Here is a 56,116-nt window from a genome sequence, read left to right on the forward strand (position 1 = left end):
CTTGAACGCGCGCCCGATCGGGGTGCGGGCAGCAGCGACGATGACGGCCTCGGCCATGACTTCTCCTTGAGGAAGGGTGACGACGGTGTCCAACGGCCCGCGCAGGCCCCTGGCGGGACCCGGGTGCATGGTCGCGCCGGGAGGTCCCGTCGCCGGGGTCCGGCGCGATCTGTGCGGGTATGGGGTGAGTCTAGCGAGCGCGTGCCGAGGCCGCGGCGAGCCGCTCCAGCCCCTCGTCCAGGCTCACCCGCGGCTCCCAGCCCAGCACCTCGCGGGTGCGTCGCTGGTCGAACCAGTGGGCCGTGCTGAGCTGCTCGGCCAGGAAACGCGTCATCGGCGGTTGGGTGATGGAGGGCAGCCCGGGCACGCGGTCGGCCAGCGCGACCGCGCCCTCCACGGCGGCCCCCAGACCCCAGGCCACCGGCACCGGGACCCGCAGCCGCGGCGGGGGAGCGCCGACCGCGCGGCAGATGTCGGCGATGAGCTCGCCGATGGGCCGCGGCTCGCCGTTGGTCACCACGAAGGCCTGCCCGTGCGCCTCCTCGACCCGGTCGAGCGCGGCGACGATGGCGTCGGCCGCGTTGTCCACGTAGGTCGTGTCGACCAGCGCCGTGCCACGCCCGACGAGAGCCAGCCGCCCCTGGCGTGCGCGCTGGGCGATCCGCCCCACGAGCTGGGTGTCGCCGGGACCCCACACCAGGTGCGGACGGACCGCGACCACCGGCAGGTCCTCGGAGTCGGCCTCCAGCGCGAACAGCTCGGCCGCCGCCTTGGTGCGGGCGTAGGAGCCCCGCGCCCGCATCGGCGTCGCCGGCCCGGCACCCTCACCGGCCAGCGACCGGCCGGTGTGCGCGACCGACGGCGAGGAGACCTGAACCAGGCGCCCGCCGCCGGCGGCACGCAACGCCTCGACCAGGTATGAGGTGCCCCTCACGTTGGTGTTGACGAAGTCCATCCAGTCGCCGACGACGTCGACCTTGGCGGCCAGGTGCACGACCGCGTCCTGGCCCTCGACCGCACGAGCGATGTCCTCCCGGGACCGCACGTCGCCGAGCACCTCGCGGTGCCGGCCGCCGGCGGTGCGTCGCTGCATGACGGTCACGTCGTCGCCGCGAGCGGCCAGCAGGTCGGCGACCGCGCCTCCCAGCATCCCGCTCGCGCCGGTGACCAGCACCTTCTGACCCATCAGCGGCTCCTCCTCCGGGGTGCGCCGGGCCGCAGCCGTCGACCGAGCCTGGCCACCGGACCGGCCCCGTGGAGGACCTCCTCGGCCCACCCGGCCAGCTCGGAGCGATCGACTTTGCTCGCGTGCCGGACGTCGACGGGCAACCAGTCCCGGACGAGCACGGCGGCCACCGGCACGTCGGTCACCCCGGCCACCGCGGCCCGGACCGCGCCGGCGGTCTCCGGACCGGCCAGCGGGTCACGACCGGCCCCGGTGAGGTGGGCGAGGCCGCCGAGACGTCCCTGCGGCACGACGACGACCACCAGCTGCTGCGTCCCGGCCGGGCCCACCCCGACCGCGACGACGTCCGCCAGGCCGGGGACCGCGCGCGCGGCGTCCTCCACCGCATACGGCGTCAGCGGCCCGTGCGCGGTGGTGAGGACGTGCGCGGACCTGCCTTCCACCCAGAGCCTGCCCTGCTCGTCGAGGTGCCCGACGTCGCCGGTCCGGTGCCAGCCCGGCGGCTGCGCGCTGGCCTGCTGGCGCGCCCACAGCCGGTCGTAGCGGTCCTTGACGTGCGGCCCCCGCACCACGATCTCGCCGACGGTGCCGGCGGTGGAGACGATCTGCGGGGAGGGTATGCCGTTCTCGTCCAGCGGGGCGATCCTCACCTCGACGCCGGCGACCGGACGGCCGACGCAGACGCCGGCCTGGGACTCGGCCTCTCCGGGGGCGAGCTCGGTCGGGTCCAGCGTGGCCACCGGCAGGGCCTCGGTCATGCCGTAGGGGGTGTGCGTGCGGGCCGAGGGCAGGATCTCGCGCACCTGGCGGAGCAGCTCCACGGGGACGGGAGCCCCCGCGGAAAGCACCAGGGTCGGCCCGGTCAGGGCCTCGCGCTGATCCGGGGTGAGGTCGTCGGCCGTGGCAATGATGTTGCGCAGGGCCGCGGGGGCGGCGAAGACGGCGGAGGCCTCGATCGCCGACACGGCCTCGGCCAGGCCGGCCGCGGTCAGCGTGTGGGGAGCCGTGACGTCCATGTCCGGGACGACGCTGGACAGCCCCAGCGCCGGCCCGTAGAGCGCGAACGGCGCGAAGGCCGCCACCAGCCGCTGGCCAGGACCGAGCCCGAAGGTGTCGCGGAGCAGGGCGACCTGGGAGCCCAACTGGTCGCGGGTGTAGACCACGCCCTTGGGCGGGCCGGTGGCCCCGGAGGTGAAGAGCACCGCGCCGTCGGCAGAGCCGGGCACTGCCGCAGGGCCGGGCTCGGCGGTAGAGCCGGGCTCGGCGGCAGGGTCACCGGCGGGCCGGACCGGGCCGGACAGGCCTCGTCCTACGACGGCGAGGGCGTCCAGCTCGGTGCCCTCGGGCGTGACGAGGAGGCGCTCCCCGGGCACGCGGGTGGCGGCCGCCAGGGCCAGGGCCGGACGGATCCCGACGACCAGGCGGGGGCCGGCCGAGCGCAGGGCGGCGCCCAGGCGGGCGGTGCCCAGACCCGCGTCGGCCACCACGACGACCGCGCCGAGCCGCCAGACGGCGTAGACCAGCGTGGTGAGCTCGATGCCGGGCGGCACGAGCGTGGCCACGCGGTCGCCGGGCCCGATGCCCCGGGCGGCCAGACCGCGGGCCACGTCCGCCACACGGCGGTCGAGCTCGGCGAAGGTGATGGACCGCTCGTTCCCGCCCAGCTCGGCCACGGCGACCGCGCCGGGGCTGGTCAGGTCGACCTGGATGGGGACGGGCGTGATGGCGGAGGTCGATGCGTCCTCCTCAGCCACCTCGCTGGAAGACTCCGCGCCGGTGCTGCGGGCAGCCTGGCTCACCTCGGCGACCTCGGCCGGACCGGCCTGCTGCCGCAGCCAGCTCCAGATCACCTCGACGCCCTCGGGGCGGTCCTCCAGCACCAGGTGCGAGGCTCCGGGGTAGCGCTGGACGTCGGCGTGGGGCAGACGACGCAGCAGGTCGTCGAGGTAGCGCTCGCCGAAGACCGGGTCGCGCGGGCCCCAGACCATCAGCGCCGGCAGGTCGGCCAGCTCGCGCACGCCCTCGGCGATCGCGTCCAGCGTGCCGCGGCTGGGATGGTCGTCCTCGAAGGGGATGTCCCGGACGAAGTCCGCCACCGCCGCCCGACGACCGGCCGTCAGGTAGGGCCGCGCGAAGGCGGACCGCACGTCCTTGGGCAGCGGCGGTACCGACAGCGCGGTGGTGCCGCGGACGAAGGCGGGGGTGCGCTCGCAGACCTGGGCGAGCAGACCGGGGGCCCGGACCAGCCGGATCACGCCCGGAGGCGCCGACTCGACCGGCTGGTGGACGGCCGTGTTGGTCAGCACGACCCCGGCCAGCTGGTCCCGGTGGGCCAGGGCCCACCCCAGGCTGACGGGGCCGCCCCAGTCATGGGCCAGGGTGTAGACCGGCCCCTCGATCCCGACCGCCTCGGTGAGCCGCCCCAGGTCGTCGACGCGCTGGGCCAGGCGCCGGGGGGAGGAGAGACGCTCGGAGAAGCCCATCCCGAGCTGGTCGACGGCGACCACGCGCCACCCGGGGGGCGCCTGCTCCAGGACGCGGCGCCACAGGTAGGACCAGGTCGGGTTGCCATGGACGCAGAGCAGCGTGGCCCGGACCTGCTCCCCGCGCTCGGCCAGCAGCGGGCCGTTGTCCAGCAGGTGCCAGCTGCGTGGTGTCCCCTCGGCGTCCGGGGCGACGACCACGCGCGACCACCGACGGTCCAGCCCCGGCAGGTCGGCGGCGGGAAGGCCCGGGGGGTCCTGGGCGACGGTCCGGTGGATCCGCTGGTCGAGGGGCGGCTGGCCGAAGGGCGGCTGGTCGAGGGGCGGCTGGTCGAGCGGCTGCGCAGGAGGCACCACGGGGTTCTCCATGGAGGTCACAGGGTCACCAGGACAGCTCGAGGCAGGTCATGTTCAGCCCCGAGCCGATGCCCATCATCAGGACCCGGTCGCCACGCTGAAGCTTGTCGGCCTCCTTGGCCAGGGTGATCGCCACCGCGGCCGGGCCGACATTGCCCAGCGTCGGGAAGGTCAGCGGGACCCGGTCCTTGTCGATGCCCAGGGCCTCGGCGGTCTTGCCCGTGTGGACCTTGCTGACCTGGTGGACGATGTAGCGGTCCATGTCGGACCAGTCGAACTCCCCGGCCGCGTCCGCCCACAGGTCCGTGGCCAGGCCCATGCCGGCGACGAGCAGCCCCTGGGTGTCGGTGCGCATCTCCTCGAAGTCGCCCACGCACAGCTCGTGGTGGTGGGTCGCCGCGCGGGTCACCCCGCCCACGATGCGGTGCCCGTCGGGGTGCTCGCTGGCCCGGCCCAGCACCATCGCTGCGGCTCCGGAGCCGAGGGTCAGGGTGGCGAACTGGCTCAGGATGTCCTCGGCGGTCGAGTCCTCGCCGGACAGGCGCGCCAGGGTGCGCTCCTGCGGCTCGCGGGAGCCCTCGCCGTCGACGATCAGCGCGTAGTCGATCTGGCCGGCGTCGATCATGGTGGCGGCCAGCTGCATACCGTTGACGAAGCCCAGGCAGGCATTGGTGAGGTCGAAGTTGAGGCAACTGGTCGCCAGCCCCAGCTCGTGGTGCACGTGCACCGCGATGGAGGGCTCCAAGTGGTTGCGGCTGACCGAGGTGTTGATGAGCAGCCCGATTCGGGAGGGGTCGATCCCCGCCTCGGCGATGGCGGCACGACCGGCCTCGATGGCTCCCTCGACGAAGTCCTGGCCCTCGTCCCACCAGCGCCGCTCGCTGATGCCGGCGAGGGCGGCCAGCATCCCCGGGCGCAGCCCGTTGCGCTGGTAGGAGGACCCGATGACCTCGTCGAACTCTGCCGAGGTCTTGACGACGGGAGCATCGACCGCGGTGACCGAGAGGACCGCGGTGTTCTGGGGACGAAAGGTGGCGTTGCCGTTCAAGATGGGTCCTTGCTCGTGGGGGATCGACTCATTCGACCACAGCGCAGGGGCCTTGACCGAACCCGCCAGCCCCGCGCACACCGACCTGGGCGACCTGAGCGCCGTCCTCAGGACACCTCAAGCCTCCTGTGTCACGATGTGCACGACGCATCAGGCGAGCGCGGGGGACCCCTCTGCGGGCCTGGACCGGGGAAGGACAAGAGACATGAGCAGCACCACGAAGCGTTGGGCCACCCTCCTGACCGCGGGGGCGCTGTCCCTCGCGCTGACCGCCTGCGGGGGTGACGAGGACGGCCAGGACCCGACCACCGCGCCGGCGCCGACCACGGGCGCGGCGACGACGGAGGGCACCGGGGCCGGCGCCACCGAGGACGACGCGGCCACCGAGGGCGGCGACGACGCGGCGGCCAGCGACGGGGCCGGCGGCTCGGTCGACGCGGCCGAGGGCGAGGAGGTCCCGATCGAGGACTTCATCGCGATGCTCAAGGCCCCCGGCGAGGAGAAGCTGTCGACCTACACCATGAGCATGGAGCTCAAGTCCGGCTCCGAGGGCATGACCATGGAGGGCGCGGTCGACCTCAGCGGCGACAGCCCGAAGATGAACCTCGACATGGAGGTCCCCGGCGCGGGCAACATGACGATGATCATGGCCGACGGCCGGATCTTCATGGCGATGCCGGGGGTGACCGAGGAGGGCAAGTTCCTCGAGGTGCCCGAGGAGCAGCTCGGTGACGCGGCCACCTCCCTGGACGAGGTGGACCTGAACTCCCAGTACGACGCCTGGGAGGAGGGCGCGCAGAGGGTGACCTTCACCGGCGAGGAGGACGTCGAGGGCGAGACCATGCGTCGCTACGAGGTCGTCGTCGACGCCTCGGTCGCCGCCGACGCCGCCGGCATGACCGGTGACGACGCAGCCGCCATGACGTCCCTGGGCGAGGAGTTCGTCTACGACGTCTGGGTCGACGAGGAGGGGCTGATGCGCCGCATCGTCATGGAGATCGAGGGCATGGTCACCGAGATCAAGGCGGACAACTGGGGCGAGCCGGTCGACATCGAGGCCCCGGCCGACTCCGACCTGATGACCACCCCGGACATGGGCGGCAGCACCTCCGGAGGCTGACCCGCCCCCTCGCTGACCGCAGGATCGGCCGGCCGACGACCCGTCGGCCGGCCGATCCGCGTCCTCAGCCGGTCGTCGGCGGCAGCACGTCCTGCTGCGCCGGAGCCTCGTCCTGCCGGACCAGCCCCACCGGGCAGGTGTAGCCGTTGGGCCCGTGGTTGCAATACCCTGCCGGGTTCTTGTGGAGGTACTGCTGGTGGTAGTCCTCGGCGTGGTAGAACGGCCCCGCATCCTCCGCCGACCGCAGCTCGGTGACGATCCGGCCATGGCCGGCCGCCGTGATGACCTGCTCGAAGGCGTCCCTGGTGGCCCGGGCCGCCTCCTCCTGCTCCGGCGTGGTCCAGTAGACCGCCGAGCGGTACTGCGTCCCGATGTCGTTGCCCTGCCGGTCCGGGGTGGTCGGGTCGTGGTTCTCCCAGAAGGCCTTGAGGATCAGCTCCGGGCTCGTCCGCGCCGGGTCGTAGGCGACCATCACCGCCTCGGTGTGGCCGGTCCGACCCGTGCAGGTCTCCTCGTAGGTCGGGTTGGGCGTCTGCCCGCCCATGTAGCCGGCGGCCGTGCTCACCACGCCGGGCAGCTGCCAGAAGATGCGCTCGGCACCCCAAAAGCAGCCCATCGCCACGTAGATCACCTCGGTGCCCTCGTCCCACGGGCCGTGCAGGGAGGTGCCGAGCACCTCGTGCCGCTCGGGGATGCCGGGCAGGGGCGTGGGGCGTCCGGGCAGAGGTGAGGAGATCCGCATACCGAACAGTGTTGCACGCCTTCTCGGCCCGTCCGGTGGCGCGGACCCCGTCGCCTGTGGCACCGTGCGTCTCATGCTGAAGCCCTTCGCCCCCATGCCGATGGCGGCCACCGAGGCCTGGACCGGCGGCGACTGGACGCTCTACGTCGTCCTCCCGCTGATCCTGCTCATCGTCGGTGTGGTCCTCTACCTCCTGGGTCGCAAGCAGCACGCCGAGGCCGTGCGCATCAAGGCAGGCTTCGGCGGCCCGCCCGGCTCGCTGGACGTCGGCTCCGACCTGGGCTTCGGCATCGACAGCAACCGCCAGGCCGTCCTGTCCGCGCAGCGCAAGATGCTCTGGGGCGGGATCCTGGGCGGCATCGGCCTGATCTGGCTGATCGTGAGCCTCATCATGCGCGTGGCGTGAGCTTCCTCCTCGTCGACGTCGGGTCGACGTTCACCAAGGCCGCTCTCGTCGACGACGAGGGCGGCCTCCTCGCGAGGGCCGCGGTCCCGACGACCGTCGGTCCCGGCCGGGACGTGCTCGACGGCGTCCTCCAGGTATGCGGCGCTCTCGCCGCGGGCGGTCCCGGCACCGGCTCCGGCCCCAGGCCCGGTTCCGTCCCCGATCCCCTGGACCCGGCCGACGCCGACCGGGTGCTGGTCTGCTCCAGCGCGGGCGGTGGGCTGCGGCTGGCCGTGGTGGGCTACGAGCGTGCGGTCACGGCCGAGGCCGGGCACCGCGTGGGTCTGTCCGCGGGGGCCAAGGTGGTGCACGTCGCGACCGGGCCGATGACGACCGCCGCGGTCGCCGAGCTGAGGGCGGCCCGCCCCGACGTGATCCTGCTGGTCGGTGGCACCGACGGCGGCAACTCGGACGTCCTGCTGCACAACGCCTCCCGGCTGGCGCGCTCCCGCGTCGGCGCCCCCGTCGTCGTAGCTGGCAACGTCGACGCGCGCGAGGAGGTCGCGGCCGAGCTGGCCACGACGGGCAGGCGCGTGACGCTCACCGACAACGTGCTGCCCCGGATCGGGGTGGTCAGCCCCGGGCCTGCGCGGCAGGCGATCCGGGAGGTCTTCCTGGAGCACGTCATCGGTGGCAAGGGTCTGTCCAAGGGGCCGCGGTTCGCGCGGCTGGTGCGCGCGGCCACGCCGGACGCGGTGCTGTCCGGCGTCGAGGTCCTGGCCCGGGCGGCCGACGGTGACGTGATGGTCGTGGACGTGGGCGGCGCCACCACGGACGTCTACTCGGCGCTCACGCCGCAGGGCGAGGACGCCTCGCTGCGCAAGCACGTGGTCGCCACGCTCTGGCACGCCCGCACGGTCGAGGGAGATCTCGGTATGCGGTGGGGCGCGCCCGGCGTGCTCGAGGCTGCCGGGGTGGAGGCCCTGCCCGGGGTCACCGACCAGCTGCGGGCCTGGGTCGACCGGGTCCACGCCGATCCCTCCGTCCTGCCCGCCGACCGGCACGAGCAGCGGCTGGACCTGACGCTGGCGACGATGGCGGCCACCGTCGCCTCGCGCCGGCACGGGCGGCCCGGAGCCCCGGGGGAGGCCCCGCGCCCGCTCAAGGACGTGCTGCACCTGGTCGGGTCCGGCGGCGTGCTCCGGCACGCCGGCCCGGCCGACGCCGGCGAGGTCCTCGGTGCGGTGCTCCAGGACCACGGAGGCGGGTGGCACCCGCCGGCGGACGCGCGCACGAGCGTGGACACCTCATACCTGCTCTTCGCCGCAGGCCTGCTGGCCCAGGAGCACCCGGAGATCGCGGCGGCGGTCGCGGCCCAGGTGCTGCCCGCCTGAGCGAAGGGCTCCCGGGTGGCGCCGACGCGCAGCGGGAGTCGATAGCCTGGCGCGGTGGCAACGACCCCAGCAGTGACCCTCGACGACGTCCTCTCGGCCCGCGAGACCCTGGCCGAGGTGCTGACCCCCACGCCGATGGAGTTCAGCCAGTCGCTCACCGACCGGATCGGGGTGCCGGTGCACCTCAAGTGCGAGAACCTCCAGCGGGCCGGCTCCTTCAAGATGCGCGGGGCCTACACGCGCATGTCCCGGCTCACCGACGAGGAGAAGGCGCGCGGCGTGGTCGCCGCCAGCGCCGGCAACCACGCGCAGGGCGTGGCGCTCGCGGCGCGGATGCTCGGGATCGAGGCGACGGTCTACATGCCGCTGGGTGCCGCGATGCCCAAGCTCGCCGCGACCCGCGGCTACGGCGCCACCGTGACCCAGGTGGGCACGACCCTCGACGAAGGCATCGTCGAGGCCAAGAAGTTTGCCGAGCAGACCGGCGCCGTGTTCATCCCGCCCTTCGACCACCCTGACATCGTCGCTGGTCAGGGCACATGCGGGCTGGAGATCCTCGAGCAGGTCCCCGACGTGCGGACCATCGTGGTGGCCACCGGGGGCGGCGGCCTGCTCGCCGGGATCGCGACCGCGGTCAAGGCGCAGAACCCCGACGTGCGGGTGGTGGGCGTGCAGGCCGAGGAGGCCGCCGCCTGGCCGGGCTCCCTGGAGGCCGGACGCCCGGTGCCGGTCGCCTCGATGAGCACCATGGCCGACGGCATCGCGGTCGGCTGCCCCGGGGAGGTGCCCTTCGGGCTGGTCTCCGAGCTCGTGGACTCGATGGAGACGGTCAGCGAGCAGGCCATCGCCCGGGCCGTGCTCTTCCTGGCCGAGCGGGCCAAGCAGGTGGTGGAGCCGGCGGGGGCCGCGGCCGTGGCCCACCTGATGGAGCTGGGCAAGGAGTCCGGGTCGCACTACGAGGGTCCGGTGGCCGCCGTGATCTCGGGCGGCAACATCGACCCGCTGCTGCTGCTGCGCATCATCCGGCAGGGCCTGACCGTGGCCGGTCGCTATCTCCAGCTCCAGGTCAAGGTGCCCGACCGCCCCGGCGAGCTGGCCGCGGTGCTGGCCCTGCTGGCGGAGGAGCGGTGCAACGTCCTGGAGGTGCTGCACCACCGCCGGGTGCTGGGGCTGAAGGTCAGCGAGGTCGCCATCTCGATGACCCTGGAGACGATGGGCCACGACCACTCCTCGCACGTGATCCAGGCGCTGCGCGACCACGGGTCGACGGTGGAGCGGATCTGAGCCCACAGGCGGCCCGCTCTCGGTGGCCATCCAGGTCGCCATCTCGACTCTCGCGGCCTTCCCGGCTAGAATGGGGGGTCAACCAACGGTCCGGGCAGATGGTGCCCGGACCTTGTGTTTGGGCCGGACGCCGACGACAGGGGCGTGCGGTGTTGGGCCGGAGCCGCGACACGGGTCCGGCCTTCGCATCAGATTTGAGGAGACAGAACCCATGACTGGGATCGCCAACGAAGCCAGCTACCTGACGCAGGAGGCCTACGACCGCCTGCGCGCCGAGCTGACCCGACTCACCGGTGAGGGGCGCAGCGACATCTCCAAGCGCATCGAGGCTGCTCGTGAGGAGGGCGACCTGAAGGAGAACGGCGGCTACCACGCCGCCAAGGAGGAGCAGGGCAAGATGGAGGCCCGCATCCGCCAGCTCGAGCAGCTCCTGCAGACCGCCGTGGTCGGCACCGCCCCCGCGGACGACGGCATCGTCGAGCCGGGCATGGTCGTGACCGTCGAGATGTTCGACGACACCGAGACCTTCCTGCTGGGCTCCCGCGAGATCCTCGACGACGGCGAGGACCTGGCCGTCTACAGCGAGAAGTCCCCGATGGGCGCGGCCCTGCTCGGCCACCGTCCGGGCCAGACCGTGACCTACTCGGCGCCCAACGGCAACAAGATCGAGGTCAAGGTCCTGGAGGCCAAGCCCTACCAGGCCTGAGCGTGACCTGGCCCCACGAGGGCTGGCAGAAGGGGCGCCGCCGGCATCGCCGGCGGCGCCCCTTCGTCTGTCCTGGTGCGGTGCGGTGCCGCGGGGTCGGACCTTGTGCGGTGCCGCGGGTCAGCCCCGGTCCCGCGGCTCCTCGTCGGAGTACCAGCACTGGGTCAGGTAGCCGGTGATCGCCTCCGTGGCGGTCTGGACCGACTCGATGTGCCGGCTCGGCGAGCTGTCCGTCGGGCCCACCTCGACCGTGGTCCGCCCCACCACCGTGTGGCTCCCGTCCTGCGCCTCCAGCTCGCACGTCACGGCCCTGCTGGGATCCCGGCGCAGGTCGAAACGGATGTCCACCTGGCTCTCCGAGACGACGTCGTGCCCGGTGTAGACCCAGTGCACCCGGCCCGCGGTGGCGGAGATGCCGAACCAGACGGCGAGGGCCGTGGCCGCGGCGACCGCCAGCGTGCCGAAGATCCACCAGCCACGGTGCGAGCGGCCGGACCCGGTGCGCTCGGGACTCGCGGGGGCGTCAGGTCGGGCTGGCTGCGTGGTCACGGTCGGAGCTGTCCTTGGTCGGTGAGAAGATGGGTGCGCGGTCGCGCCGGTCCCGGCGCGCACCACCATTGTCCGACACGAGCCCGGCCGAGACCGGCGCAGGTCCGCGCCGCCCGGCCGAAGGAGCCAGATGACCTCCCAGGGACTGCGCCTGATGGCTGTCCACGCCCATCCCGACGACGAGTCCTCCAAGGGCGCCGCGACGACCGCGCACTACGTGGCCCAGGGCGCCGAGGTGCGGATCGTCTCCTGCACCGGCGGCGAGCGTGGCGACATCCTCAACGAGCGGCTCAAGGGCGACCCGGCGATCCTGCGCGACATCGACCGGGTCCGCCGCGAGGAGATGGCCCGGGCCGCCGAGATCCTGGGCGCCAGCCACACCTGGCTCGGCTTCGTCGACTCCGGCCTGCCCGAGGGCGACCCGCTCCCGCCCCTCCCGGAGGGCTGCTTCGCCCTCGCCCCGGTCGAGGAGACCGCCGAGGCGCTCGTGCGCGTGATCCGCGAGTTCCGTCCGCACGTGCTCACCACCTACGACGAGAACGGCGGCTATCCCCACCCCGACCACATCATGACCCACGTGGTGACGATGGCGGCCTTCCAGGCCGCCGGCGACCCAGCCGCATACCCCGATGCAGGGGAGCCGTGGCAGCCGCTGAAGGTCTACTACAACGGCTGGAGCCCGGATCGGATGATCCGGCTCAACGAGGCCATGGAGCGGGCCGGGCACGAGCCGCCCTACGCCGACTGGCTCAAGAACATCCTGTCCCGTCCGCGCCGCGTGCTGACCACGCACATCGACTGCGCCGACCACTTCCAGACCCGTGACGACGCCCTGCTCGCGCACGCCACCCAGGTCGACCCGGACGGTCACTGGTTCGTGGTGCCGCTGGACATCCAGCGGGCGGAGTGGCCCACCGAGGACTTCGAGCTGGCCTGCTCCCTGGTGCCGGTCCACCTGCCCGAGGACGACCTGTTCACCGGCCTGCGCGAGCTGGCCGACCTCGAGGCCGCCTGCCGCCACACGTACGATCGGGACGACGAGGGGCAGCTGCTCCTCGTGCACCGCCCGATGGCCCCGGTCCCGGGCGAGCAGGACCGTTCGACCACCCCCCGCGACGGGGACGGCGACGGCGTCGACGACATGCGCACGGAGGAAGGGCACTCGGCATGAACAACACCTCGGTGGAGATCACGGCCGGGCTGGGTGGATTCCTGGTCGTCTTCGCCCTCGCGATCGCGGTCTGGCTGCTCGGGCGCGACCTGACGCGGCGGCTGCGGCGGATGCGGCTGCGGGAGCAGGAGCGCCTCAAGGCGCTCGCCCGCGAGGAGGGCCGGGGTGCTGCGGCTCCTCGTCCTGAGGACCCGAACACCCAGCACTGAGACCCGGAGTAGCGCTCAGGTGCCGAACCGGCGCTCCCGCTCCGCGTAGGCGCGCAGGGCCCGCAGGAAGTCCACCTTGCGGAAGTCGGGCCAGTAGGCCTCGCAGAAGTAGAACTCGCTGTGGGTGCTCTGCCACAGCAGGAAGCCGCCAAGCCGTTGCTCGCCGGAGGTGCGGATGACCAGGTCCGGGTCCGGCTGCCCCTTGGTGTAGAGGTGGCTGCCGATGTCCTCCACGGTGAGCGACTCCGCCAGCTCCTCGAGGGACCGACCCTGGGCCGCGGCGTCCTTGAGCATCGACCGGACGGCGTCGGCGATCTCCCGCCGACCCCCGTAGCCGATCGCCACGTTGACCACCAGGCCGTCGACCTCGACGGTCCGCGCTGCGGCGTCGGTGAGCCGCTGGGCGGTCGCCTCGGGCAGCAGGTCCAGGGCGCCGACGACCCGCACCTGCCAGCGTTGGGCGTCGGCCAGCGTGGTGACGACGTCCTCGATGATCTTCAGGAGGGGCTCGAGCTCGGCCGCGGGCCGGTTGAGATTGTCCGTGGACAGCAGCCAGAGGGTGACCACCTCGACCTCGGCCTCCTCGCACCAGCCGAGGAAGGGCACGATGTTGTCGGCGCCGGCGCGGTGCCCGTCCGCGGAGGCTGCCCCCCGCTCCCTGGCCCACCGGCGGTTGCCGTCCAGCATCACCCCGATGTGGCGGGGGAGGCGTTCGGTGGGCAGGTGGCGACGCAGCGAGGACGTGTAGGCCCGGTAGACCAGGTCGCGCGGCGTCTGCATGGCGCAAACCTACCCCTTCCCGCCGGGACGACCAGCGGTCCGGGACAACTTACGCACTCGTAACCTACGCTTGCGTAAGTTACGATTTTGGTATGAGGCACGTCCGCCACGCAGCCACCGAGATGGTCGACGACCTGGTCGAGCACGTCGAGGATCTCGTCGATCACGTCAAGCCGCACCTGCGCGGGTGGCTGCACCTGGGGATGGTGCCGATCAGCCTGGTCCTGTCCATCCTGCTGGTGGTCTTCTCGCCGACGCCGACCTCACGGATCGCGGCGGTCGTCTTCGGCCTCACGGCGGTCCTGCTCTTCGCCACCTCGGCCGTCTACCACCGCGGCCGGTGGTCGCCCCGGGTGGAGGGCTTCCTCAAGCGGTGGGACCACGCAAACATCTTCCTGATCATCGCCGGGACCCACACGCCCTTCGCGATCACCCTCCTGCCGCTCGGTCAGGCGCGCACGCTGCTGTGGACGGTCTGGGTGGGCGCCGTGGCCGGCGTGATCTTCCGCGTCTTCTGGGTGGGGGCGCCCCGGTGGCTCTACACCGTCGTCTACTGCGCGCTCGGGTGGGTCGCGGTGTTCTACCTGGTCCCGTTCTGGCGGTCCGGCGGCCCGCTGATCGTCAGCCTGATCGCGGCCGGGGGTCTGTTCTACACCGTGGGTGCGGTGGTCTACGCCCTCAAGCGCCCCAACCCCTCGCCGCGCTGGTTCGGCTTCCACGAGGTCTTCCACGCCTTCACCGTCGTCGCCTTCGCCGCCCACTGGACCGCGGCGCTGCTGGCGGTCGTCGGCTCCGGCCCGATGGCCGCCTGAGCTGTTCACCTCAGACTCAGCAGCACTTTTCGTCATACCCGTCACACGCGTCACACGTGTCGGTGGCGCGTCGCCCGACGTTCACCTGCTGTACCCCGACACGCCGACCGGGCACGGGCGGGGCGCGGGAGTCACCCCATACCGTCATGGACAAGGCGCGGGGCACCCCGCCCCGCCTCTCGGGAGGCACACGATGACGATGATCCCCTGCTCCGCCGGCGAAGCAGACAGTCTCGACCGCGGCCAGTCCGCCCCCTATCCGGTGGGTGAGATCCCCGAGACGGGGCGCAAGACCTACGTGCTGGACACCTCCGTCCTGCTGTCGGACCCGCGCGCTCTGCTTCGCTTCGTCGAGCACGAGGTCGTCATCCCGGTGGTGGTGATCACCGAGCTGGAGGCCAAGCGCCATCACCCCGAGCTGGGGTACTTCGCCCGGCAGGCGCTCCGGATGCTGGACGACCTCCGGGTCCAGCACGGCACGCTCAGCGAGCCGGTCCCCGTCGGCGACGCCGGTGGGCAGCTGCGTGTCGAGCTCAACCACACCGATCCCACCGCGCTGCCGGCCGGGTTCAGGCTGGGCGACAACGACACCCGGATCCTGGCGGTGGCCAAGAATCTCGCGGGCGAGGGCAAGGACGTGACGGTCGTGAGCAAGGACCTGCCCATGCGGGTCAAGGCCTCGGCCGTCGGTCTGGACGCCCAGGAGTATCGCGCCGAGCTGGCCGTCGAGAGCGGCTGGACGGGCATGGGCGAGCTCGAGGTCGACGACGAGCAGATGCGCCACCTCTACGAGCACGGCCGCCTCGAGCACGATGCCGCCCGAGATCTCCTGGTCCACACCGGCCTGACGGTGCTCGGCCCCACCGGCAGCGCCCTCGGGCGGGTGGCGCCGGACCGGACCGTCCGGCTGGTGCGGGGGGACCGTGACGCCTTCGGGCTGCACGGTCGCTCCGCCGAGCAGCGGATCGCTCTCGACCTGCTGCTCGACCCCGACGTGGGCATCGTCAGCCTGGGTGGCCGCGCGGGCACCGGAAAGAGCGCCCTGGCGCTGTGCGCGGGGCTCGAGGCCGTGCTCGAGCGTCGCCAGCACCGCAAGGTGATCGTCTTCCGGCCGCTGTATGCGGTCGGCGGCCAGGAGCTCGGCTACCTGCCGGGCAGCGAGAACGACAAGATGGGGCCGTGGGCGCAGGCCGTCTTCGACACCCTGTCGGCGGTGGTGAGCAAGGAGGTCGTCGAGGAGATCCTCGATCGCGACATGATCGAGGTGCTCCCGCTGACGCACATCCGCGGCCGTTCCCTGCACGACGCCTTCGTCATCGTGGACGAGGCCCAGTCGCTGGAGCGCAACGTGCTGCTGACCGTCCTGTCCCGGATCGGGCAGAGCTCCCGGGTGGTCCTGACGCACGACGTCGCCCAGCGGGACAACCTGCGGGTCGGTCGGCACGACGGCATCGCCGCCGTGATCGAGGCGCTCAAGGGTCACCCCCTGTTCGCCCACGTCACCCTGACCCGCAGCGAGCGCAGCCCGATCGCGGCGCTCGTGACCGAGATGCTGGAAGGGCCTGCGGGACTGTTGTGACTCCTGCGAGCGTGTGAGGCAGGTGCTCACTCGCGGGGTGTGACCTTCGCCACGATCCGGGGCGGAAAGTTGACGCCGCAGGGGTCCGGGCGCGAACGTGGACAGGCTAGATCACGAATTGGTAACGCCGCCACGTCCCCGCCGGACCCCCTGTGCACGACGCACTGTCCCGCTTCCGGAAGCGGCGAGCCATCCCGAGAGGTAGTACTTGATGACGCACGCCCCCAAGACCGACCCCAACGGCCGGCACCGCAACCGTTGGGGTCGTGGCCCCGCCACGGCCATCACCGCCGGCATCGCGGCCGGCTCCCTGGCCCTGGCGACCTACGCGGTCTCCGGCGCCGCCCCGGCCCCCGACACCGCCAAGCTCCAGGCGACGATCGGCAACATCAACCCGTCGCTGGCCGCGGACGCCCTCGGCCTGCGCAGCAGCACCGCCAGCGAGAAGGTCCAGGAGGCTTTCGCCCAGACGCGTGAGCTTCGCACCGAGCAGGCCACCGACTCTTTCGGGCTGAGCGTCGACCTGGCGGGCCAGGGCCTCAAGACGGTCCAGGGCACCTCCAAGCAGATCGCGGCGAAGAAGACCGAGGAGTTGGCTGCCAAGAAGGCCGCCGAGGCTGCCGCGGCCCGCAAGGCCGCCGAGAAGCGCGCCGCGGAGCAGCGTGCCGCCGAGGAGGCTGCCGCCGCCGAGCGGGCCGCTGAGCAGCGTGCCGCGGACGAGGCTGCCGCGGAGCGTGCCGCTGAGCAGCGTGCCACGGAGCAGCGTGCCGCCCAGCAGAGCGCGTCGCGTTCCGCGGCGCGTCCGGCTGCCCCGGCCCCGGCCCCCGCGCCGGCACCGGCCCCGGCCCCCGCGCCGGCACCGGCCCCTGCCCCGGCCCCCTCCGGTGACTCCCGCTCCATCGCGCGTTCGATGCTCGGCAGCTACGGCTGGGGTGACGACCAGTGGGGCTGCCTCGACTCCCTCTGGCAGAAGGAGTCGGGCTGGAACCACACCGCCATGAACCCCTCCTCGGGCGCCTACGGCATCCCGCAGTCCCTCCCGGGCAACAAGATGGCGACCGCCGGCGCCGACTGGCAGACCAACCCCGCGACCCAGATCCGCTGGGGCCTGGGCTACATCCAGGGGCGCTACGGCAGCCCGTGCGGCGCCTGGGCGCACTCGCAGTCCTACAACTGGTACTGATCGGTCCGGCCCTCGACGGGCCGTCCGCAGCGCAGGTTCACGGCCCGTAGCCTTAGGCTCGGGCCGTGAACGATGTCCAGCGCCTCGGTCGTGAAGCCGCTCGCACCGCCTCGAAGGTCGGCAACCACCCCTGGCTCGAACGCCTGGCCCGGATCGGCTTCGCCGCGAGCGGCCTGATCCACCTCTTCATCGGCTGGATAGCGGTCCAGGTGGCGCTCGGAGGCGGCTCCGAGAATGCCGACCAGGGTGGTGCTCTCGAGGCGCTCCGCGGTGCGCCCCTGGGCGGGCTCCTGCTCTGGGTCTGCGTCGTGGGCTTCTTCGCCCTCGCGCTGTGGCAGGCGATCGAGGCCGTGGCCGGCAGCGACGAGGCCAAGGACCGGGTCAAGGCGGCCGGGAAGGCCGTCCTCTACGGCGCCCTGGGAGCCACGACCCTGACCTTCGCGATGGGCGGGTCCAAGGACAGCGGGGCGAGCAGTGCCGACCTGACGGCCACGTTGATGGCCGCTCCGTTGGGCCGGATCCTCGTCGGCGCAGTCGGCCTGGGCGTCATCGGGGCGGGTGCCTATCACGTCTACAAGGGTTGGGCCAAGAAGTTCCGGGAGGACCTGGTGACCACCGGTGGCGGGTCCATCGGCCGAGGCGTGGAGATCAGCGGCATGGTGGGCTACATCGCCAAGGGCGTCGCCCTGACGGTGGTCGGCGGTCTCTTCCTCCTGGCGGCGGCCCAGGCCGACCCCGAGGAGTCGACCGGCCTGGACGGGGCACTGCGCACCCTTGCCCAGCAGCCGATGGGCACCGTGCTGCTGCTGGCGGTCGCGCTCGGGCTGATCCTCTACGGGGTCTACAGCTTCGCCCGGGCGCGCCACGCCAAGCTCTAGAGCCGGGCGCCCAGCTCTGGTGCCGGGGAAAGCTCCAGAGCCGGGAAAGCTCTAGAGCCGGGGAAAGCTCTAGAGCCGGCGACAAGCTAGAGCCGCCGGAGGCGGACCCGGTCGACCGTGTGGTCCGGTCCCTTGAGGAGCACGAGGGTGGCCCGGCTGCGGGTCGGCAGGATGTTCTCGACCAGGTTGGGCGCGTTGATCGACTCCCAGATGTTCTCGGCGATGTCGACGGCGGCGTCGTCGGTCAGGCTGGCATAGCGGTGGAAGTGCGACTCGGGGTCGGCGAAGGCGGTCTGGCGTAGCGAGAGGAAGCGATCCAGGAACCAGCGCTTGATGTCGGCGACGTGAGCATCCACATACACCGAGAAGTCGAAGAAGTCGCTGACGGCGAGACTGGCGCGACCTGAGGGGGCCGCCTGCGGCGGCTGGAGGACGTTGAGGCCTTCGACGACCAGCACGTCGGGCTGGCGGACGACGATCCGCTCGTCAGGCACGATGTCGTAGACCAGGTGGCTGTAGACGGGGGCGCTGACCTCGGCCTTGCCGGCCTTGACCTCGGCCACGAACTTCAGCAGCGCCCGGCGGTCGTAGGACTCCGGGAATCCCTTGCGGGCCATCAGGTTGCGCTTGGTGAGGACCGCGTTGGGGTAGAGGAAGCCGTCCGTGGTGACCAGCTCGACGCTGGGGCGCGTGTCCCAGCGGCGGATCAGCTCGGCCAGGATGCGTGCCGTGGTCGACTTGCCCACCGCGACCGACCCGGCCACGCCGATGATGAAGGGCGTCCGCTTGGGACTCTCGTCGAGGAACTCGCTGGTGATCTTGTGCAGCCGCGCCGTCTCCTGCTCGTAGAAGGACAGCAACCGGCTGATGGGGAGGTAGACCTGCTCGACCTCGGCCAGGTCGAGCCGCTCGCCCAGACCGCGCAGCCGCTCGATGTCGTCCTCGTCCAGGTGCATCGGGTGCTCTTCACGCAGCCGCGCCCAGTCGTTGCGGTCGACCTCGACGTAGGGCGAGGGGATGGTGCCGCCGTTGGCATGGGAACCCATGGCGGCGATTCTCGCATCAGGGGTGGGCCCCTGCAGGACGTACCCTTGGTCCTATGTGTGGAATCGTGGGATACGTCGGGCAGAACACCGACGACAAGGCGCTGGACGTCGTCATGGAAGGTCTGGGCCGGCTGGAGTACCGCGGCTACGACTCGGCCGGGATCGCGGCGGTGAACGGCGGGACCGTCGAGACCCGGAAGCGGGCCGGCAAGCTGGAGAACCTGCGGGAGGCGCTCGAGGACGCCCCGCTGCCCGAGACCACCACCGCGATCGGGCACACCCGGTGGGCGACGCACGGCGGCCCCACCAACGAGAACGCCCACCCGCACCGCGGCGGGGCGGACGGCAAGCTCGCCCTGGTCCACAACGGCATCATCGAGAACTTCCACGCCCTGAAGCAGCAGCTCCTGGCCGAGGGGGTGGAGTTCACCTCCGAGACCGACACCGAGGTCGTGGCCCACCTGGTCAGCGCGGCCTTCGCGCGCACCGGTGACCTGACCGAGGCCATGCGCGAGGTGGTCAACACCCTGCACGGCGCCTTCACCCTGCTGGCGGTGCACGCCGACCAGCCCGGCGTGGTCGTCGGGGCTCGCCGCAACTCCCCGCTGGTCGTCGGTCTGGGCGAGGGGGAGAACTTCCTCGGCTCCGACGTCGCCGCCTTCATCGGCTACACCCGGCACGCGCTCGAGCTCGGCCAGGACCAGATCGTCACCATCACCCCGGACACCTACGAGGTGATCAACTTCGACGGGACCCCCTCGGACGGCAAGGCCTACGAGGTGACCTGGGACGCCGCCGCGGCCGAGAAGGGCGGCTACCCGACCTTCATGGAGAAGGAGATCAACGAGCAGCCGCACGCGGTCGCCGACACGCTCCTCGGTCGCACCGACGCCGAGGGCAACCTCCGGCTGGACGAGCTGCACATCTCCGAGGACGAGCTGCGCGCGGTGACCAAGATCGTCGTCGTGGCCTGCGGCACCGCGGCCTATGCCGGCATGGTCGCCAAGTACGCCATCGAGCGCTGGACGCGCATCCCCGTCGAGGTGGAGCTGGCCCATGAGTTCCGCTACCGCGACCCGGTGATCGACGAGCACACCCTGGTGGTCTCGATCTCCCAGTCCGGGGAGACCATGGACACCCTGATGGCCGTCCGGCACGCCAAGGAGCTGGGCGCCCGGACCGTGTCCATCTGCAACACCCACGGCTCCACGATCCCGCGCGAGTCCGACGCCGTCCTCTACACCCACGCCGGTCCCGAGATCGCCGTGGCCTCCACCAAGGCCTTCCTGGCCCAGATCACCGCGAGCTACATCCTCGGCCTCTACCTGGCCACGCTGCGCGGTGAGAGCGACCAGGCCTCCGAGGTGCTCGCCGAGCTCCAGCAGATCCCGGACAAGATCCAGCAGGTGCTCGACTCGATGGCCCGCGTCCGGGAGATCGCCTACTTCATGGCCGACTCCCGATCGGTCCTCTTCCTGGGGCGCCACGTCGGTTATCCCGTCGCGATGGAGGGGGCGCTCAAGCTCAAGGAGCTGGCCTACATCCACGCCGAGGGCTTCGCCGCCGGCGAGCTCAAGCACGGCCCGATCGCCCTCATCGAGCCCGGGCAGCCCGTCTTCATCGTCGTGCCCTCGCCCGACAGCGAGCACGGCCTGCACGGCAAGGTCGTCTCCAACATCCAGGAGATCCGGGCCCGCGGCGCGCGCACCCTGGTCATCGCCGAGGAGGGTGACGACGACGTCGTGCCCTTCGCCGACGAGGTCATCCGCGTCCCCCGCACCCCGGCCCTGCTGGCCCCGCTCCTCACCGTGGTGCCGCTGCAGGTCTTCGCCCTCCACCTCTCGACGGCCAAGGGCCTGGACGTGGACCAGCCCCGCAACCTGGCCAAGTCGGTCACCGTCGAGTGAGGTCGGCATGATCGTCGGCGTGGGGATCGACGTCGTCGACGTCGCGCGCTTCTCGGCGCGGATGACGGCCAACCACCGGCTGGGGGACCGTCTCTTCACGGAGGAGGAGCAGGGTCTGCGGCCGGAGTCGATGGCGGCCCGGTTCGCCGCCAAGGAGGCTCTGGCCAAGGCGCTGGGAGCGCCCGTCGGTCTGCGCTGGACCGACGCCACCGTCGTGCGCGACGACGATGGCAGGCCGAGGCTGAGCATCACCGGCACCGTCAAGGCGCGGGCCGACGAGCTGGGCGTGACCTCCCTGCACCTGTCCCTGTCGCACGACGCCGGCGTGGCGACGGCCGTGGTGATCGCGGAGTCCTGATGCTGCGCGGGTATGCGGTGGACGTGGTCCGGGACGCCGAGCGGGCGGCCATGGCCAGCCTGCCCGAGGGCACGCTCATGCAGCGCGCGGCCCGCGGCCTGGCGGCCACCGTGATCGCGCGGGCCGCGGAGCGTGACGCCCAGCAGGTCCTCGTGCTCGTCGGGCCCGGCGACAACGGTGGGGACGCCCTGTGGGCGGCCGCGATGGTCGCGGTCGAGCAGCCCGACCTGGACGTGCGCGTCCTGACCCTGACCGGCGGGCACGCCTCCTCCAGCCACCAGGCCGCGCTCGAGGCCGTCGACCGTGCCGACGTGTCCCTGCACACGCTCGATCCGGACGGCGAGCTGGACGACATGGCCCGACGGTGGTTGGCCGGGGCCGACCTGGTCGTCGACGGGCTCCTGGGGATCGGTGGTCGGCCCGGGCTGCGCGGAGCCATGGCGGCGGCCGCGGCGGAGGTGCCGGACGCCGCATACCGGATCGCCGTCGACCTGCCCAGCGGGGCCGACCCGCACGGCCGGGAACGCGCAGAGCAGGTCCTCGCCTCTCACGAGACGGTGACCTTCGGGGTGGTCAAGCCTGTCCACCTGCTGCCCGCGACCCAGGACCTCGTGGGTCGGCTCACCCTGGTGGACATCGGCATCGAGTCGACGGAGGGACCGGAAGTCGAGCGCCTCGAGGCTGCGGACGTCGCCCGGATGTGGCCGGTGCCGGGGGCGGCGGACGACAAGTACACCCGCGGGGTCCTGGGGGTGCTCGCCGGGAGCGAGCGCTATCCGGGGGCAGCGGTGCTGACCTGCCTGTCGGCGGTCGAGGCCGGGGCCGGGATGGTGCGGCACGTCGGGCCGCCCACCTCCTCGCTGCTCGTGCTGCAGACCGTGCCCGAGGTCGTGCCGCGCACCGGACGGTGCCAGGCCTGGGTGATCGGCCCCGGCCTGGACGTGGCGGAAGGCTCGGTGCCCGGCCATGCCCAGGTGCGGGCGGCACTGCGGGCGCTCGAGTCCGACGTGCCCTGCGTCGTCGACGCGGGGGGACTGGACCTGCTCCGGGACGTCCTGAGGCAGGGGCCGCGGCGCGCGCCCACCCTCCTGACCCCGCACGCGGGGGAGCTGGCGCGACTGCTCACGGCGTTGGCCCGTCGGCCCGCCGGGGGACCTGCTGGGGGAGCCCAGCGGCAGCACGGCGAGTCCGTCAGCCCCGAGGACGTGCGGGCCGACCCGGTCGGCCACGCGCGCGCGGCGGCGGAGGCGACCGGCTGCACCGTCCTGCTCAAGGGGTCCGTGACCATCGTGGTGGATCCCGACCCGCAGGTGCCCGTCAGGGCGCAGGCGGAGGCCCCGGCGTGGCTGGCCACGGCCGGCGCGGGGGATGTGCTCGCCGGTGTCTGCGGCGTCCTCCTGGCGGCCGGGCTGTCGCCGTCGGACGCCGGGGCGGTGGGTGCGTTCGTGCACGGCCGCGCCGCCCGGGTCGCCAACCCCGGCGGACCCGTGCGCGCCTCGGCCGTCGCCCGGGCCCTGCCCGGGACGCTCGCCGCCCTGCTGGAGCCGACGGCCGCACCCTCTGCGAGAGAGCGCGGGGCGTCCGCTGTAGGTTGAGAGTCATGGATCAGCGTCTCTCCCTGGTGACCCTCGGGGTCAACGACCTCGACCGCGCCCGCGACTTCTACGTCGCGCTCGGCTGGGAGCCGGGACCCTCCCCGGAGCACATCGTCTTCTTCCAGACCGGCGGCATGGTCGTCGCGCTGTGGGAGCGGATGGCGCTGGCCGTCGACTCCGGCATCGAGATCGACGACGAGGACGACGACACCCCGGGCAGCGGCGACGTCTGGGGCGGCAAGGTGCTGGGCCTCAACGTCGGCAGCGCCGGCGAGGTCGACGAGCAGATGGAGAGCGCCAAGGCCGCAGGGGCCGAGATCCTGCGCCCTGCCTGCACCCGCTTCTGGGGCGGCTACTCCGGTGTCTTCACCGATCCCGACGGCCACGTGTGGGAGATCGCCTACAACCCCTATTGGACCGTCACCGACGACGGCCAGACTCTGCTGGGTGACGGTCGCGGCTGAGCCGAGCCGCCCCCTGCTGAGCACGCCCCCGCCACCGCTGGCGGGGGCGTCCTGCTGTCCTCCGCCGCCCGACTCCGGGGGTTTCGGGGCCCTACGGGTTTGCTCGCCAGGAGCGAGCAAACCCGTAGGACCGAGCGACCCGCACGTACGTACCGGCGTGCACAACGGCGAGATTCGCCGCATACCCGCAGGGCGTGGGTCATTGCGCACGCCGGTACGTACGCGAACCGGCAGGTCGGTGAGGGACGGATCCCACGTGACGAGCCCGTCAGCGTGAGGAGACCGCCCAGGGCCCCGGGCGGTTGAGCGCGGAGCACACCGCGTGCAGGGAGGCCCGCACCGTGTTGGCGTGGATGCCCACGCCCCACCGCACCTGGCCGTCGACGGCGCACTCCACGTAGGCCGCCGCGTAGGCGTCCTCCCCGGCCGACAGCGCGTGCTCGGAGTAGTCCAGGACCCGCACGTCGATGCCGATGCCCGACAGGCCCTCGACGAAGGCGTCGATCGGACCGTTGCCCTCGGCGTCGATCCGGTGCTCCTGGCCGTCGACGGTGACGCGGGCCCGCAGCCTCACCGTGCCGTCCTCGTCGTGGGCGTTGGTGAAGTCGTGCAGGACGACGGGGCCGGTCTGGTCGAGATACTCGTGGCGGAAGGCCGACCAGATCTGGCCCGGAGTCATCTCCCCGCCCTCGGTGTCGGTGTGCTTCTGCACCGCGCCGCTGAACTCGATCTGCAGCCGGCGCGGCAGGTCCAGCTTGTGCTCGGTCTTCATCACGTAGGCCACACCGCCCTTGCCGGACTGGCTGTTGACCCGGATCACGGCCTCGTAGGAGCGGCCGATGTCCTTGGGGTCGACGGGCAGGTAGGGCACCTCCCAGCGGAAGTCGTCGACGTCGGCGCCGGCCGCGGCAGCATCGGCCTCCATCGCCTCCAGGCCCTTCTTGATGGCGTCCTGGTGGCTGCCCGAGAAGGCCGTGAAGACCAGGTCGCCGCCGTAGGGATGACGCTCGGCGACCGGCAGCTGGTTGCAGTGCTCGACGATGCGGCGGATCTCGTCGATGTCGGAGAAGTCGATCTGCGGGTCCACGCCCTGGCTGAACATGTTCATCCCCAGCGTCACCAGGCAGACGTTGCCGGTGCGCTCGCCGTTGCCGAACAGGCAGCCCTCGATCCGATCGGCGCCGGCCAGGTAGCCCAGCTCGGCCGCCGCCACGCCGGTGCCGCGGTCGTTGTGCGGGTGCAGCGAGAGGATGACGTTCTCTCGGTGGTTCAGGTGGCGGCTCATCCACTCGATGGAGTCGGCGTAGACGTTGGGGGTGGCCATCTCGACGGTCGCCGGCAGGTTGATGATGACCGGCTTGTCGGGCGTCGGGACGAAGACCTCCATCACCGCGTTGCAGACGCGGGCGGCGAACTCCAGCTCGGTGCCGGTGTAGGACTCGGGAGAGTACTCGTAGTAGATGTCCGTGCCCGGCTCCATCTGCTCCTCGTACTTCTTGCAGATGCGCGCGCCCTGGACGGCGATGTCGACGATCTCGTCCTCGTCGGCGCGGAAGACGACGCGGCGCTGCAGGGTCGAGGTGGAGTTGTAGAGGTGCACGATGGCCTGCTTGCACCCCGCGATCGCCTCGTAGGTGCGCTCGATCAGGTGCTCGCGCGCCTGGGTCAGGACCTGGATCACCACGTCATCGGGGATCAGGTCCTCCTCGATCAGCATGCGCACGAAGTCGAAGTCGGTCTGGCTCGCGGCCGGGAAGCCGACCTCGATCTCCTTGTAGCCCATCCGCACCAGCAGCTCGAACATGCGGCGCTTGCGGTCGGGGGTCATCGGGTCGATGAGGGCCTGGTTGCCGTCGCGCAGGTCGACGGCGCACCATCGGGGGGCCTGGGTGATCTGCCTGCTCGGCCAGGTGCGGTCCGGCAGGTCGACGGCGGGGTATGCGGCGTAGCGGCCGGTGGGCATCCCGCTCGGCTGCTGGGGGTTGCGGCTGATGATGTGGGTGCCGGCGGACTCGGGCGTGCTGGCGGCGTGGGGGGTGATGGGCGCTACGGGGGTGGTGATGCTCATGGCTGGGTCTGGCTCTTCCTCGCTGGGGGTGACGGTCCGCTGGTGAACAGCAGGAACTCCGCAGCGAGGGCCGGACCTAGATGGTCTCGCTGCGGCGTCGAAGGAGAAGCAGAGCGGTCATTGGGAGGCAGCCTAGCGGACGATCCTCACGTCGGGTCAAGGTGATCAAGGTCACCGGCCGCTGCGAGGGTGCTCCCAGCCGTCGGGACCCAGCGTGAGCAGATCGCCCACGTCGCAGTCCAGCGCCCGGCAGACGGCGGCCAGGGTGCTGAACCGGATCGCCTTGCCCCGGTTGTTCTTGAGCACCGAGAGGTTGGCGAAGGTGATGTCGACCCGCTTGCTGAGCTCGGTGAGCGTCATGTCGCGCTCGGCGAGGAGCTCGTCCAGCCGGCACCGGACGAGGACCTCCCCGTCATCCTTGGAGTGGCGTCCGGCCATCGTCAGATCAGACCCTCTGCGTCGCGGTGGGACCGGAAGAGCGCCACGGCCCCCATGACGATCAGCAGTCCCAGGAGGAGCAGGAACCAGCTGGTGTCGGTCCAGTCGTAGGGGTGGGGGACCACCCAGGTGGCCGACTCCGGGGGCAGGCCTGTGGCCTCGGCGGTGGTGGGCAGCCCGAGGGCGGCCACGGTGACCGCCTGCGCGCGTGCGGACAGCCACGGCTCGGCGACCGCGACCAGGACCATGAGCCCGCCCAGGCCGGCGAGCCACCACGAGGTGAGGCGCCCCGGGGTGCGGCGACGGAGCAGCATGAGGCAGACCGCCAGGATGGTCAGGCAGGCCAGGAAGCCGACGAGATAGCGACCGCTGACGGACAGCGACTCCAGGAATACGGCCCTGCTCTCAGGCTCGACCGGACGGATATCCACCGAGGTGAACTGGATGTCCGCGGGACTCGTGGTCCACAGGTCCGGTCGCTGCTCCAGGGGCACGGCCGCGCTGACCGTGGTGCTGTAGTGCATGCCGATGGACTTCGACAGGTGCAGCCCCCAGTAGAGGAGGGCCAGCAGCGCCGCGCCCGCCGCGAACATCGCGACGAGGATGAGCGGGGTCGAGCCCAGGAGTCTGCGGCTGCGGTCGGTGGTGGACATGGTGATCCTCTCGATGATCAATATGTCGACCCTCGATATGTCGACAATCGATATATGCCGCCGCGTGCGCAGGTGTTGCAGGGCGGGTGTGTGACCTAGGTCACCGCAGGCGTGACGACCGGCTTCCAGGTCGGGCGAGCTGCCTCATACCCGGAGATGTCGTCCTCGTGGCGCAGGGTGAGGGAGATGTCGTCCAGGCCGTTCTCCAGGCGCCAGGCGACGTAGTCGTCGATCTGGAAGGGAGCGGTGATGTCGCCGCAGGTGACGGTGCGCCCGGGCAGGTCGACGGTGATCTGGGTGCCGGGCTCGGCCTCCAGCTGCTTCCAGATCAGCTCGATGTCGCCCTGGTCGAGCTGGGCGGTGAGCAGCCCGCCCTTGCCGGAGTTGCCGCGGAAGATGTCGGCGAACTTGGAGGAGAGCACGGCCTTGAAGCCGTACTGCTGCAGGGCCCAGACGGCGTGCTCGCGGGAGGAGCCGGTGCCGAAGTCGGGACCGGCGACCAGGACGCTGCCGGCGGCGTAGGAGGGGTCGTTGAGCACGAAGGCGGGGTCCTCGCGCCAGCGGGCGAAGAGGCCGTCCTCGAAGCCGGTGCGCGAGACCCGCTTGAGGTAGTGCGCGGGGATGATCTGGTCGGTGTCCACGTTGGAGCGGCGCAGCGGGACGCCGATGCCGGTGTGGGTGCTGAACTTGTCCATCAGGCGGACACCTCCGCGGGGTCGAGGTCGGCGGGGGAGGACAGGGTGCCGCGCACGGCGGTGGCGGCGGCGACGGCGGGGGAGACCAGGTGGGTGCGGCCCCGGGCGCCCTGGCGGCCCTCGAAGTTGCGGTTGGAGGTCGAGGCGCAACGCTCCTCGGGGGCCAGCTGGTCGGGATTCATCCCCAGGCACATGGAGCAGCCGGCCAGGCGCCAGTCCGCGCCGGCCTCGGTGAAGACGCTGTCCAGGCCCTCCTCCTCGGCCTGCAGACGGACCGCGTGCGAGCCGGGGACCACCAGCAGGCTGACGCCGTCGGCGACCTTGCGGCCGCGCAGCACCTCGGCGGCCACGCGCAGGTCCTCGATCCGGCCGTTGGTGCACGAGCCGAGGAAGACGGTGTCGACGCTGACCTCGCGCATCGGGGTGCCGGCGGTCAGGCCCATGTAGTCCAGGGCGCGTCGGGCGGCGTCCTTGGACTCGTCGTCACCGAAGTCCTCGGGGTCGGGCACAGCCTGCCCCAGCTGGACCGACTGGGCCGGGTTGGTGCCCCAGGTGACGTAGGGCGACAGGGTCGAGGCGTCGATGACGACCTCGGCGCCGAAGACCGCGCCCTCGTCGGTCGGCAGCTGGCGCCAGGCCTGCACGGCCGCGTCCCAGTCGGCGCCCTGGGGGGCGTGGGGTCGGCCCTGCAGGTAGGCGAAGGTGGTCTCGTCCGGGGCGACCATCCCGGCCCGCGCTCCGGCCTCGATCGACATGTTGCAGATCGTCATCCGGCCCTCCATCGACAGGGAGCGGATGGCTGAGCCGCGGTACTCCAGCACGTAACCCTGACCGCCCCCCGTCCCGATCCGGTTGATCACCGCCAGGATGATGTCCTTGGCCGAGACCCCCTCGGACAGCTCGCCCTCGATGGTGATGGCCATCGTCCTGAACGGCTTCAGCGGCAAGGTCTGGGTGGCGAGCACGTGCTCGACCTCGCTCGTGCCGATCCCGAACGCCAGGGCCCCGAAGGCCCCGTGGGTGGAGGTGTGGCTGTCGCCGCACACGATCGTCATGCCAGGCTGGGTCAGCCCCAGCTCGGGGCCGATCACGTGCACGATGCCCTGCCCCCGACGCCCCCGCTCGTGGTGGACGATCCCGAACTCGGCGCAGTTGGCCTTCAGCGCCTCCAGCTGGGTCCGGGAGACCGGGTCGGTGACCGGCCCCAGCGTGGTCGGCACGTTGTGGTCCTCGGTCGCCACCGTCAGGTCCGGCCGACGCACCCGGCGACCGGCCTGCCGAAGGCCGTCGAAGGCCTGCGGGCTGGTCACCTCGTGGACGAGGTGCAGATCGATGTAGAGGAGGTCCGGCTCCCCCTCCGCGGAGCGCACCACGTGCTGCTCCCAGAGCTTCTCGGCCATCGTCAGGGCAGGCATGGTGGGTCCCTTCCTTCGCGCTCGGGACGGTGCGTAAGAATGCAGACACTGTAATGCCCATACATTGACGCGACGTCATGGAGGTCCGCGATGTCCCACTCCCTGGCCGTGCTCCCCGGTGACGGCGTCGGTCCCGAGGTCGTCGCCGCGGCGCTGACGGTCCTGGACGCCGCCGAGGAGAAGTTCGGCTTCTCGACCGAGCGCGTCGAGGTCCCGCTCGGGGCGGACCACTATCTCGCCACCGGCGAGCTGCTGACGGAGGAGGCGGTCGGCTCCCTCCGCGGTCACGACGCCATCCTCTTCGGCGCGATCGGCAGCCCGAAGGTGACCCCGGGCATCCTGGAGCGGGGGATCATCCTGGCCCTGCGCGCGGCGATGACGCAGGCGATCAACCTGCGCCCGGTGCGTCTCTACCCGGGCGTGCCGACGCCGATCGCGGGGCTCACCCCGGAGCGGTGCGACCTGGTCATCGTCCGCGAGAACACCGAGGGGGCGTATGTGGCGCGCGGCTCCACGGTGCATGCCGGCACCCCGGCGCAGGTGGCGGTCCAGGAGTCGGTCAACACCTGGTACGCCATCGAGCGCGCGGTCGACTTCGCCTTCCGGCTGGCGTCCGCCCGGCGCAAGAAGTTGACCCTGTGCCACAAGACGAACGTGCTCGTCGAGGCCGGCAAGCTCTGGCTGGCGGTGATGGACGAGGTCGGTGCGCGCTATCCGGACGTGGAGCAGGACTACGTCCACGTCGACGCCATGTGCATGCACCTGCCGGTGAGTCCGGACCGGTTCGACGTCGTGGTCACCGACAACCTCTTCGGCGACATCGTCACCGACCTGGGGGCCGTGCTGCAGGGCGGTCTCGGCGTGGCCGCGAGCGGCAATCTCAACATCGACGGCACCAGCCCGAGCATGTTCGAGCCGATCCACGGGTCCGCCCCCGACATCGCGGGACGCGGCTGGGCCAACCCGGCCGGCGCCTGCCTGTCGATGGCGATGATGCTCGGGCACCTGGGGGAGGGCGAGGCCGCGGCCGCGGTCGAGTCGGCCACGACCTCGGTGCTGGCCGACCTGCCGGCCCTGGCGGGCGAGGGCATGGGGGCCTCCACGGCGGAGCTGGGGGAGCGCATCGCCGAGCGGCTGCGTGACGGCTCCGCCCCGCAGGTCACGGGGAGCCTGATGAACGACCTGGCCGCCGTGATGAACGGCCTGCGCCATGGGTGAGGCTGGGGTCGGCGTCGTCCCGCCGGCGGGCGCCCTCCCGCCGACGAGCGCCCTCCCGACGACGGGCGCCGGCCCGCTCGCGCTGTGGCCGGCACGGGCCACCATCGACCTCGACGCCATCAGCAACAACGTGCGCGCCCTGCGGGAGCGGGTCGGCGGTGCGGAGCTGATGGCCGTGGTGAAGGCGGACGCCTACGGGCACGGTCTGGTGCCCTCGGCCCGGGCTGCGCTCGCCGGCGGTGCCTGCGCCCTGGGCGTGGCCCAGCCCAGCGAGGCGTTGGCCCTGCGCGCGGCCGGCGTCGACGCGCCGGTCCTGACCTGGCTGGTGGCTCCGGGGACCGACCTGGTGCCACTGGTCGAGGCAGGCGTCGAGGTCGCTGCATCGGCACCCTGGGCCCTGGAGGCGCTGGCCGACGCGGCCGTCGCGACGGGCCGCCCGGCCGTGACCCAGCTCAAGGTGGACACCGGCCTCGGACGCAACGGCGCTTTCTGCCTGCCCGTGTCGACCGATCCCCGGACGGACTGGTCCGACCTGGTGGATCTGGCCGCCCGGCTGGAGTCCGACGGTGCCGTGCGCACCCGCGGGGTCTTCACGCACTTCGCCTACGCCGACGCCCCGACCCACGCCACGGTCCAGGGTCAGCAGGACGTCTTCGCCGACGCGGTCCGCCTGGCCGAGAAGGCCGGGCTCGACCTCGAGGTCCGTCACATGTCCAACTCCGCCGCGACCCTGACCTCCCGCTCGGCCACCTGGGACATGGTCCGGCCAGGGCTGGCGGTCTTCGGCCTGTCTCCGGTGCCCGACCTCGGTGCGTCGGCCGACTACGGGCTGCGGCCCGCCATGCGGGTCACGGCGCGTGCCGCGCTGGCCAAGCGCGTCCCTGCCGGGCAGGGCATCTCCTACGGTCATACCTATCTGACGCCCGGCGCGACCACCGTGGTCGACGTCCCCCTCGGGTATGCGGACGGTGTCCCCAGGCACGCCTCGGGGGCCGGGCCGGTCCAGATCCACGGACGGCGGTTCACCGTTGCCGGACGTGTCTGCATGGACCAGTTCCTCGTCGACGTGGGGGACCTGCACGTCGAGGCGGGCGACGAGGTCGTCCTCTTCGGGGCGGGCGACGACGGTGAACCCACCGCCCAGGACTGGGCCGACGCCGCCGGGACGATCTCCTACGAGATCGTCACCAGGTTCGGTCCACGGGTCCCGCGCGTCTACGTGGGAGGGCAGCGGTGATGGTGCCCGGGCCGGTGCTCCACGTCGCCGACCTGCCGCTGGACGAGGACACGCGGCAGCTGGGCGAGCAGCTCGGCAGCCTGCTCCGGGCGGGGGACCTGGTCCTGCTGACCGGCGACCTGGGAGCCGGCAAGACGACGTTGACCCAGGGTCTGGCCCGCGGCCTGGGGGTGCGGGGACCGATCACCTCCCCGACCTACGTCATCGCCCGGGTCCACCCCTCGCAGGTCGGGGGCCCGGACCTGGTCCACGTCGACGCCTACCGGCTCGGGGGCGAGGCCGAGCTGGACGACCTGGACCTGGACGCCTCGGTCGAGGACTCGGTCACCGTGGTCGAGTGGGGCCACGGGCTCGCGGAGCAGTTGGCCGACACCTTTCTGGAGGTCGAGCTGCAGCGTTCCGGCAGTGAGGCCGGTGACCAGCAGACGCGCCGCGCGACCTTCCGGGGGCGCGGCGACCGATGGAACAGTCTGCGTGGCCAGCTGCCCGGCTGAGGAGCTGGCCACCCGGCTCAGAGCCACCCGGCTCAGAGCCACCCGGCTCAGAGCCAGGACGGCCAGCCGCCCTCCCGATAGGCTGGCGGGATGTCCGAAGGCCTGATCCTGACCGTGTGCACCGGCAACGTCTGCCGGTCCCCGCTGCTGGAGAGGCTGCTCCAGCGTGCGCTCGACGACACCTACGGCCCGGGTGCCATCCCGGTCCGGTCGGCCGGGACAGGTGCCCTGGTCGGCCACGAGATGGACGAGAGGTCCGCCGGGGTGCTCCGTGGCCTGGGGGGCGAGCCGGACGGTTTCGTGGCTCGACGACTGACTCCCGACATCGTCCGGTCCGCGGCCCTCATCGTCGCCGCCACCCGTGACCACCGTGCCGAGGCGGTCCGTTCCCACCCCCGTGCGCTCAAGCGGGCCTTCACCCTGGGCGAGCTGGCGAGCATCCTGCGGCACCTCGACCCCGCCGACAGGCCGCGTGCGGAGGACCCGGTGGAGCGGGTGCACGAGGTGGCTGCGGTGGCGACGGCGCACCGGGGCATGGTCCGCCCCGCGAGCTGGGACGAGTTCGACCTCGCAGACCCCTACCGGCGTGAGGATCAGGCCTACGTCGATCTTGAGGATGCGGTGCGTCGGGACCTTCCCCCCTTGCTCGAGGCCTTGGGCGCGCGTCACTCTTGAGACTGATTTCTTGGGCTCTCACTAGACCCGGCCAGGTGAGGTCGCTACCCTGGCAAGGCAGGTTCAGGACAGTCCGTGACGGCTCGGGCGCCCCGTGGGGAGGGGCTTCCAGCGGTCCAGCAATGGCAGTGAGGCTCCGTGACAGCTTCAGTCCGAGCATCTGGGGATGCTCCGTCGATCCGTTCTCTGGCGAGCCCGCCAACCCTTGGAAGGGCCGACGGCCGGCGTGGCGTCGTGGTGCCTGACTCCGTGCGCCTGGACGGGGTGGGCCGCTCCAGGACCAGGGCTCGCAGCTATCTCGCCCCCTTCCTCACCGCTCTGCGGGTGATCGACCTCGTCTTCGTCAGCATCGCGGTCCTCAGCGCCCAGCTGCTGCGCTTCGGCAGCAGCGATCGCGATCTGCACAGCCAGGTCGGGACCGTGAACTACACGGTGGTCTCCGTCGCCCTCATCGTGGGATGGATGACCTCCCTGCACCTCCAGCGGAGCTATGACGGCCGCATCGTCGGCCACGGCGTCCAGGAGTACCGCACGGTCTTCCACGCCAGCCTGTGGCTCTTCGCGACGCTGGCCATCGCGGCCCTGGCCTTCAAGATCGACATCGCCCGCGGCTACGTCCTCCTGGCCTTCCCCATGGGCACGCTCCTGCTGCTGGCCGGCCGGTGGTCGGCTCGCCAGTGGCTGGTCAAGGAACGCCGCGAGAACCGTCTCTCGGACCAGGTGCTCCTCGTGGGCAGCCCTTCCGAGGTCGAGGGGCTCGTGTTCGCGCTTCGGCGCGCACCGGACGCGGGCTACAACGTCATCGGTGCCTGCGTCGACAACGGCAGCGAGCAGGTCGCCGGCGTGCCCGTCGTCGGACGCGAGGAGGACGTGCTGCTCAAGGCGCTCGAGCACAAGGTCGACGTCGTCGCCGTATCGTCCTCGGCAGGACTGGGGCCGGAGGGTCTGCGCCGCCTCGGCTGGGCCCTGGAAGGCACCGACATCGACCTCGTGGTGGCTCCCGGCATCATGGACGTCGCCGGTCCTCGGGTGCTCACCCGGCCGGTCCAGGGGCTGCCGCTCATCCACGTGGAGGCACCCTCCTTCGGGGGACCGCAGCTCCTGGCCAAGAACATCAGCGACCGGGTGCTGGCGCTGCTGCTGCTCGTCCTGGCCAGCCCGCTGCTCGTGGGGATCGCCCTGTGCGTCCGGCAGGAGGATGACGGTCCGATCTTCTTCCGCCAGGAGCGGGTCGGCAAGGACGGCGACACCTTCTCGATGATCAAGTTCCGCACCATGGTGACCAACGCGGAGGACATGCTGCCCCAGCTCATGGCCGCCAACGAGGGTGCCGGTCCGTTGTTCAAGATGCGCCAGGACCCGAGGATCACCCGGGTCGGCGCGGTGCTGCGCAAGTACTCCCTCGACGAGCTGCCGCAGCTCTTCAACGTCCTGCGGGGCGAGATGAGCCTGGTGGGGCCGCGCCCGCCACTGCCCCGCGAGGTGGCCGAGTACGAAGCTCACGTCCGCCGCCGGTTGCTCGTCAAGCCCGGGATGACCGGGCTGTGGCAGATCAGCGGCCGCAGCGACCTGTCCTGGTCCGAGTCAGTCCGCCTCGACCTCTACTACGTCGAGAACTGGACCCCGGTGCTCGACCTGATGATCCTGTGGCGCACCATCCAGGTCGTCCTCCAGCCGGGTGACCGCGGCGCCTACTGACGCAGCGACGGACCGACCGGTCCCCTCCCGGCCGGCGACACGGTCCGCCCCCCACCGACGGCACGGTCTGCTCCCCACCGACGGCACAGCCGTGGCTGGGAGCGTTCATGCCGATCCGTCGTGGGTGAGCGAGTCCAGCCACGCCTGTGCGGCCTGGTAGGCGTCTTCACGGGCGTCGGTCGGCACCAGGGCCCGGTGACCGTCGGCTCGCGGGTAGCTACCGAGGAAGCTGATCGCGCGCGAGGTCCGGCGGAGGCCGATCAGCGCCTCCCGGAGTCGGGGCTCGTCCAGGTGGGCGTCCGCGTCGATCCAGAAGCAGTATTCGCCCAGCGCCTCACCGGTGGGACGCGACTCCAGCCGCGACAGGTCGATTCCCCGGACGGCGAACTGGTGAAGCAGCCCCAGGAGCGCCCCGGGGCGGTTGGCCCAGATCCAGACGACGAGAGTGGTGCGGTCGGCGCCGGAGGGCTCCGGGGTCGGTGCCCCCTTGCGCAGGACGACGAACCTGGTCACAGCCCCCTCCCGGTCGGCGATGTGCTCGGCCGCCGAGTCCAAGCCGTACGCCGGTCCCGCGCCGGGTGCCGAGATGGCCGCGTCGTAGCGTCCCTCGGCTACGGCCTGGGCGGCGCGGGCCGTGCTCGATTCCAGGACGACCTCGGCCTCCGGCAGGTTGGTCGCCATCCAGGCCCGGGTCTGCGCCGCCGCGTGCGGGTGCGTGGCCACCGAGACCGGCCCGGTCAGGTCGGTGAGGGTCACGCCCGACCTGGTGAGCACGTTGAACTGGACCTCGACGAGGACCTCGGCACAGATCCTCAGGCCGTCACCAGCCCCGTCCAGCAGCGCTTGGAGCGTCGCCGGCACCGACCCCTCGACCGAGTTCTCGAACGGCACCACGGCCGCGTCCACCGCACCGGAGCGCAGTGCCTCCAGGGCGGCCGGGACGGTGGAGGTGGGCAGCGTCTGGCCGTCGTCGACGGTGGCTGCCCACTGGAGCGCGGCCTGCTCGGTGAACGTCCCGGCGGGGCCGAGGTAGGCGATTCGGGTCACGCAGGCACGATATCGCCGTCGACTCGACCATCACGTGCCTGGTCGGGGCAGGACGTGTCCACGGTGGCAAGCAGAGCGTGTCGCCGGTGGGGAGGGAGCGAGCCTCAGGAGTCGAGGTGCAGCCACTGCTGCCAGCCGCCGTTGAGCACCAACCACGCGATCAGGCCGTAGCCGGCCTGCCCCGGGTGGATGGTGTCCCCGGCGGCGAGGTCGGACTGCCACTGGTCGTGGGCGACCAGCGGGGTGAAGCAGTCGACGAAGGGCACCCGGCGTCGCTGGCACACGTCCGCCTGGGCCTCGGCCAGGACGCGCAGCTTGTCGTTGACCTCATGGTCCAGGGTCGGCGTCGGGCCGACCACGAAGCTGGCCACACCGGTGGAGCTGGCCTCGTCCAGGATGTTGGCCAGGTTGAGACGGGAACGCGCGGTGGTGACGCCCTGCGCCACGTCCTCCGCGCCGGTGGCCACCACCAGACGCCGCTCGGACCGGCCCTCCCACCGGGGAGGGCACTCCACGCGCCAACGGTTCATGGCGTCGGCGGACCCGCTCCCGCGCACGCCGAGGTTGTAGGAGGTCAGGGTCGCGTCGTGGGTCGGCGTGCGGCCCACGACCCGGCTGACCCAGCCCAGTGCCTTGGGATCGCCATAGCCGGCCACGAAACCGTCGCCGACGAAGCACAGGCCGATGTCCCGGGGGCCGTCGTGCGCCTGGAAGTCGGCGCTCGGGGTGAATTCCAGCCCGGCCGCGTCCGGTCGTGCGTCGCTGCTCACGTTGTCATCGCCTCTCGGTGCAGGTGGTCGAGGACCGCCCGCAGTCGTCGGTGTCTGGGCGCCGCAGCCGGTGGCCGCGACGGTCACTCGTCATCGTCGTCGTCACGCGCCAGCCAGGTGGCCAGGCGCTCGACCGCGGTCTCGAACTCGGGGTTCAGGTCGACGAAGTCGCGCAGCTGCTCGGCCAGCCAGTCGAAGGAGACCTCTTCCTGGCCCCGCCGGGAGGCCAGCTCCTCGATGCCACGGTCGGTGAAGTACACCCCTGCAGGTTATCCCGCCGCGTCGCCGGATCCGGTCAGGCGCAGGGTGCGGTGCCAGGACTGGGTCGTGTAGTGGGTCGTCCACCCCATGGACACGTAGAGCCCGTCGGCGCCGGTGGGGGAGTCGGCGTCGACCTCCAGCCCCACGGCGCCCCGTCCACGCACCGCGGCGTCGGCGATCACCGTGCCCAGCAGTGCCTTGGCCACGCCACGTCCGCGGGCGCGGCGGTGCACACCGACGTACTCGACATAGGAGTTGTCGGGCCTGGCCATCCCGTCCGGGCCCACACGGCCGGGCACGGCCACGGCCACGAGGGCACCGGCCGGCTCGTCGTCGACCATCGCCAACCACCAGTGGTCCCAGCGGTGTCCCGGATCCTCGCGGAGCCTGTTGACGAACTCCTCGAAGGTCTCCCGGTAGGAGTTGAAGTGGTCGGCGAAGGACTCCTCGAGCATCCGGTGGACGGCCTGCAGGTCCTCCTCCTCCGGCATGCCCACCCCGTCGTCGCGCCGCACCCGGCGCACCTCGACGCCCTCGCGCAGCACCGGCGGCTCCGCGTCCGTCGTCGGATCGACCGGACGCACCATCTGCCACCAGTCACGGACATGGGTGTAGCCCGCGGCCTGCAGCCAGCGCTGCTGGCGCGGATCCTCGGCGAAGGCGCCCGAGTCCAGCTGGGTCTCCTCCATCCCCCGCCGCTCCAGGACCTCGGCGCCGAGGTCCTCCACCCGCCCGAAGGCATAGGTCGCGAGCGGGTCGGCGTCCTCGTCGGACAGGTCCGGGTCGATGGTCACGCCGACGAGCACGCGCCCTGCTGCTCGGTCGTGGCAGTTGATCCAGGCCCGGGCGATCCCCTCCGCGTCGCGCACGACCTCGTGCAGGTGGGTGGTGGCGCCACGGCCGGTGACCTCGGCCTCGACGGTGAGGCTGTCGGCGCCGGGGAAGCCCCGCGCCTCGCGTTCGTGTCTTCGCAGCAGGCGGACCAGGTCGTCGACATCCTCCACCCCCGGCGGGTATGCGGTGTAGCCCGGGGGCAGGTCTGGTCCAGCTCCTGTGCTGCTCATGGGCCCAATTCTGCCAAAGTGACCTGCTCGGGGCGCGGGTCAGGGTGAGAAGCCACCTCGGGTGCTTGTCCCCGGGAGGGAAGAAGGCCCCTCAGGGACGGATCCCTGAGGGGCCTTGCTCGTCGCGCTGTCTCGTCGAGGCGAGCTGTGCGCGTCAGCGGCGCTCGAAGGCCTGGTGCATGAGGGCCTCCTGCTCGATCGCGTGCACCTTGGTCGAGCCGGTCGACGGGGACGCCGACGCGGGACGGGACACCACGCGCAGCGGGCGGGTCTCGCCGTGCTCGGCCAGGGCCTCGGGCAGGTTGAGCGCCATGAAGGGCCAGGCGCCCTGGTTCTTGGGCTCGTTCTGCACCCAGACCAGCTCGGCGTTGGGGTACTTCTTGGTGATCTCCGCGAGCTCGGCGCCGGGGACCGGGTAGAGCTGCTCCATCCGGATGATCGCGGTGCTCTCGTCGCCACGCTCGGAGCGCTCCTCCTCCAGGTCCCAGACCAGCTTGCTGGAGGCCAGCATCACGCGATCCACCTTGGTCGGGTCGAGGTCCGCCGTGTCCGGCAGCACGGGCTCGAAGGTGCCCTGCAGGAAGTCCTCCACCGGGCTGGCCGCGGCCTTCAGACGCAGCATCGCCTTGGGGGTGAAGACGACCAGGGGCTTGCGGGGCCGGTTGGTCGCCTGGCGGCGCAGCAGGTGGAAGTGCGAGGCCGGCGAGGACGGGTAGGCCACGATCATGTTCTCCTCGGCGCACAGCGAGAGGTAGCGCTCGATGCGGGCGGAGGAGTGGTCGGGGCCCTGGCCCTCGTAGCCGTGGGGCAGCAGCAGGACCACCGAGGAACGCTGGTCCCACTTCTGCTCCGAGCTGGAGATGAACTCGTCGACCACGGTCTGCGCGCCGTTGGCGAAGTCGCCGAACTGCGCCTCCCAGAGCACCAGGGTGTCCGGGCGCTCCACGGAGTAGCCGTACTCGAAGCCCATCGCGGCGTACTCGGAGAGCAGCGAGTCGTAGACCTCGAAGGAGGCCTGGTCCTCGGACAGCTCGTCGAGCGGGGTCCAGGTCGCGGCCGTCTTGTGGTCGGTGAGGACGGCGTGCCGCTGCACGAAGGTGCCTCGGCGCGAGTCCTGGCCGGCCAGCCGGACCGGGGTGCCCTCGACCAGCAACGAGCCGAAGGCGATCAGCTCGCCCATGCCCCAGTCGATCCCGCCGTCGCGGGTCATCGTCTGGCGGTTGGCCAGCAGCTTGGCCAGCTTGGGGTGGACCGTGAAGCCCTCGGGGACGTTGCCGAAGGCGTCGCCGATCCGGTGCAGGAGCTCCTCGCTGATCGCGGTGGGCCGCTGCCTCGTCTCCATGTCGCCCTCGGCCTGGGCCTGGGGGCGCTCCAGGCCGCCGGTGCCGTCACCGGCACCCTTGAGGGCGGCCTTGGTCTCGGTGAAGACCTGCTCGAGCTGCTTCTGATAGTCGCGCAGCGCCTCCTCGGCCTCCTCGATCGTGATGTCGCCACGACCGATGAGGGACTCGCTGTAGAGCTTGCGGACCGAGCGCTTGCCCTCGATGAGGTCGTACATCAGCGGCTGCGTCATCGAGGGGTCGTCGCCCTCGTTGTGCCCGCGGCGGCGGTAGCAGACCATGTCGATGACGACGTCCTTGTTGAAGGTGCGTCGGTAGTCGTAGGCCAGCTCGGCGACCCGGACGACCGCCTCGGGGTCGTCGCCGTTGACGTGGAAGATGGGTGCCTGGACGGCCCGCGCGGCATCGGTGCAGTAGACCGAGCTGCGCGAGTCGTGCGGGGCGGTGGTGAAGCCGACCTGGTTGTTGATGACCACGTGGATCGTGCCGCCGGTGCGGTAGCCGGGCAACTGCGACATCTGCAGCGTCTCCATGACCACGCCCTGGCCGGCGAAGGCGGCGTCACCGTGCAGGAGCACGGGCAGGACCGGGTAGTCCATCGTCCCGCCGTTGAGGGCGAGCCGGTCCTGCTTGGCCCGGCTGATGCCCTCGAGGACGGGGTTGACGGCCTCCAGGTGCGAGGGATTGGCGGCCAGGTAGACGCGCGTGGACTTGCCTCGCTCGGTGACGAACTCGCCCTCGGTGCCCAGGTGGTACTTCACGTCGCCCGAGCCCTGGACGGAGCCGGGCACGGACGCACCCTCGAACTCACGGAAGATCTGGCCGTAGGACTTGCCCGCGAGGTTGGCGAGCACGTTGAGCCGGCCGCGGTGCGGCATACCGATGGTGACCTCGGCGAGGCCGTCCTCGGCGGCGCGAGACAGGACCTTGTCCATCAGCGCGATGACGGACTCGCCGCCCTCGAGGCTGAAGCGCTTCTGGCCCACGAACTTGGTCTGCAGGAAGGTCTCGAAGGCCTCCGCGGCGTTGAGCCGCCGCAGGATCCGCAGCTGCTCGGCCGGGGCCGGCTTCTCAAAGGGGACCTCGAGCTTCTCCTGGAACCAGCGGCGCTGCTCCGGGTCCTGGATGTGCATGTACTCCACGCCGACGGTGCGGCAGTAGGAGTCGCGCAGGATGCCCAGGATCTTGCGCAGCGTCAGCCGGGCCTTGCCGCCGAAGCCGCCGGTGGCGACATCGCGGTCGAGATCCCACAGCGTCAGGCCGTGGTTCTCGATGGTCAGGTCGGGGTGGCTGCGCTGGACGTACTCCAGCGGGTCGGTGTCGGCCATGAGGTGGCCGCGCACGCGATAGGCGTGGATGAGCTCCTGCGTGCGGCTCGCCTTGGAGATGTCGTCGTCATGGGAGGCGGTGATGTCCGGCGCCCAGCGGATCGGCTCGTAGGGGATCCGCAGCGAGGTGAAGATGTTGTCGTAGAAGCTGTCGGCGCCCAGGAGCAGCTGGTGCATGACCCGCAGGAACTCGCCCGACTGCGCACCCTGGATGATCCGGTGGTCGTAGGTCGAGGTCAGGGTCAGGATCTTGCTGACGCCGTTGAGGGCGATCTTCTCCGGCGAGGCGCCCTGCCACTCGGCGGGGTAGTCGAGGGAGCCGACGCCGATGATGGCGCCCTGGCCCTTCATCAGCCTCGGCACCGAGTGGAGGGTGCCGATCCCGCCGGGGTTGGTCAGCGAGATGGTCGTGCCCTGGAAGTCCTCGACCGTGAGCTTGCCGTCCCGCGCCTTGCGGACCAGGTCCTCGTAGGCGGACCAGAAGTCGTAGAAGGACATCTCCTCGGCGCTCTTGATCGAGGGCACGAGGAGCTGGCGGGTCCCGTCGGGCTTGGGCACGTCGATGGCCAGGCCGACGTTGATGTGGGCCGGCTCGACCAGGGTCGGCTTGCCGTCGGTCACGGCGAAGGAGTTGTTCATCTCCGGCATCGCCTTGATCGCCTGGACCATCGCGTAGCCGATGAGGTGGGTGAAGGACACCTTGCCGCCCCGGGAGCGGGCCAGGTGGTTGTTGATCACCGTGCGGTTGTCGATGAGCAGCTTGGCCGGCAGCTGGCGCGCGCTCGTGGCCGTGGGGACCTCGAGGCTCGACTCCATGTTGGTGACCACGCGGGCGACGGCGCCGCGCATCGGCGTGGTGGTGACCTCGCTCTGCGGGCCGGTCTTCTTCACGGCGGGGGCCTCTCTCGAGACGGGTGCGGAGCTCTTGGACTCCGCCGCAGCTGCGTCCTTGCCGGTCTTCTCGGCGGACTTCGGGGCGGGCTTGGAGGACTTGGCGGGGCTCCCCGACGCCGACTTCTCGGACGAGGAGGCCGGCTTCGCGTCGGCCTTCGGGGCGGCCTTGGGGGACGTCTTCGCGGCGGCGTTGGGGGCCGGGCGGCTCTCGGCCTTCTTGGGGGCGCTGCGCGGCGGGGCCACGCCGACGTTCTTGCTGGAGGCGACGGGGGCGGAGCCCGTCGAGCCGCCGGAGGAGGGCCGGGGCGTGGGGCTGGCGGAGGACGACGCGCCCCCCGTCGACTTTGCCGACTTCGCCGGCGGGGCCGTGTCCGTGGACGGGGCCGAGCCGTTGGTCGAGGCCCCCGTCTCGAAATAGTCCCGCCACGCGGGCTCGACCGAGCCCGGATCCTGCTCGAAACGGTCACGCATCTCTTCGACGAGCCATTCGTTGGCTCCGAAATCTGCGATGGACTTGTCGCTGTTCGTGGGGTTGGCCACTGGCCTTGCGCCTCTTCTCCGGTCCGGGGCTGCCACAGGTGCGGTCTTTGCACACTCTTCAGGCACAGCCTAACCGGTCACCGGCCTCCCGCTCCGAGGTGGACCGGCCTGTCCCGCCGCGGGGCCCGCCCCGGCCTCAGCTCACGTCACGTCGCGTGGTCAGCAACCACCCGAGAAGGGTCATGAACGCCGCATACGCGAGCAGGACCAGGGTGGCCACCCACCAGTCGATCGGACCGGCGGAACCCAGCTGCTGGGCCATGCCGTCCGGCACGCCCTCGTAGATGTCGAGGACCGCCATGCTGGCCTGGCTGGGGAAGTAGCGCGCAGCGTCCTTGAACTGCTCCACGAAGGTGAGGCCGAAGCCCAGCAGGGGCTCGATGAGCAGCGTCACGCCGACGCCGACGAACAGTGCGACGACCTGGTTGGGGATCAGCACCCCCAGCCCGAAGCCGATCAGGCCCCAGAGCAGCAGGACCAGGACCATCCGGGCGAAGGTCGACAGCAGCTCCGCCGGCTCGGGGAAGACGGCCGCGTCGCCGATCGCGAGCATGATCGCGCCGCCGAGGACGCTGCCGGCCACGAAGGCGACGGCGTTGAGGGCCACGACGACCACGAGCGCGCCCAGCTTGGCGCCGATCAGCTGGCCGCGACGGGGTGCCGCCAGCAGCGTCGGGGTCATCGTGCGGTGCCGGAACTCCCCGCTCATCGACAGGATCCCGAGGACGAGCGCCAGCAGGTAGCCCATCTGGACCGCTCCGGTGTAGACCATCCTGGCCACGGTGAGATCGTCCAGGAGCTCGGCCGGACGCACGATGGTGCCGTCGGCCCCGGGGAACTCCCCGATCACCGCCAGGACCAGCCCCTGGATGGCGGCGAAGACCGCGCCCATGATGAACATCGCCAACGGCATGGACCAGGACAGGCGGGTGGTGAAGTACTTGCGCAGCTCGGCGCGCACGAGGTTCATCGGGTGGTCTCCTCGCCGGGTGCGGGCAGGTCGTGGCGCGGGGTCCCGCCGGGTGGCGGCAGGGTGGGCCCGGGCTCGTGGTCGTGGTCCGGCAGGTGCGCCGCCGGCGTGGACGCCTCGACCGCACCGAGATTGCGGTTGCGGTGCTCCGGCGACTCGGTGAGCTGCAGGAAGAGCCGCTCGAGGTCGGTGCGCAGGGTGCGCAGCTCGTGGACGGGGGCGCCGGCGGACAGGGCGATGTCACCGATGCGGGCCAGGTCGCCGGAGCGCACCTCCAGGGCGTCGGCACCGTCGTGGGGACCGGCCACCAACCCGGCCCCGGTGAGCGCCTCGGCCAGCCGCGCCGGCTCGCTCGTGCGGACCAGGGCGGAGGGCTCGCCGTGCAGCTCCTGCATCGTGCCCTCGCGGACGAGGTGGCCGTTGGCGATGATCACCACGTCCTCGACCGTCTGCTCCACCTCGCTGAGCAGATGGCTGCTGATGAGGATGGTCTTGCCCCGGTCGCGGGACAGGTGCTGGAGGAAGCCGCGCATCCACCGGATGCCCTCGGGGTCGAGCCCGTTGGTGGGCTCGTCGAGCAGGAGGACCTGAGGGTCGCCCAGGAGGGCGGCCGCGAGGCCCAGGCGCTGCCGCATACCCATCGAGTAGCCGCCGGCGCGCTTGCGGGCGGCGGCCGGGATGCCGACCAGCTCGAGGAGCTCGTCGACGCGCGTGTCCGGGATGCCGTGCGTGGCGGCCAGGACGCGCAGGTGGTCACGGCCCGACCGCCCCGGGTGGAAGCCCGTCGCCTCCAGCGCCGCGCCGACGGTGGCCATCGGGCGGGGCAGGTCGGCATAGCGCCGCCCGTCGATGAGGGCCTCGCCGGACGTCGGCCGGATCAGCCCGAGCAGCATCCGCAGCGTCGTCGTCTTGCCCGCGCCGTTCGGGCCCAGGAAGCCGGTGATCGCGCCCGGCCGCACCTCGAAGCTGAGGTCGTCGACGGCGCGGAAGTCGCCGAAGGTCTTGGTCAGCCCGCGCACCGCGATCCCCGCGCCCACCCGGTCTGCAGCAGCAGTCGTCATGGGGACAGTCAAACAGCCCGAGGGGTATGGGGTACATCCGCCGGTCGGGGGAGATGCCACCTCCGTCCCGGGGCGGAGGCGGTCGGGCCGGTTGCCATGGCCGGTCAGCCCAGGTGCATGACGACGGTCTTGGTCTGGGTGAAGGCCTCCAGCGCCTCGATGCCCTTCTCCCGGCCGTAGCCGGACTGCTTGAAGCCGCCGAAGGGCAGCTCGACCCCGCCGCCGGCGCCGTAGGTGTTGACGTAGACCTGGCCGGCCTGCAGCTGGGCCGCGACGCGGTGGGCGCGCCCCAGGTCCCGGGTCCACACGGCCGAGATCAGCCCGTAGTCGGTGCCGTTGGCCAGCGCGACCGCCTCCTCCTCGTCCCCGAAGGGGAGGGTCACCAGGACCGGCCCGAAGACCTCCTCCTGCGCGATCGGGCAGGTGGGGTCGACGCCGTCGACGAGCGTGGGGAGCCAGTAGGAGCCGGCTGCGAGGTGGTCGTCCTCCGGTGCCCCGCCGCCGACGACGACCTCCCCGGACCCGGCGCCCTCGACGTAACCGCGCACCCGCTCCTGCTGCCTGGTCGAGACCAGGGGGCCGAGGTCGGGGTCGTCGGTGCCGCGGCCGAGGGTGGTGGCCCGGAAACGGTCGGCGATCTTGCCCACCAGCTCCTCGCGCACCGACTCGTGGACGATGAGGCGCGAGCCGGCCGAGCAGGTCTGGCCGGCGTTCTGCAGGATGCTCTTGGTCGCGAACTCGGCGGCCCGGTCCAGGTCCGCGTCGGCGTAGACGATGTTGGCCGACTTGCCGCCGAGCTCCAGGACGGTGGGGACCACCCGGTCGGCGGCGGCGTGGGCCACGGTGGAGCCGGTCTGCGTCGAGCCGACGAAGCCCAGGTGCGCGACGCCCGGGTGCGCGGTGAGAGCGGCCCCCGCCTCGGCGCCGAGGCCGGTGACCACGTTGACGACGCCGGGCGGGATCCCCGCCTCCTGCGCCAGCCGGGCCAGCGCCACGGCGGTCCGGGGCGTCTCGTCGGCCGGCTTGAGCACGATCGCGTTGCCGGTCGCGACCGCGGCGGCGATCGAGCGGGAGGCCAGCTGGAGCGGGTAGTTCCAGGCCACGATGCTGCCGACGACGCCGTAGGGCTCGCGGCGGGTGTAGACGTGCATCTGGTCCGACAGCGGGATCGTGCTGCCGTAGAAGGCCTCGATCACCCGGCCGTAGTAGCGGAAGTAGCGGGCGGCCACGGTGGCGTCGGTGCGCGCCTGCGACAGCGGCTTGCCGGTGTCCTCGGACTCGGTCCTGGCCAGGCTCTCGCGCTCACGGTCGACGAGGTCGGCCAGCCGGGCGAGGGCGTCGGCGCGGTGCTCGGTCAGGGTCGCGGCCCAGGCCGGCTGGGCGTCGGCGCCGGCGCGCACCGCCCGGTCGACCTCGTCGGGGCCGCCGCGGGACACCCCGCCCAGGACGCTCCCGTCGGCCGGATCGAGGTTGTCGTAGCTGTCGACGGTGGCGACGTCCTCGCCGCCGATGAAGGACGCGGTCAGGCTGGTCATGGTGCTCACGCTACGCCGGGACGGGGCGGCGCCGTCGGGTGGCGTGGGTCGACCACCTGGTGCACGCATGGTGCACGTGCGAAAGGCCGCCGACCTGTCTGTGCAGGTCGGCGGCCTTTTCCGTTGCGCCCCCGGCAGGATTCGAACCTGCGCTCCCGCCTCCGGAGGGCGGTGCTCTATCCCCTGAGCTACGGGGGCAACAGCGACAAACTGTATCAGCCGAACCAGGGTGCGCTTCACCACTTCGTCATCCCCCGGCCACTGCCCAAACCGCGTTGGGGCCAGGCTCGCGACGCGCCTAGACTTGCCCGGGTGACCCCAGAGCAGCTTGCGCAGGCACTCCATACCGTCCTGACCGAGGCCGTCGCCGCCGGCGACCTGGCCGTCGAGGTCCCCGCCCTGGAGGCGGTGCGCGTGGAGCGACCCAAGAGCCGTGACCACGGTGACTGGGCGAGCAACATCGCCCTCCAGCTCGCGAAGGGTGCAGGCATGCCGCCGCGCCAGCTCGCCGAGATCGTCGCCTCCCGGCTGCGCGAGGTCGCGGGCGTGGGTGCGGTCGACATCGCCGGCCCCGGCTTCCTCAACATCACCCTGGACGCCGCGAGCGCCGGGGAGCTGGCCCGCGGCATCGTGGAGGCGGGGGAGGCCTACGGCACCAACGAGTCGATGGCCGGCCACGTGGTCAACCTGGAGTTCGTCTCGGCCAACCCCACGGGCCCCCTCCACATCGGGCACACCCGGTGGGCCGCGCTGGGCGACGCGCTGCGGCGGCTCTTGGCCGCCAGCGGTGCCGAGGTGACCGCCGAGCACTACATCAACGACGCGGGTGCCCAGATGGGCAAGTACGCCGCCTCGATCCTGGCCAAGGCCCGCGGCACCGAGGTCCCCGAGGGTGGTTACCCGGGGGAGTACGTCGACGTCCTGGCCAAGGAGCTGCTCGCCGAGCGGCCCGACCTGCTGGAGCTGCCTGAGGACGAGGCGCTCGCTGTCTGCCTCGAGCGCGGCTACGCCCTCCAGCTGGCCAAGATCCAGCACACGCTGGAGCAGTTCAACGTCCACTTCGACGTGTGGTTCTCCGAGAAGACGCTGCACGACGCGGGTGCGGTCGAGGACGCCGTGGCCAGGCTCCGCGAGCAGGGTCACGTCTTCGACGACGGTGGCGCGGTCTGGCTGCGCACGACCGACTTCGGCGACGACAAGGACCGGGTGCTCATCCGGGCCAACGGCGAGCCGACCTACTTCGCCGCGGACGCCGCCTACTACCTGTCCAAGAAGGACCGCGGCTTCCCCGAGAAGATCTACATGCTGGGCGCCGACCACCACGGCTACGTCGGGCGGCTCAAGGCCATCGCCGCCTGCGCCGGCGACGACCCCACGGCCAACATCGAGGTCCTCATCGGTCAGCTCATCAACATCCGGGGTGAGCGGATGGGCAAGCGGCGCGGCAACGCGCTCTTCCTCGACGACCTCCTGGAGTGGATCGGCTCGGACCCGGTGCGCTACTCCCTGGCCCGCTTCCCGGCCGACACCCCGCTGGACCTGGACGGCGAGGAGCTGCGCAAGCGCTCCAACGACAACCCGGTCTTCTACGTGCAGTACGCCCACGCCCGCACCTGCAACGTGGCCAGGCTGGCCCGCGAGGACGGCGTGCGGCGCGAGGACGGTTTCGACCCTGCCCTGCTGACGCACGAGACCGAGGCGACGCTGCTGGCGACCCTGGGTGACTTCCCCCGGGTGGTCGCCCAGGCGGCACAGCTGCGCGAGCCGCACCGGGTGGCCCGCTACCTGGAGGAGCTGGCCGGCTTCTTCCACAAGTGGTACGACGAGTGTCGCGTCCGCCCGATGTCCGCCGACGAGCAGATCACCGACGTGCACCGCTCGCGGCTGTGGCTCAACGACGCGACCCGCCAGGTGCTGGCCAACGGCCTCGGACTCCTGGGCGTCTCCGCGCCGGAGCGGATGTGAGCGCCGTGGTGGCCCCGGACCTGACCGAGGGCGTCGACGAGAACCTCATGGCACCCGTCCGGGTCGCCGTCCTGGGCGCGGGCACGGTCGGCGGCTCGGTCGTCCGGCTCCTCCACGAACGTTCCGACCTGTATGCGGCACGCGTCGGCCGACGCCTGGAGGTCGTGGGCGTGGCTGTCCGCGACACCGCCAAGGAGCGGGACGGGATCGACCCCGCCCTGCTGACCACGGACGCCGAGGCGCTGGTCGACTCGGCCGACGTGGTCGTCGAGGTGATGGGCGGCCTGGACCCGGCCCGCGGCCTGATCGAGCGCGCGATGCGACGCGGCGCCCAGGTCGTCACCGCCAACAAGCAGCTCATCGCCCAGGAGGGCGTGGCCCTGCACGCGCTGGCCGACGAGTGCGGCGTCGGGCTCGACTACGAGGCCGCCGTGATGGCCGCGATCCCGGTCATGGCGGTCGTGCGCGAGGCGCTCGCCGGGGACGTCATCACCTCGATCTCCGGGGTGGTCAACGGTTCCACCAACTTCATCCTCGACATGGTCGCCCGCAAGGGGGTCCCGTTCGAGGAGGCCGTGCGCAAGGCGGGGGAGCTGGGCTACCTGGAGGCCGACCCCACCGAGGACCTCGAGGGTCTGGACGCGGCGGCCAAAATCGTCATCCTGGCCAGGACCGCCTGGGGCCTGCCGGTGACGCTGGACGACGTCCGTCGTCAGGGGATCACGGGCCTGACCGACGAGGACTTCCACAACGCCACCGGCACCGGTCGCGTCGTCAAGCTGGTCGCCTCCGCCTGGCGTTCGGGCCCGGCCGCCTCGCCGAAGGTCGAGGTCGCCGTCCGTCCCGTGGCCCTGCCGCAGGACGACCCGCTGGCGATGGCCCGCGGCGGCGCCAACGTGGTGGTCATCGAGGCGGAGTCGGCCGGCACGCTGCGGCTGCACGGCGCGGGGGCCGGCGGTGACGAGACCGCCTCGGCCGTGCTCGCGGACGTGCTCCGGGCGGTGCGTCGCGTCGGCCCCTAGGTTCGTCGCGGCGCGTGTTATCGTGAAGGCGCCTCGTGACCCGAAGGGCAGAGTGGTCGGCTCCGGGGCATTCCCTTCACGGACCGGCGCCTCGGCGTCCCTCTGAGCACTCGCTCCGGGTGCCTCTTCCTTCTGGCCGATGGCCTGGTCGAGTCCGTGGCACGTAAACCCGCTCCCTGTGCTTCCACGCGCGGGAGCGTCACCCGAACACCCCATGCCCGGACCTGTCCGGCGCCGAGGGGGAAGGAAGAGTTCGTGACCGAGATCACCGCCGCAGCGACCAAGACCGGTGCGCTGAGCGCGCTCCGCCTGGCAGAGCTCCAGCAGCTGGCCCAGAGCATGGGGATCGCCGTCGACTCCAAGATGCGCAAGGCCGACCTGGTCTCCGCCATCCGCAGCCAGCGAGGTGGCGACGCCCCCGCCGAGCGCGCCCCCGCCGAGCGCGCCCCCCGTGCGGCGCGCACCCGCAAGCCCGCCGACGAGCACGCCGACGCTGCCGACAAGCCCGCCGACGCGCCCGCCGTCACCGAGGCGCAGAGCACCCCCGCCGAGGGCACGGCCGACCTCGAGGCCGCGCTCGACCGGGCGCAGGCCCAGCGCGAGGGTGGCACCACCCGCCGCGGTGGTCGCCGCGCCGGGTCCAGCGCAGGCGCCCCCCGCGCCCGTCAGGAGTCCGGCGACCGGGCCGACCAGCCCCCTCAGCAGGACGGCCAGCAGCGCCAGAACCAGCAGGGTGGCCAGGGCAACCAGAACCAGCAGGACGACCAGGGTGGGCAGGACGACCGTCAGCGCGGCGGTCGCCAGGGAGGCCGCCAGCAGCACCAGGGTGGCCAGAACCAGGGCAACCAGAACCAGCAAGGTGGCCAGGACCAGGGCAACCAGGGCGGCCAGAACCAGCAGGGCGGCTTCGACGACGAGGGCGAGGGCCGCTCGCGCCGCCGTCGCAACCGCCAGCGCGGCCGGGACCGCAAGCGCGGCCAGCAGCACCGCCAGGACGGTCAGCAGGGCGGCCAGCCGGAGGAGGAGAGCTACAGCGACGAGGACCTGCTCGTCAAGGTCGGGGGCGTCCTCGACTTGCTCGACAGCTACGCCTTCATCCGCACGACCGGCTACCTGCCCGGCCCGACCGACGTCTACGTCTCCCAGTCGATGGTCCGTCGTTACGGCCTGCGCAAGGGTGACGCCGTCCAGGGCGTCATCAAGGCCCCGGTGGAGGGCCAGGACAACCAGCACCTGGTCTCCTCGACCGGCAACAAGCGCGACCGCGGCAAGTTCAGCGCCCTCGTGCGCCTGGACGCGGTCAACGGCAAGACGCCGGAGGAGTCCCGCAACCGTCCGGAGTTCAGCAAGCTGACCCCGCTCTACCCCCAGGAGCGCCTGCGGCTGGAGACCGACCAGAAGAACCTCACCACCCGGGTCATCGACCTGGTCGCCCCGATCGGCAAGGGCCAGCGTGGTCTGCTCGTCGCCCCGGCCAAGGCCGGCAAGACGCTGATCCTGCAGGCCATCGCCAACGCGATCTCGGCCAACAACCCCGAGTGCCACCTCATGGTCGTCCTCGTCGACGAGCGTCCCGAGGAGGTCACCGACATGGAGCGCGCGGTCAAGGGCGAGGTCATCTCCTCGACCTTCGACCGCCCCGCCGACGACCACACCACGGTCGCCGAGCTGGCCATCGAGCGCGCCAAGCGCCTGGTCGAGATGGGCGGCGACGTCGTCGTCCTCCTCGACTCCATCACCCGTCTGGGCCGTGCCTACAACCTGGCCGCCCCCGCCTCGGGCCGGATCCTCTCCGGTGGTGTCGACTCGGCCGCGCTCTACCCGCCCAAGCGCTTCTTCGGCGCCGCCCGCAACATCGAGAACGGCGGCTCCCTGACGATCCTGGCCACGGCCCTGGTCGAGACCGGCTCCAAGATGGACGAGGTCATCTTCGAGGAGTTCAAGGGCACCGGCAACATGGAGCTCAAGCTGGACCGCCAGCTGGCCAACCGCCGCATCTTCCCCGCCGTCGACGTCAACGCCTCCGGCACGCGTCGCGAGGAGATCCTCATGGGCAACGAGGAGCTCAAGATCATGTGGAAGCTGCGCCGGGTGCTCTCCGCGCTCGACCAGCAGCAGGCCGTCGAGCTGCTCCTGGACCGGCTGCGCAAGACCAAGCACAACTACGAGTTCCTCACGCAGGTCCAGCAGACCAGCTCCATCAAGCTGGACGACGAGGACTGACCCGAGCTGCCGCATACCTCGGGCGGATTCGACCAGGACCCGCCCGAGGTGGCAGAATATCCCGTTGGCCCACCGGTTCACGGGGGCGCGCTCGCGCCACCGACCCGGGGGAACCACCATCCTCGAGGAGAATCATGAAGAAGGACATCCACCCCGCGTACGTCGAGACCGAGGTGCACTGCACCTGCGGCGCGACCTTCACCACGCGCAGCACCGCCACGTCCGGCAAGATCAACGCCGACGTGTGCTCCAACTGCCACCCCTTCTACACGGGCAAGCAGAAGATCCTGGACACCGGTGGCCGGGTGGCTCGCTTCGAGCAGCGCTACGGCAAGAAGGCCGGCAACTAGTCTTCGTCGACGCCGGTCCCGTCGAGCACCTGGTGCTCGTGGGGCCGGCGTTCGCCGTTCCACGCGGCCTGCGTCCGCAGCCGTCCGCGAGCTCCCAGCCAGCCCGTCCCGAGGTAGGTCGCCATGGCACAGCCCCGCTCCTTCGACTCCGCGCTGCCGCTGGTGGCCGAGCACGAGCAGATCGAGGCCAGCCTCGCCGACCCCGAGGTCCTCGCCGACCCGGTGGCGCTGCGGCGCCTCAACAAGAGGTATGCGGCTCTCGGCCCCACGGTCTCGGCCTACCGGGCGTGGGAGGCCGCGGCGGCCGATCTGGCCACCGCCCGGGAGCTCGCCGCCGAGGACGAGTCCTTCGCCGAGGAGGTGCCCGCCCTGCTGGCCGCCGAGGAGGACCTGGCCGCCACCCTGCGCCGGCAGCTGATCCCGCGCGACCCCGACGACGACCGGGACGTGATCCTCGAGGTCAAGGCCGGCGAGGGCGGGGAGGAGTCCGCGCTCTTCGCCGGCGACCTCATGCGGATGTACCTGCGCTACGCCGAGCGTCGTGGCTGGCGCACCGAGCTGCTGGACGCGACCGACTCGGACCTGGGCGGCTACAAGGATGCCCGCGTGGCCATCTCGGCCACCGGCACCCCCGGGCCGGGAGAGGCGCCGTGGGCCCGGTTGAAGTACGAGGGCGGCGTGCACCGCGTCCAGCGGGTCCCCGTCACCGAGAGCCAGGGGCGGATCCACACCTCCGCGGCGGGTGTCCTGGTCATGCCGGACATCGACGACGGTGATGACGCTGCCGAGGTCGTCCTTGATCCTCACGACCTCAAGATCGACGTCTTCCGCTCCTCCGGTCCCGGTGGCCAGTCGGTCAACACCACCGACTCCGCGGTGCGCATCACCCACCTGCCCACCGGCCTGGTCGTCTCCTGCCAGAACGAGAAGAGCCAGCTGCAGAACAAGGAGTCGGCGCTGCGGGTCCTGCGCGCCCGGCTGCACCAGATCGCCGTCGAGGAGGCCGAGGCCGCCGCGAGCGAGCAGCGCCGCAGCCAGGTGCGCACCGTGGACCGCAGCGAGCGGATCCGCACCTACAACTTCCCGGAGAACCGGATCGCCGACCACCGCACCGGCTTCAAGGCCTACAACCTCGACCACGTGCTCGACGGCGACCTGGACCCGGTCGTGCAGTCGGCCGTCGACGCCGACGAGGCGGCCAGGCTGGCGTCCGCCCGAGAGCAGTGAGCAGCGTCGACGCGCTCGTCCGGGAGGGGACGGCACTGCTGCGGGAGGCCGGGGTGCCCAGCCCCGCCGTGGACGCCGAGTCGCTCCTGGCCCACGTGACGGGCCGCTCGGTCGAGGAGATCAGGCGGGCACGGATCATGCGTGAGGAGCTCGCCGAGGCCGACCATGCCGCATACCTCACGTTGGTCGCCCGGAGGGCGGAGCGGGTCCCGCTCCAGCACCTGACGGGCGTCGCGCACTTCGCCGGGCTGGAGCTGGCCGTGGGGCCGGGCGTCTTCGTCCCGCGGCCGGAGACCGAGCTCATGGTCGAGCTGGCGCTGGAGGCGGTGGCCGGCACCGAGGCACCCACCGTGGTCGACCTCTGCACCGGCAGCGGAGCCCTGGCGCTGGGGGTCGCGCAGGGGCGGAGGGACGCGCGCGTCGGCGCGGTCGAGCTCTCTGCGGACGCGCTGCGGTATGCGGCCGCGAACCTCACGCGCACCGGTCTGCCGGTCGACCTGCGCCCGGGTCGAGCGCAGGAGGCCTTCGGCGACTGGGCGGGGGAGGTCGACGTGGTGGTCAGCAACCCGCCCTACATCCCGCCGGACGGGGTGCCCCGCGATCCCGAGGTGCGCGACCACGATCCAGAGCTGGCGCTCTACGGCGGGGGCGAGGACGGGCTGGAGGTGCCGCTGGAGGTGGCGGGGCGGGCAGCCGTGCTCCTGCGGCCGGGCGGGGTGCTGCTGATGGAGCACGCCGACAGCCAGGGGACGACCCTGCCCGCCGCGCTCGCGGACCAGGGCTGGTGGTCCATGGTCGAGGACCTGCCGGACCTCAACGGGCGCCCGCGGGTCACCCGGGCCGTGCGCGCCGGGGCCGCCCGCGCCTGACACGTCCGCGGCTGACACAGCGCGAGCCCGCGACCACGTGGTCGCGGGCTCGCGAGCTAGGTGCGCTCAAGGCGCCGACCGACGGTCTCAGGGGGTGCCGGCCTGGCGCTGCCTGATCAAAGGATGTAGATCAGCAGGGCGATGATGAGCAGCACGCCGACGATCGTCCAGATCAGTCCACTTCCACGCATGTCGAGCTCCTTCTTCGTGCGGCCGACGCTCGGGTGCGCCGACGACTTCTGACGATTTTTGGCCAGACCTGGCCTCCCCGCAACGTGAAACGAGCCCCCGGTGTCACACTGGTCCCTGGTCGCCGACCGGCGACCGGACACCCCCGGGGACGACCAGGAGGCCCTGATGGCCGCAGCGCCGCTGACCGAGCGCCTGCTCGACTGCACCGAGCCCGCGGCGCGAGAGCGTGCCCTGGAGACCGCCGCGGCGGCGGTCCGGGCCGGCAAGGTCGTGGTGCTGCCCACCGACACGGTCTACGGCGTCGGCGCCGACGCCTTCGACGTGGTCGCCGTCGCGATGGTCCTGGCGGCCAAGCACCGGGGGCGCGAGATGCCCCCGCCGGTCCTGGTCCCCAACCCGCGCACCGTCGACGGGCTGGCCGAGTCCGTGCCGATGTACGCCAAGATCCTCATGCGCCAGTTCTGGCCCGGGCCGCTGACGCTCGTGCTGCGGGCCCAACCCTCGCTGCAGTGGGACCTGGGGGAGACCAACGGGACCGTCGCGCTGCGGATGCCCGACGACGAGGTGGCTCTCCACCTCCTGGCCGAGGTCGGCCCGATGGCCGTGACCAGCGCCAACGTCACCGGCCGGCCGGCGGCGACGACGGGCCAGGAGGCCCTGGGTCAGCTCGGCGGCGCCGTCGCCGTCTACCTCGAGGACGGCCCGCGCACCGGTGGCCTGCCCTCCACGATCCTGGACTGCACCGGTGAGGAGCCGGTGGTGCTGCGCCTGGGTGCGCTGTCCGCCGAGGAGATCCGCGGCGTGCTGGGCACGACCGTCCTGCACGACGGCCCGCCCGTGGGGGAGGGCCCTGGCGAGCCGGCCGATGAGGTGTCCGACGACGCTGCGGCGGAGGCCGGGGACGACGGCGCGCAGGCCCAGGACGGGCCCCGCACGACCTTGGTGCCCACCGGCGTGGAGGTCCCGCGCCACGCCCTGCGGACGATCGGCCCCGAGCCGACGATCGGCCAGGGCTAAGCCCTAGAGTGGGGCGCATGACTGCTGTGACGCCCGACACCTACTACGGCCCCGACTTCGGCGCTCTCCTCGATCAGGACCCCGAGGTTGCCGGACTGCTCGTCTCCGAGCTGGACCGCCAGCGCGCGGGCCTGCAGCTCATCGCCAGCGAGAACCAGACCAGCCCTGCCGTCCTGGCGGCCCTGGGCTCGACCCTGTCCAACAAGTACGCCGAGGGCTACCCCCATGCCCGCTACTACGGCGGCTGCGCCGAGGTCGACAAGGTCGAGGACCTGGCCATCGCCCGCGCCAAGGAGCTCTTCGGTGCCGACCACGCCAACGTCCAGCCGCACTCCGGCGCCAGCGCCAACCTCGCGGTCTACGGCGCCTTCGCCGCCCCCGGCGACACCGTCCTGGCGATGTCGCTGGACCACGGCGGCCACCTGACCCACGGCTTCAAGGTGAGCTTCTCCGGGAAGTGGTTCAACGCGGTCCACTACGGCGTGGCCGAGGACACCGAGGACATCGACTACGACCAGGTCGAGCGGCTCGCCAAGGAGCACAAGCCGAAGATCATCCTGGCCGGCGGCTCGGCCATCCCGCGCCTCATCGACTTCGAGCGCTTCCGCGCGATCGCCGACGAGGTCGGCGCGATCTTCTGGGTCGACGCGGCCCACTTCATCGGCCTGGTCGCCGGCAAGGTCATCCCCTCGCCGGTCCCGCACGCCGACGTCGTCTCCTTCACCACGCACAAGGTGCTGCGCGGCCCCCGCGGCGGCGCGATCGTGTGCAAGGAGGAGCACGCCAAGAAGATCGACCGCGCGGTCTTCCCGATGATGCAGGGTGGCCCGCTCATGCAGGGCGTGGCCGGCAAGGCGGTCAACTTCGCCGAGTGCATGACCCCGGCCTACCAGGCCTACGCCCAGCAGGTGCTCGACAACTCCCAGGCCCTGGCCGCCGCGCTGGACGGCCACGGCATCCGCCCGATCACCGGCGGCACCGACACCCACCTGTCGCTGCACGACCTGCGCGGCGTCGGCGTGACCGGCGTCGACGCCGAGGCCCGCTGCGACGCGGCCGGCATCGTGCTCAACAAGAACGCCATCCCCTTCGACCCGGAGAAGCCCAACGTGGCCTCCGGCATCCGGGTCGGCACCCCCTCGATCACGACGCAGGGCATGGGCGTGGAGCAGATGCAGCAGGTCGCCGACCTCATCCACCGTGCGGTGACCGAGGGCGACGCCGACCCGGACCACGCGGTCTCGGCGGAGGTGCGCGGCCAGGTCACCGAGCTGCTGAGCGCCTACCCGGCCTACCCGGAGCCGGCGGCCGGCTGAGCCGGCTCCGCGCCGCATACCCCTTCGGTATGTGGTGCGGAGGGGAGTCCACGCGTGCGCGAGTTCCTGATGGTGCTGCTGACGGCAGCGGTGGTGACCTACCTGGCCACGCCGCTGGTCCGTCGCCTCGCCTTCGCCGTCGGGGCGATCACCGCCGTGCGCGCGCGCGACGTCCACACCGTGCCGATCCCCAGGCTGGGCGGGGTGGCGATGCTCGTCGGCTTCGCCGCCGCCGTCCTGCTCGGGGGCAGGCTGCCCTATCTCGGGCAGCTCTTCGACACCAGCCCGCAGCTCTACGGCGTGCTGCTGGCCGCGGTGATCGTCACCGCCCTCGGCGCGCTCGACGACGTCCGCGAGCTGGACTGGCTGACCAAGCTGGCCGGGCAGGTGATCGCCGGCGGGGTGATGGCGCTCTTCGGGGTCAAGCTGCTCTCGCTGCCGATCGGCGGGGTCACCTATCTGCCCGAGCCGGTGATGGTGACCCTGACGATCCTCGTGGTCGTGGTCTCCACCAACGCGGTGAACTTCATCGACGGCCTCGACGGCCTGGCCGCGGGCGTGGTGCTCATCTCCTCCTCCGCCTTCTTCGGCTGGTCCTACCTGGTGAGCAGCAACTTCGACCCGCCCGACGTCTTCTCGCTGGCCACCTTCATCAGCGCGGCGCTCATGGGCTGCTGCCTTGGCTTCCTGCCGCACAACTTCCACCCGGCGCGGCTCTTCATGGGGGACGCCGGGGCCCTGCTGCTGGGGCTGCTGCTGGCCGCCGCGACGATCTCGATGACCGGCTCGGTCGACCCGAGCTCCTCGCTGGCCAGCGCGTCGGCCGCCACCGCGATCTTCCTGCCGCTGCTGATCCCGGTGGCGATCATGGCGCTGCCCTTCCTGGACATCCTGCTGGCGGTCTTCCGTCGCACCCGGGCCGGTCAGCTGCCCTGGAAGCCTGACCGGGGACACCTGCACCACCAGATGCTCGACATCGGGCACAGCCACCGGCGCGCGGTGGTCCTGCTCTACCTGTGGTCGGGGCTGATCGCGGCGGGGACGGTGAGCTTCGCCTACCTCCCGGCCTGGGCGAGCGTGGTCGGCATCCTCTTCCTGCTGGCGCTGGCGATCGTGCTCACCCGGCGCCCCGAGAACGCCCGCCCCTCGGCCGCCTCGACCACCTGAGTCAGCCAGCGGGCGCGAAACCCCTCGACCACCTGAGTCAGCCAGCGGGCGCGAAACCAGGGTTGTGCGGCGAAATCCCTGTCGACAACCCCGACTTCGCCGCACAACCCGGGGTTCCCGCACAACCCGGG

Annotated in this window: 51 protein-coding genes and 1 tRNA gene (1 of these 52 running past the window's edge); 29 read left to right on the plus strand and 23 right to left on the minus strand. The window is 71.9% G+C overall.

Annotated elements, in window-relative coordinates; genetic code table 11:
• From ACTMMA_RS00250 to ACTMMA_RS00265, 4 genes are all read right to left on the minus strand, one after another.
• On the minus strand, positions 1-57 hold the start of the coding sequence (locus tag ACTMMA_RS00250; protein ID WP_441188089.1) for an acetyl-CoA C-acetyltransferase. It extends 1,167 nt beyond the left edge of the window; the window shows 57 of its 1,224 coding nt (coding positions 1-57); the start codon lies at positions 55-57; its stop codon lies beyond the left edge, outside the window.
• A gap of 133 nt (positions 58-190) precedes the next feature.
• Positions 191-1,186, minus strand: a complete 996-nt coding sequence (locus ACTMMA_RS00255) for an NAD-dependent epimerase/dehydratase family protein (RefSeq protein WP_441188090.1) — start codon at positions 1,184-1,186, stop codon at positions 191-193.
• On the minus strand, positions 1,186-4,038 hold the full coding sequence (locus ACTMMA_RS00260) for an alpha/beta fold hydrolase (RefSeq protein WP_441188091.1): 2,853 nt from the start codon (positions 4,036-4,038) through the stop codon (positions 1,186-1,188). Before ACTMMA_RS00260 ends, ACTMMA_RS00255 begins: the two co-directional genes overlap by 1 nt.
• A gap of 13 nt (positions 4,039-4,051) precedes the next feature.
• Complete coding sequence (locus tag ACTMMA_RS00265; protein ID WP_441188092.1) at positions 4,052-5,074, minus strand: 3-oxoacyl-ACP synthase III; 1,023 nt, start codon at positions 5,072-5,074, stop codon at positions 4,052-4,054.
• Positions 5,075-5,279: 205 nt separating this feature from the next.
• Here ACTMMA_RS00265 and ACTMMA_RS00270 point away from each other — a divergent pair, with 205 nt between their 5' ends.
• Positions 5,280-6,194 carry a hypothetical protein gene (locus ACTMMA_RS00270; RefSeq protein WP_441188093.1) on the plus strand — a complete coding sequence of 305 codons (915 nt, stop codon included), beginning with the start codon at positions 5,280-5,282 and terminating at the stop codon, positions 6,192-6,194.
• Between the two features lie 64 nt (positions 6,195-6,258).
• Here the strand turns inward: ACTMMA_RS00270 and msrA are convergent, their stop codons facing one another.
• A complete protein-coding gene (gene msrA / locus ACTMMA_RS00275; protein WP_441188094.1) occupies positions 6,259-6,936 on the minus strand; it encodes a peptide-methionine (S)-S-oxide reductase MsrA in 678 nt (225 codons plus the stop codon).
• Positions 6,937-7,009: 73 nt separating this feature from the next.
• Between msrA and ACTMMA_RS00280 the strand changes: the two genes are divergently transcribed.
• The 4 genes from ACTMMA_RS00280 to greA all read left to right on the plus strand — a co-directional run bounded on the left by ACTMMA_RS00280 (position 7,010) and on the right by greA (position 10,705).
• A complete protein-coding gene (locus tag ACTMMA_RS00280; protein WP_441188095.1) occupies positions 7,010-7,342 on the plus strand; it encodes a hypothetical protein in 333 nt (110 codons plus the stop codon).
• Entirely contained in the window at positions 7,339-8,715 is a 1,377-nt protein-coding gene (locus tag ACTMMA_RS00285; protein WP_441188096.1) for a glutamate mutase L, read from the plus strand. Before ACTMMA_RS00280 ends, ACTMMA_RS00285 begins: the two co-directional genes overlap by 4 nt.
• 54 nt (positions 8,716-8,769) lie before the next feature.
• A complete protein-coding gene (gene ilvA / locus ACTMMA_RS00290; RefSeq protein ID WP_441188097.1) occupies positions 8,770-9,999 on the plus strand; it encodes a threonine ammonia-lyase in 1,230 nt (409 codons plus the stop codon).
• 211 nt (positions 10,000-10,210) lie between these two features.
• Positions 10,211-10,705 carry a transcription elongation factor GreA gene (gene greA / locus ACTMMA_RS00295; RefSeq protein ID WP_441188098.1) on the plus strand — a complete coding sequence of 165 codons (495 nt, stop codon included), beginning with the start codon at positions 10,211-10,213 and terminating at the stop codon, positions 10,703-10,705.
• 120 nt (positions 10,706-10,825) lie between these two features.
• On the opposite strand, the gene ACTMMA_RS00300 is transcribed toward greA, so the two are convergent.
• Positions 10,826-11,254 carry a DUF4307 domain-containing protein gene (locus tag ACTMMA_RS00300; RefSeq protein WP_441188099.1) on the minus strand — a complete coding sequence of 143 codons (429 nt, stop codon included), beginning with the start codon at positions 11,252-11,254 and terminating at the stop codon, positions 10,826-10,828.
• Positions 11,255-11,384: 130 nt separating this feature from the next.
• Here ACTMMA_RS00300 and mca point away from each other — a divergent pair, with 130 nt between their 5' ends.
• Together mca and ACTMMA_RS00310 are read left to right on the plus strand one after the other, a co-directional pair.
• Positions 11,385-12,425, plus strand: a complete 1,041-nt coding sequence (gene mca / locus ACTMMA_RS00305) for a mycothiol conjugate amidase Mca (protein WP_441188100.1) — start codon at positions 11,385-11,387, stop codon at positions 12,423-12,425.
• Positions 12,422-12,634: a hypothetical protein gene (locus ACTMMA_RS00310; protein WP_441188101.1), complete on the plus strand. Its 213-nt coding sequence runs from the start codon at positions 12,422-12,424 to the stop codon at positions 12,632-12,634. The genes mca and ACTMMA_RS00310 overlap by 4 nt, the downstream gene beginning before the upstream one ends.
• 15 nt (positions 12,635-12,649) lie before the next feature.
• On the opposite strand, the gene ACTMMA_RS00315 is transcribed toward ACTMMA_RS00310, so the two are convergent.
• Positions 12,650-13,414, minus strand: a complete 765-nt coding sequence (locus ACTMMA_RS00315; RefSeq protein ID WP_441188102.1) for an isoprenyl transferase — start codon at positions 13,412-13,414, stop codon at positions 12,650-12,652.
• A 92-nt stretch (positions 13,415-13,506) separates the two neighbouring features.
• Here ACTMMA_RS00315 and trhA point away from each other — a divergent pair, with 92 nt between their 5' ends.
• The 4 genes from trhA to ACTMMA_RS00335 all read left to right on the plus strand — a co-directional run bounded on the left by trhA (position 13,507) and on the right by ACTMMA_RS00335 (position 17,866).
• Positions 13,507-14,226: a PAQR family membrane homeostasis protein TrhA gene (gene trhA, locus ACTMMA_RS00320; RefSeq protein ID WP_441188103.1), complete on the plus strand. Its 720-nt coding sequence runs from the start codon at positions 13,507-13,509 to the stop codon at positions 14,224-14,226.
• A gap of 193 nt (positions 14,227-14,419) precedes the next feature.
• Positions 14,420-15,805 carry an RNA 5'-3' helicase PhoH2 gene (phoH2, locus tag ACTMMA_RS00325; RefSeq protein ID WP_441188104.1) on the plus strand — a complete coding sequence of 462 codons (1,386 nt, stop codon included), beginning with the start codon at positions 14,420-14,422 and terminating at the stop codon, positions 15,803-15,805.
• Positions 15,806-16,016: 211 nt separating this feature from the next.
• Positions 16,017-16,988 carry an aggregation-promoting factor C-terminal-like domain-containing protein gene (locus tag ACTMMA_RS00330; RefSeq protein ID WP_441188105.1) on the plus strand — a complete coding sequence of 324 codons (972 nt, stop codon included), beginning with the start codon at positions 16,017-16,019 and terminating at the stop codon, positions 16,986-16,988.
• Between the two features lie 65 nt (positions 16,989-17,053).
• Positions 17,054-17,866 (plus strand): DUF1206 domain-containing protein, encoded by an 813-nt coding sequence (locus ACTMMA_RS00335; protein ID WP_441188106.1) that lies wholly within the window; start codon positions 17,054-17,056, stop codon positions 17,864-17,866.
• 86 nt (positions 17,867-17,952) lie between these two features.
• Here ACTMMA_RS00335 and coaA read toward each other — a convergent pair whose 3' ends face one another.
• Positions 17,953-18,912, minus strand: a complete 960-nt coding sequence (coaA, locus tag ACTMMA_RS00340; RefSeq protein ID WP_441188107.1) for a type I pantothenate kinase — start codon at positions 18,910-18,912, stop codon at positions 17,953-17,955.
• Positions 18,913-18,965: 53 nt separating this feature from the next.
• On the opposite strand from coaA, the gene glmS reads away from it, so the two are divergent.
• Genes glmS through ACTMMA_RS00360 form a run of 4 tightly spaced genes read left to right on the plus strand, consistent with a single transcriptional unit; the run spans position 18,966 to position 23,236 of the window.
• Complete coding sequence (gene glmS / locus ACTMMA_RS00345; RefSeq protein ID WP_441188108.1) at positions 18,966-20,819, plus strand: glutamine--fructose-6-phosphate transaminase (isomerizing); 1,854 nt, start codon at positions 18,966-18,968, stop codon at positions 20,817-20,819.
• A gap of 7 nt (positions 20,820-20,826) precedes the next feature.
• On the plus strand, positions 20,827-21,177 hold the full coding sequence (locus tag ACTMMA_RS00350; RefSeq protein WP_441188109.1) for a holo-ACP synthase: 351 nt from the start codon (positions 20,827-20,829) through the stop codon (positions 21,175-21,177).
• Positions 21,177-22,772 (plus strand): bifunctional ADP-dependent NAD(P)H-hydrate dehydratase/NAD(P)H-hydrate epimerase, encoded by a 1,596-nt coding sequence (locus ACTMMA_RS00355; RefSeq protein ID WP_441188110.1) that lies wholly within the window; start codon positions 21,177-21,179, stop codon positions 22,770-22,772. Before ACTMMA_RS00350 ends, ACTMMA_RS00355 begins: the two co-directional genes overlap by 1 nt.
• Positions 22,773-22,777: 5 nt before the next feature.
• Entirely contained in the window at positions 22,778-23,236 is a 459-nt protein-coding gene (locus ACTMMA_RS00360) for a VOC family protein (protein ID WP_441188111.1), read from the plus strand.
• Positions 23,237-23,504: 268 nt separating this feature from the next.
• Here ACTMMA_RS00360 and leuA read toward each other — a convergent pair whose 3' ends face one another.
• The 5 genes from leuA to leuC form a co-directional block, all read right to left on the minus strand.
• Positions 23,505-25,199 carry a 2-isopropylmalate synthase gene (leuA, locus tag ACTMMA_RS00365; RefSeq protein WP_441188431.1) on the minus strand — a complete coding sequence of 565 codons (1,695 nt, stop codon included), beginning with the start codon at positions 25,197-25,199 and terminating at the stop codon, positions 23,505-23,507.
• Positions 25,200-25,475: 276 nt separating this feature from the next.
• Positions 25,476-25,742 (minus strand): helix-turn-helix domain-containing protein, encoded by a 267-nt coding sequence (locus tag ACTMMA_RS00370; protein WP_441188112.1) that lies wholly within the window; start codon positions 25,740-25,742, stop codon positions 25,476-25,478.
• 2 nt (positions 25,743-25,744) lie between these two features.
• Positions 25,745-26,395, minus strand: a complete 651-nt coding sequence (locus tag ACTMMA_RS00375) for a hypothetical protein (protein WP_441188113.1) — start codon at positions 26,393-26,395, stop codon at positions 25,745-25,747.
• Positions 26,396-26,490: 95 nt separating this feature from the next.
• The gene (gene leuD / locus ACTMMA_RS00380; protein WP_441188114.1) at positions 26,491-27,090 is read right to left on the minus strand and encodes a 3-isopropylmalate dehydratase small subunit; all 600 of its coding nucleotides are present in this window, start codon (positions 27,088-27,090) and stop codon (positions 26,491-26,493) included.
• A complete protein-coding gene (gene leuC, locus ACTMMA_RS00385; RefSeq protein ID WP_441188115.1) occupies positions 27,090-28,505 on the minus strand; it encodes a 3-isopropylmalate dehydratase large subunit in 1,416 nt (471 codons plus the stop codon). Before leuC ends, leuD begins: the two co-directional genes overlap by 1 nt.
• 90 nt (positions 28,506-28,595) lie before the next feature.
• Here leuC and ACTMMA_RS00390 point away from each other — a divergent pair, with 90 nt between their 5' ends.
• From ACTMMA_RS00390 to ACTMMA_RS00410, 5 genes are all read left to right on the plus strand, one after another.
• Positions 28,596-29,723, plus strand: coding sequence for a 3-isopropylmalate dehydrogenase (locus ACTMMA_RS00390; RefSeq protein ID WP_441188116.1), 1,128 nt, complete (start codon positions 28,596-28,598; stop codon positions 29,721-29,723).
• The gene (gene alr / locus ACTMMA_RS00395; protein ID WP_441188117.1) at positions 29,716-30,960 is read left to right on the plus strand and encodes an alanine racemase; all 1,245 of its coding nucleotides are present in this window, start codon (positions 29,716-29,718) and stop codon (positions 30,958-30,960) included. The genes ACTMMA_RS00390 and alr overlap by 8 nt, the downstream gene beginning before the upstream one ends.
• Positions 30,960-31,454 (plus strand): tRNA (adenosine(37)-N6)-threonylcarbamoyltransferase complex ATPase subunit type 1 TsaE, encoded by a 495-nt coding sequence (gene tsaE / locus ACTMMA_RS00400; protein ID WP_441188118.1) that lies wholly within the window; start codon positions 30,960-30,962, stop codon positions 31,452-31,454. Before alr ends, tsaE begins: the two co-directional genes overlap by 1 nt.
• A gap of 90 nt (positions 31,455-31,544) precedes the next feature.
• A complete protein-coding gene (locus ACTMMA_RS00405) occupies positions 31,545-32,129 on the plus strand; it encodes an arsenate reductase/protein-tyrosine-phosphatase family protein (protein WP_441188119.1) in 585 nt (194 codons plus the stop codon).
• A gap of 237 nt (positions 32,130-32,366) precedes the next feature.
• The gene (locus ACTMMA_RS00410; RefSeq protein ID WP_441188120.1) at positions 32,367-33,827 is read left to right on the plus strand and encodes a sugar transferase; all 1,461 of its coding nucleotides are present in this window, start codon (positions 32,367-32,369) and stop codon (positions 33,825-33,827) included.
• Positions 33,828-33,932: 105 nt separating this feature from the next.
• Here ACTMMA_RS00410 and pheA read toward each other — a convergent pair whose 3' ends face one another.
• From pheA to ACTMMA_RS00455, 9 genes are all read right to left on the minus strand, one after another.
• Positions 33,933-34,874 carry a prephenate dehydratase gene (gene pheA, locus ACTMMA_RS00415; protein WP_441188121.1) on the minus strand — a complete coding sequence of 314 codons (942 nt, stop codon included), beginning with the start codon at positions 34,872-34,874 and terminating at the stop codon, positions 33,933-33,935.
• A 104-nt stretch (positions 34,875-34,978) separates the two neighbouring features.
• Entirely contained in the window at positions 34,979-35,644 is a 666-nt protein-coding gene (locus tag ACTMMA_RS00420; RefSeq protein ID WP_441188122.1) for a GDSL-type esterase/lipase family protein, read from the minus strand.
• An 83-nt stretch (positions 35,645-35,727) separates the two neighbouring features.
• Positions 35,728-35,904 carry a DUF6104 family protein gene (locus tag ACTMMA_RS00425; protein ID WP_441188123.1) on the minus strand — a complete coding sequence of 59 codons (177 nt, stop codon included), beginning with the start codon at positions 35,902-35,904 and terminating at the stop codon, positions 35,728-35,730.
• Positions 35,905-35,913: 9 nt separating this feature from the next.
• Positions 35,914-36,969 carry a GNAT family N-acetyltransferase gene (locus tag ACTMMA_RS00430; RefSeq protein ID WP_441188124.1) on the minus strand — a complete coding sequence of 352 codons (1,056 nt, stop codon included), beginning with the start codon at positions 36,967-36,969 and terminating at the stop codon, positions 35,914-35,916.
• 154 nt (positions 36,970-37,123) lie between these two features.
• On the minus strand, positions 37,124-41,071 hold the full coding sequence (locus tag ACTMMA_RS00435; RefSeq protein ID WP_441188125.1) for a multifunctional oxoglutarate decarboxylase/oxoglutarate dehydrogenase thiamine pyrophosphate-binding subunit/dihydrolipoyllysine-residue succinyltransferase subunit: 3,948 nt from the start codon (positions 41,069-41,071) through the stop codon (positions 37,124-37,126).
• A gap of 136 nt (positions 41,072-41,207) precedes the next feature.
• Positions 41,208-42,041 carry an ABC transporter permease gene (locus ACTMMA_RS00440; protein WP_441188126.1) on the minus strand — a complete coding sequence of 278 codons (834 nt, stop codon included), beginning with the start codon at positions 42,039-42,041 and terminating at the stop codon, positions 41,208-41,210.
• Positions 42,038-43,102: an ABC transporter ATP-binding protein gene (locus ACTMMA_RS00445; protein WP_441188127.1), complete on the minus strand. Its 1,065-nt coding sequence runs from the start codon at positions 43,100-43,102 to the stop codon at positions 42,038-42,040. The genes ACTMMA_RS00440 and ACTMMA_RS00445 overlap by 4 nt, the downstream gene beginning before the upstream one ends.
• 104 nt (positions 43,103-43,206) lie before the next feature.
• On the minus strand, positions 43,207-44,637 hold the full coding sequence (locus tag ACTMMA_RS00450) for an aldehyde dehydrogenase family protein (RefSeq protein WP_441188128.1): 1,431 nt from the start codon (positions 44,635-44,637) through the stop codon (positions 43,207-43,209).
• Positions 44,638-44,763: 126 nt separating this feature from the next.
• Positions 44,764-44,835 (minus strand) — tRNA-Arg (locus ACTMMA_RS00455).
• A gap of 114 nt (positions 44,836-44,949) precedes the next feature.
• On the opposite strand from ACTMMA_RS00455, the gene ACTMMA_RS00460 reads away from it, so the two are divergent.
• From ACTMMA_RS00460 to rpmE, 4 genes are all read left to right on the plus strand, one after another.
• The gene (locus ACTMMA_RS00460) at positions 44,950-46,602 is read left to right on the plus strand and encodes an arginine--tRNA ligase (protein ID WP_441188129.1); all 1,653 of its coding nucleotides are present in this window, start codon (positions 44,950-44,952) and stop codon (positions 46,600-46,602) included.
• A complete protein-coding gene (locus ACTMMA_RS00465; RefSeq protein WP_441188130.1) occupies positions 46,599-47,624 on the plus strand; it encodes a homoserine dehydrogenase in 1,026 nt (341 codons plus the stop codon). Before ACTMMA_RS00460 ends, ACTMMA_RS00465 begins: the two co-directional genes overlap by 4 nt.
• Positions 47,625-47,879: 255 nt before the next feature.
• Positions 47,880-49,847, plus strand: coding sequence for a transcription termination factor Rho (rho, locus tag ACTMMA_RS00470; RefSeq protein ID WP_441188131.1), 1,968 nt, complete (start codon positions 47,880-47,882; stop codon positions 49,845-49,847).
• Between the two features lie 134 nt (positions 49,848-49,981).
• Positions 49,982-50,197, plus strand: coding sequence for a 50S ribosomal protein L31 (gene rpmE / locus ACTMMA_RS00475; RefSeq protein ID WP_441188132.1), 216 nt, complete (start codon positions 49,982-49,984; stop codon positions 50,195-50,197).
• Here the strand turns inward: rpmE and ACTMMA_RS00480 are convergent.
• Positions 50,194-50,322 carry a hypothetical protein gene (locus ACTMMA_RS00480; protein WP_441188133.1) on the minus strand — a complete coding sequence of 43 codons (129 nt, stop codon included), beginning with the start codon at positions 50,320-50,322 and terminating at the stop codon, positions 50,194-50,196. The genes rpmE and ACTMMA_RS00480 overlap by 4 nt on opposite strands.
• Here ACTMMA_RS00480 and prfA point away from each other — a divergent pair.
• The 5 genes from prfA (at position 50,321) to ACTMMA_RS00505 (ending at position 55,985) form a co-directional block, all read left to right on the plus strand.
• On the plus strand, positions 50,321-51,424 hold the full coding sequence (gene prfA, locus ACTMMA_RS00485; protein WP_441188134.1) for a peptide chain release factor 1: 1,104 nt from the start codon (positions 50,321-50,323) through the stop codon (positions 51,422-51,424). The two genes, ACTMMA_RS00480 and prfA, sit on opposite strands and share 2 nt — an antisense overlap.
• Entirely contained in the window at positions 51,421-52,293 is an 873-nt protein-coding gene (prmC, locus tag ACTMMA_RS00490) for a peptide chain release factor N(5)-glutamine methyltransferase (RefSeq protein ID WP_441188135.1), read from the plus strand. The genes prfA and prmC overlap by 4 nt, the downstream gene beginning before the upstream one ends.
• 291 nt (positions 52,294-52,584) lie before the next feature.
• Complete coding sequence (locus ACTMMA_RS00495) at positions 52,585-53,502, plus strand: L-threonylcarbamoyladenylate synthase (protein WP_441188136.1); 918 nt, start codon at positions 52,585-52,587, stop codon at positions 53,500-53,502.
• Between the two features lie 17 nt (positions 53,503-53,519).
• Positions 53,520-54,818 (plus strand): serine hydroxymethyltransferase, encoded by a 1,299-nt coding sequence (gene glyA, locus ACTMMA_RS00500; protein ID WP_441188137.1) that lies wholly within the window; start codon positions 53,520-53,522, stop codon positions 54,816-54,818.
• 54 nt (positions 54,819-54,872) lie between these two features.
• Positions 54,873-55,985: a glycosyltransferase family 4 protein gene (locus ACTMMA_RS00505; protein WP_441188138.1), complete on the plus strand. Its 1,113-nt coding sequence runs from the start codon at positions 54,873-54,875 to the stop codon at positions 55,983-55,985.
• Positions 55,986-56,116 lie beyond the last annotated feature (131 nt).

Source organism: Ornithinimicrobium panacihumi (genome assembly GCF_052073805.1).
GTDB classification, from domain to species: Bacteria; Actinomycetota; Actinomycetes; order Actinomycetales; family Dermatophilaceae; genus Ornithinicoccus; species Ornithinicoccus panacihumi.

What these genes read in the sequence shown, in the direction of transcription:
- ACTMMA_RS00255 (WP_441188090.1), bottom strand. Translation starts at nt 1,186, where the DNA reads ATGGGTCAGAAGGTGCTGGTCACCGGCGCGAGCGGGATGCTGGGAGGC.
- ACTMMA_RS00260 (WP_441188091.1), bottom strand. Translation starts at nt 4,038, where the DNA reads ATGGAGAACCCCGTGGTGCCTCCTGCGCAGCCGCTCGACCAGCCGCCC.
- ACTMMA_RS00270 (WP_441188093.1), top strand. Translation starts at nt 5,280, where the DNA reads ATGAGCAGCACCACGAAGCGTTGGGCCACCCTCCTGACCGCGGGGGCG.
- msrA (WP_441188094.1), bottom strand. Translation starts at nt 6,936, where the DNA reads ATGCGGATCTCCTCACCTCTGCCCGGACGCCCCACGCCCCTGCCCGGC.
- ACTMMA_RS00280 (WP_441188095.1), top strand. Translation starts at nt 7,010, where the DNA reads ATGCTGAAGCCCTTCGCCCCCATGCCGATGGCGGCCACCGAGGCCTGG.
- greA (WP_441188098.1), top strand. Translation starts at nt 10,211, where the DNA reads ATGACTGGGATCGCCAACGAAGCCAGCTACCTGACGCAGGAGGCCTAC.
- mca (WP_441188100.1), top strand. Translation starts at nt 11,385, where the DNA reads ATGACCTCCCAGGGACTGCGCCTGATGGCTGTCCACGCCCATCCCGAC.
- ACTMMA_RS00310 (WP_441188101.1), top strand. Translation starts at nt 12,422, where the DNA reads ATGAACAACACCTCGGTGGAGATCACGGCCGGGCTGGGTGGATTCCTG.
- ACTMMA_RS00315 (WP_441188102.1), bottom strand. Translation starts at nt 13,414, where the DNA reads ATGCAGACGCCGCGCGACCTGGTCTACCGGGCCTACACGTCCTCGCTG.
- trhA (WP_441188103.1), top strand. Translation starts at nt 13,507, where the DNA reads ATGAGGCACGTCCGCCACGCAGCCACCGAGATGGTCGACGACCTGGTC.
- phoH2 (WP_441188104.1), top strand. Translation starts at nt 14,420, where the DNA reads ATGACGATGATCCCCTGCTCCGCCGGCGAAGCAGACAGTCTCGACCGC.
- ACTMMA_RS00330 (WP_441188105.1), top strand. Translation starts at nt 16,017, where the DNA reads ATGACGCACGCCCCCAAGACCGACCCCAACGGCCGGCACCGCAACCGT.
- coaA (WP_441188107.1), bottom strand. Translation starts at nt 18,912, where the DNA reads ATGGGTTCCCATGCCAACGGCGGCACCATCCCCTCGCCCTACGTCGAG.
- glmS (WP_441188108.1), top strand. Translation starts at nt 18,966, where the DNA reads ATGTGTGGAATCGTGGGATACGTCGGGCAGAACACCGACGACAAGGCG.
- ACTMMA_RS00350 (WP_441188109.1), top strand. Translation starts at nt 20,827, where the DNA reads ATGATCGTCGGCGTGGGGATCGACGTCGTCGACGTCGCGCGCTTCTCG.
- ACTMMA_RS00355 (WP_441188110.1), top strand. Translation starts at nt 21,177, where the DNA reads ATGCTGCGCGGGTATGCGGTGGACGTGGTCCGGGACGCCGAGCGGGCG.
- ACTMMA_RS00360 (WP_441188111.1), top strand. Translation starts at nt 22,778, where the DNA reads ATGGATCAGCGTCTCTCCCTGGTGACCCTCGGGGTCAACGACCTCGAC.
- leuA (WP_441188431.1), bottom strand. Translation starts at nt 25,199, where the DNA reads ATGCCCACCGGCCGCTACGCCGCATACCCCGCCGTCGACCTGCCGGAC.
- ACTMMA_RS00370 (WP_441188112.1), bottom strand. Translation starts at nt 25,742, where the DNA reads ATGGCCGGACGCCACTCCAAGGATGACGGGGAGGTCCTCGTCCGGTGC.
- ACTMMA_RS00375 (WP_441188113.1), bottom strand. Translation starts at nt 26,395, where the DNA reads ATGTCCACCACCGACCGCAGCCGCAGACTCCTGGGCTCGACCCCGCTC.
- leuD (WP_441188114.1), bottom strand. Translation starts at nt 27,090, where the DNA reads ATGGACAAGTTCAGCACCCACACCGGCATCGGCGTCCCGCTGCGCCGC.
- leuC (WP_441188115.1), bottom strand. Translation starts at nt 28,505, where the DNA reads ATGCCTGCCCTGACGATGGCCGAGAAGCTCTGGGAGCAGCACGTGGTG.
- ACTMMA_RS00390 (WP_441188116.1), top strand. Translation starts at nt 28,596, where the DNA reads ATGTCCCACTCCCTGGCCGTGCTCCCCGGTGACGGCGTCGGTCCCGAG.
- alr (WP_441188117.1), top strand. Translation starts at nt 29,716, where the DNA reads ATGGGTGAGGCTGGGGTCGGCGTCGTCCCGCCGGCGGGCGCCCTCCCG.
- tsaE (WP_441188118.1), top strand. Translation starts at nt 30,960, where the DNA reads ATGGTGCCCGGGCCGGTGCTCCACGTCGCCGACCTGCCGCTGGACGAG.
- ACTMMA_RS00405 (WP_441188119.1), top strand. Translation starts at nt 31,545, where the DNA reads ATGTCCGAAGGCCTGATCCTGACCGTGTGCACCGGCAACGTCTGCCGG.
- ACTMMA_RS00430 (WP_441188124.1), bottom strand. Translation starts at nt 36,969, where the DNA reads ATGAGCAGCACAGGAGCTGGACCAGACCTGCCCCCGGGCTACACCGCA.
- ACTMMA_RS00440 (WP_441188126.1), bottom strand. Translation starts at nt 42,041, where the DNA reads ATGAACCTCGTGCGCGCCGAGCTGCGCAAGTACTTCACCACCCGCCTG.
- ACTMMA_RS00445 (WP_441188127.1), bottom strand. Translation starts at nt 43,102, where the DNA reads ATGACGACTGCTGCTGCAGACCGGGTGGGCGCGGGGATCGCGGTGCGC.
- ACTMMA_RS00450 (WP_441188128.1), bottom strand. Translation starts at nt 44,637, where the DNA reads ATGACCAGCCTGACCGCGTCCTTCATCGGCGGCGAGGACGTCGCCACC.
- rpmE (WP_441188132.1), top strand. Translation starts at nt 49,982, where the DNA reads ATGAAGAAGGACATCCACCCCGCGTACGTCGAGACCGAGGTGCACTGC.
- prfA (WP_441188134.1), top strand. Translation starts at nt 50,321, where the DNA reads ATGGCACAGCCCCGCTCCTTCGACTCCGCGCTGCCGCTGGTGGCCGAG.
- ACTMMA_RS00480 (WP_441188133.1), bottom strand. Translation starts at nt 50,322, where the DNA reads ATGGCGACCTACCTCGGGACGGGCTGGCTGGGAGCTCGCGGACGGCTG.
- glyA (WP_441188137.1), top strand. Translation starts at nt 53,520, where the DNA reads ATGACTGCTGTGACGCCCGACACCTACTACGGCCCCGACTTCGGCGCT.